The following is a 57,671-nucleotide window of genomic DNA, read 5'->3' as shown; positions in this document are numbered from 1 at the left end:
GCGCGGAGCGCTCACACCGGATCGGCGTCGGCCGCGACGGCGGACGGCCGCCGCGCCGGCCGTCCCGGCAGCGCGAACCCGGCGAGCAGGACGACGACCCCGCCACCGAGCACCCACCAGAAGGAGGCGGTGTAGGCGTCCACGGCCGAGGCTCCGTCGTCGACCCGGGCGGACACGATGAGGGCGACAGCGGCGACCCCCACGGACGCGCCGATCTGTCGGGCTATGACGATGGCGCCGGTGGCGCTCGAGACGGCCGCGGGCTGGACGGTCCGGTACACCGACGACATCGTCGGCGCGCCGACGAAACCGAGGCCGACCCCCGCGACCAGGGACGCGACCGAGAGGACCGGCACCGAGGTGTTCGGCCCGGAGAGGGCGAAGACCAGCGCTGCGGCCCCCACCAGGGCGGCGCCGCCCGGTACCAGCCTGCGTGCCCCCACCCGGTCGGCGAGCCGGCCCGCCAGGGGCATTCCGATCAGGGTCCCGAGGCCGAGCGGCGCGAGCAGGAGCCCCGCGTCCAGGACGTCGCGGCCGCGGGCCTCCTGCCAGTACAGCGGCAGGAGGAACATCAGCGCGAAGAGAGCGCCGCCGACCAGGAACATCACGGCGATGCTGGCCAGGTAACCGCCACCGCGGAAGAGCCTCAGATCGATGACTGCGTGCTCGGGGTCCCGGTACGCGTGTGCGCTGTACCCGGCGAACAGCGCGACGCCGACACCCAGCCCGACGAAGACCTCCCACACGCCGAAACCTTCCTGCGCCGCGCGCGACAGCGCATAGACGACTGCGGCGAATCCAGGGCAGAGCAGGCAGATACCCAGCAGATCGATGCGGCGTCCCGCACCGTGTGTGGGGCGGTCGCGCGGAACGGCCCACATCGCCAGAGCGATCGAGACGACGCCGATCGGCAGGTTCACCAGGAAGATCCACCTCCAGTCGAGGTGGTCCAGGATGAGGCCGCCGAGAATCGGCCCGAGAACGGGCCCGATCGTGCTGGAGACGGCGATCAGGCCGATGACGTGGCCCGCCCGGTGCGGGCCCGCGGCCCGCGCGAGCACCGTGAGACGAGTCGGTTCGAGCATTCCGCCACCGATACCCTGCAGCACTCGGAAGGCGATCAGGGTTCCCGCCGACCATGCCACGGAGGCGAGCAGTGACGCACCGGTGAAGACGGCGAGGCCGAGCAGCCACACGACCCGCCCGCCGTAGCGGTCCACCGCCCATCCGGTGACGGGTATCGCGACCGCCACCGCGAGCAGGTATCCCGTGCTGACCCACTCGATCGTTCCCAGCGGAGCTTCGAAGGCATCGCCGAGCGTCCCGATCGCGACATTGACTATCGTGGCGTCGAGCAGGGCGAGCACCCCGCCGACGAGCATGACGGCGATCAGCCGTACGAGGGGCCCGTCCAGTCTGTCATCGGGGGCACCCGCCGCGGTGGGCGCCGTCGCGTCGTTGACGGTCAGCACCTTGTGTTCAGTCATAGGCGCACCGTGCCAGGGTGGATGGCATCCAGTGAGCGCCCCACTCCTCCTGGCTTTCGCAACCCTGGTCCTGACAGGGCCTGCCAGCGGAGTGGATACCTGACCTACGGTAGCCAGGTGAGCGGAACGGCCGATGAAAAGAACACGCTCGGACAGTTCCTCCGAGCGCGGCGCGAACAGGTCGGACCAGCCAGTCTCGGCCTGCCTGACCACGGCCGCCGCCGGGTTCGAGGCCTGCGCCGCGAGGAACTCGCCCTGCTGGCCGGAATGAGCGTCGACTACTACGTTCGCCTGGAGCAGGGCCGAGATCAGAATCCGTCGGAGCACGTTCTGGACGCCCTCGCGACGGTGCTGCGCCTGGACGACGCGGAGACGGCCCATCGGCACCAACTCGGGCGGCCCCGGCCGCACCGCCGCCGTGCTCTGCCGCGGGTCGAGCGGGTGTCGCCCGCGTTGCTGAGCCTGTTGTCCCTGTGGCCGAACACGCCGGCCCTCGTTCTCGGGCGGCGCACCGACGTCCTCGCGGCCAACATCCTCGCCGCGGCCCTGAGCCCGGGGTTCGGCCGCGGGCAGAACCTCGTCCGCTCCGTCTTCCTCGACCCCGGCTCCCGGGAGACCTTTCCCGACTGGGAGCGGATCGCCGCCGACTGTGTGGCGAGCCTTCGCGGGGCCGCCGTCGATGACCTCAACGATCCGCTGCTGACGGAACTCGTCGGCGAGCTGTCGCTGAAGAGCGAGACCTTCCGTCAGCTCTGGGCACGCCATCATGTGCGAGAGCGGGCCAGCGGCACCAAGCGTTTCGCGCATCCGCTGGTGGGCGAGCTGACCCTGCGGTACGAGTCGTTCGGGGTCAACTCCGCCCCGGGCCAGGTGCTCGTGGTCCACCACACGGCGCACGGCAGCGCCGACGAACAGGCGCTGGCGCTTCTGTCCAGCCTGGTCGCCGGCAGCACGCCGGCCGATCGCCCGGGCCGCCGGCATCTCGGGCGGGACCCGTCGGTCCCGCCCGCGGCGGGAGGCCGGGCGTCAGCCTGACCCGAGTCCCGAGGTCTGCTCGGTCACTGGGAGGTCAGGGTCTCGATCATCACGGTGTCGTGCTCGGCGGCGACGAAGCGGGGATGGTCGAGCAGGCCGCGCAGGAACTCCGTGGTCGTGACCACGCCGGGGCCGTCCGCGTGCAGCTCCTCGAGGGCGCGGCGCATCCGGGCGAGGGCCCGGGGGCGGTCCGGGGCCCAGACGACGACCTTCGCCAGCAGCGAGTCGTAGTAGGCCGGGATGCGGTACCCGGGGCGGGCGTGGGTGTCGACCCGGACGAACGGGCCGGCGGGCGCTGCGAACTCCTCGAGCGTCCCGGGGGCGGGGGCGAAGTCGCGCCGCGGGTTCTCGGCGTTGATGCGGCATTCGATCGACACACCGCGGGCGTCGACGTCCGCCTGGGTGAAGCCGAGCGGCTCGCCGGCGGCCACCCGGATCTGCTCCGCGACCAGGTCGAGGCCGGTCACCATCTCGGTGACGGGATGCTCCACCTGCAGGCGGCAGTTGACCTCCATGAAGTAGAAGCGGCCCTGCGGGTCGACGAGGAACTCGAAGGTCCCGGCGCCGACGTACCCGCTGGCCAGCGTGCCGCGTACGGCCGCCGCGCAGAGCGGCTCGACGACCTCGGCCGGCAGGCCGGGCGCCGGGGTCTCCTCGACCAGCTTCTGGTGGCGCCGCTGCAGGGAGCAGTCCCGGGCGCCCAGGTGGACGGCGTTGCCGTGCGTGTCGGCCAGGACCTGGACCTCGACGTGGCGCGCGGACGGCAGGTACCGCTCGACATACAGGCGGCCGTCACCGAACACCGCCTGGGCGGTCGCCCGGGTGTGCCGGTAGGCGCGGGCGAAGGCGTCCGCGTCGTGCACGACGGTCATTCCGCGCCCGCCGCCGCCGGCCGCGGCCTTGATGATGACCGGGTAGCCGATCTCCGCCGCGACCGCGGCGGCGGCCTCCGGCTGGTCGGGGGTGTCACGGCTACCGGGCAGCAGCGGCAGGCCGGCCTCGGCCATGATCCGCCGGGCGACGGCCTTGTCGCCCAGGCGGGCCATGACCTCCGGCGGCGGGCCGATGAAGGTCAGCCCCTCGGCCGCGCAGACCTCGGCGAAGTCGGCGTTCTCCGACAGGAAGCCATAGCCGGGATGCACGGCGTCGGCGCCGCGGATGCGCGCCGCCTCGATGACCGCGGGAATGTTGAGGTAGCTCTCCCGCGACGGTCCGGGGCCGATCTGGACGGATTCGTCGGCGAACGCGACGACGGCGCTGTCGCGGTCGGCCGACGAGTGCGCGGCGACGGTGGCGATGCCCAGCTCGCGGCAGGTGCGGGCGACGCGCAGCGCGATCTCGCCGCGGTTGGCGATGAGAACCTTCTTGATCATCACCGGCTGCCGGCGGGCGCGTCGACGTCCAGGGTGAGCAGGGGCTGGCCGTACTCCACCGGGGTGGCGTCGGCGACGAGGACCTCACGGACCACACCGCCGCGATCCGCCTCGACCGGGATCATCAGCTTCATCGCCTCGATGATCCCGACCTGCTGACCCGCGACGACGGTGTCACCGGCCCGCACGAACGGGTCCGCACCCGGCTCGGGGGAGTGGTAGAAGACGCCGACGGTGTGCGCCGGAACGACGTAGGCGAGCGCGTCGTCGGCGCTCTCGCGCGGGCGCGGGGCCGCCGCGGCCTGGGCCGGCTCGGTGTGACCCGCCCCGGCGGGGGCCCCGAGCGCGCCCGGGCCCGAGCCGGACGCCGGCACAGCCGGCGCGGTGGCGACCGAGCCCTCCCGGCCGCTCGGACCGGCCGGCGTCGTCCAGTCGATCTCCAGGGTGATGTCCCCGGCGCTGACCCGCACCCGGCTCACCGGGCGCCCGCCGCCGGCTCCCGCCTCCAGGGCCTCGCGGCGCAGGACCGCGATCACCTCGCCGAGGCTGTTCTCCCCGGCCCGCTGGCCGGTCCCGGTGACCGGGGTGGTGTGACTGCCGTTCGCGGTGGTCAAGGTCATGGTTGCCTCACGTCGTCGAGATCGGCGGTGGAGCGCTGTCCCATCGGCGGGCGCGCCGCGGGGAGGGTGGGTACGGCAGGCGTGGCGGCGCTCGGGGCCGTGGCGGTGGCCGAGGCCGGCACCGGGGCGCCGAAGCGGCGGAAGCGGGCCCGGCGGCCGGAGACCAGGGTCGGCGGGTCCAGCGGAACGAGGTCCGCGAGAGTGCCGGCCAGGGCGGCGCGCAGGGCGTCCGCCGCGGCGAGCGGGTCGACGTCCGCGCCGCCGTCGGGCTCGGGGATGACGCCGTCGACGATGCCGGCCTCCAGGAGGGCGCGGGAGTCGACCCGCAGCGCGGCCGCGGCGTCCGGTCCGGCGGCCGGGTCCTTCCACAGGATGGCGGCACAGCCCTCGGGGCTGATCACCGAGTAGATCGCGTTCGCGCACATCAGCACCCGGTCCGCGACGGCCAGCGCGAGCGCGCCGCCGCTGCCGCCCTCACCGGTCACCACCGCGACGACGGGCACCGGCAGGCCGGCCATCAGCCGCAGGTTCTCGGCGATGGCGACGGCCTGGGCGTTCTCCTCGGCCTCGATGCCGGGATGCGCGCCGGCGGTGTCGATCAGTGTGATGACCGGCAGGCCCAGCTTCGCCGCCAGCCGCATCACCCGAGCGGCCTTGCGGTAGCCGGCGGGCGAGGGCATGCCGTAGGCCCGTGCCGCGAGCTCGGCGGCGGTGTGGCCCTTCTGCGTCCCGATGACGACGACGGACATCCCGTCGAAGCGGCCCAGGCCGGCGATCATGGCCGGGCAGTCGGCGGCGGCGCGGTCGCCGTGCAGCTCGGTCCAGTCCTCGACCAGCGCACCGACGTAGTCCAGCGCGCTGGGCCGGCCGAGCCGGCGGGCGAGGCGCACCGCCTCCCACGGGTGGCGCTCGGCGAGCCGGGCGGGGTCACGGACGACGCCCGCCGAGCCATGCCCGCCGGCCTCCCCGCCCGGGCTCGCCGCGGACGCGGACGCGGCCATCGCCGTCGCCTGGCGGCGGGTGGCGACGGACAGCAGCCGCCCGAGCGTCGGGCGCAGCGCCGCCCGCGGGCTGATCAGGTCCACGACGCCGTGCTCGAGCAGGAACTCGGCGGTCTGGAACCCGGGCGGGAGGGTCTGGCGGATGGTCTGCTCGATCACCCGGGCGCCGGCGAAGCCGAGGCGGGCGCCGGGCTCGGCGATGATGACGTCGGTCAGCGTCGCGAAGGACGCGGCGACACCGCCGAACGTCGGGTCGGTGACCAGGGAGACGGTGAGGATGCCGGCCTCGTCGAGCTGACCGATGGCCTGGGCCGTCTTGGCCATCTGCATCAGGGAGAGCGCGCCCTCCTGCATCCGGGCGCCGCCCGAGGCGGTCACCAGCAGCAGCGGGGTGCGTTCCCGCAGGGCGATCTCGCAGGCCCCGGTGATCGCCTCGCCGACGGCGGCGCCGAGGCTGCCGCCGAGGAAGCGGAAGTCCATCACCGCGGCGACGACGGGGCAGCCCTCGATCGTGCCGCGGGCGACCAGCACCCCCTCGGACATCCCGGTCGCGGCCCGGGCGCCGCGCAGCCGGTCGGTGTAGGGGCGGGTGTCGATGAAGTGCAGCGGGTCCGCCGCGGTGACCGGAGTGTCGAGAAGCTCGACGGAGTCCGCGTCCAGCAGCAGGTCGATCCGCTGCGCGGCGGTCAGGCGCGCGTGCCAGCCGCATTCGGGGCAGACGCTCCCGCCGCGGGCGAACCGCCGGCTGTAGATCATCCGCCGGCAGCCGTCGCAGACGAGCCACGCGGAGGTGCCGTCGTCCCCCTCGGGACGGTGCTGGTGCTGCAGTACCGGTGCGGTCATCGCCGTCGTTCCTGTTCTCGTCGGTGGGGGAGCGGCCGGTAGGTGGTGGCCGCGGCGGGCAGCCGGACGCCGGCCTGGGCGAGCGCCGCGACCCGGCTGGTGAACGCGGCCCCGCGCATCAGCTCGGTGGCGATCGCGGCGGCGTGCCGGTTCTCCAGCGGTTCCAGGACGCTGCCGCGTACCCAGGTGTTGAAGGCACCCATCGCCGGGCCGCACCAGACCTGGTAGTCGGCGACCCGGTCGGCCGCGCCGCCGATGCTCCAGCCCGAGGACAGGCCGAGATACCAGCGGAACACCAGTGCCATCCGCCGCTTCGGGCTCTCCCGCGCCCGCTCGATCTGCTCGGGGTCGCGGGTGGAGAAGTAGGTGACCGTGTCGGCCCAGACGTCGTCGAGCGGCCGGCGGAAGATCCGCTTCTCCAGCGCGGCCCGCTCGTCGGCGGGGATGTCGTCCAGCCCGTCGTACCGGTGGTACAGGTCGTACAGCCGGCGCGCCTTCGACGCGAACATGGTGCCGCGGCTGAGAACCTGCACCTCGGCGCCGATCTCGAACATGTCGGCGGACGGAGCCTGCGCGCAGTCGGTCACCGAGGCCTGGGTGAGCAGCGCCTTGGTCGCCGGCGACTGCGCAGCCTCGACGGAGGACTGGTTGACCGAGCCGGTCACGACATAGTCCGCGCCGAGGGCGAACGCGGCGGCGACGGCTCGGGGGGTGCCGAGGCCACCGGCCGCACCCACCCGGACGGACCACCCGCCACCTGCGCCGCCCGGGCCACCCGGCGCGTCCCGAAGGGCGTCGCGCAGGGCAAGCAGCTCGGGCAGCAGGACAGCCAGCGGGCGGCGGTCGGTGTGGCCGCCGGAGTCGGCCTCCGCGGTGATGTCGTCGGCGAGCGGCACCGCCGCGGCGAGCGCCGCCTGCTCGGCGCTGACCAGCCCCTGCTCGACCAGCGGACGGACCAGCGCCTCCGGAGCCGGCCGCAGGAACAGCTCGGCCACCTCGGTGCGGGACACCTTCGCCACGACCCGGTTCGCCGCGACGACCCGCCCGTCCGGGCCGCGGTGCAGGCCGGCGAGCCGGTAGCGCACCACCTGCGGGGTCAGGTCCAGGAACGCCGACGCCTCGATGCAGCGCACCTGATGGCGCAGGCACGCGTCGATGACGTCCCGTTCCATCGCGGCCTCGGTCGGGCTGTGGATCAGGTTGCAGGCGAAGGGACGTCCGCCGGTCCGCCGCCGCAGGTCGGCGAGCGCCTCCTCGACCCGGGCGGCGACGACCCCGGCCGCGCCGAACGAGGCGAGATAGCCCGCCTGGGCCAGGTTGACCACCAGATCGGTGGATGCGATGCCGTTCGCCATCGACCCGGCCATGTAGGCCTGGTCGACTCCGTGGTCGCGGCGGAAGGCGGGGGAGCCGAGGCGTCGCGGTGGCAACGGGCCCGCGGCGGCCAGCACCTGCCCGGCCGTCGCCGCGGCCTGCTCGTCGCCGGTGAGGGCGATCCCGGCCGCGTCGCGCACGACGTAGACGGGCCGTTCCAGGTCGGCGAGCACCCGGTGGACGTCCGCCGGGGTCCGGGCGAGGGGTGTGGCCCGTCCGGGCGGTGCGAGTCGTGCGGTCGGAGCCGCGGCGGGGGGTGTGGTGACCAGTGGTGTGGTGATCAGGGGCGGGCTCACCATGAGGGCGCTCCCTCGTCGCGCAGCTCGATCGCGATGTCGGTCAGCTGGTAGATCCGCATCGTCGGCTTCCACAGGCTCGCGTCGGCGGTGACGCGGACCCGGCCTGGCCGGCGGCTGACATCGGAGATGTGAACCTCCAGGGTGAACGTCCCGTCGGACGGGAGCAGCTGGCCCCGGTACTTCCAGTGCATGGTCAGGCCGACCGGCAGGACGAACCCGGGCTGGGCCATCCCGTCCGCGTGGCCCGCGTCGACGGACCACTCCTGCATGGCCTGGATGACCGCCTCGACGCCGAGCGATCCGGGGATCACCGGGTCGAGGTGGAAGTGCCGGGCGAAGAACCAGTCCGCGGGGTCGATCGGGCGGACCGCGCGCAGGTAGCCGCGCCCGTGCCGGCCCCCGCCGTCGACGACCTGCACGTCGTCGAGCAGCGCGAGCTGGCCGCGGGCGCACAGCGGCGCCGCCGGGTCCGCGCGGCGGGCGGCGACGTCGATCGTGCGGACCGCCGGGGGCTCACCGCCCCGCTCGACGACCTCGTCGAGCCAGGTCGGGACGAGCCGCCCGCCGTCCAGGCCGGTCTGGCGGGCCAGCGCCGGCGCGTTGAAGTAGCCGAACATCGACTCGCCCGTGTAGAACGGCTCGCCGTCGACGGCCATCGAGTAGGAGAAGTCCTGCAGGGCCGTGCCGGGCATCGGGTTCGTCGACATCAGCGTCGAGTGCTGGCGGATGGTCGCGTCGCGCAGCTCCACCTCGCGCAGCACCGTCGCGCTCCCGCCGAGATTACGCAGGCTGTAGTCCTCCTCCGGCTCGGCCAGGGTCGCACCCAGGTAGTAGCCGAGCAGCAGCGCCGACTGCAGCGACGTCTCCATGTAGACGCAGTTGGGCATCGAGGCGTTCGCGGTGTCGGCGTAGTACCAGCAGTCCGCCGCCGCGTCGTACTCGGTGATGTGGGTGGCGCCGCCGCGCAGGTCGCCGCGGCGGGAGTCCGACTCCATGATCCGGTCGACGAGCCGCAGCCCGCCGCCGGGCAGCCGGGTGGCCCGCCGCCCCCGGTAGGCGCCGAACTCCGGTCCCAGCCCGATGCCCTGGTCCCCGCGGGCGCAGTGCGCCATGTGGAACTCGTTGAGCAGCGCCCGCTCCCCGGCGGCGTTGCGCCGGCCGAGGAAGGCCGTGACGGCGCCGCCCTGCTCGGGCCCGATCGGCGTGCCCGGGCGCTCCCGGACGGTCACGGCCACGTCGCGGATCTCGGCGACGACCCGTCCGCCGGCCCGGACCAGCACCCGGGCGGCCAGCCAGGGCCGTGGCAGCAGGTCGATCGTGTCGACGTCGAGCACGACCTCCCCGCCGGTGCCGTCCCACCGCGACGCGTCGTCGGCGCCGGTGCCGACGAGCGTCACGGTGGGCGCGGGATGTGCCGGACCGGTGCGCGGGCGGCCGTCCGGGTCCTCCGCGGGCGCCGCGGGGACGAAGCGTGCGTCCGCCAGGCACAGGTGCAGGCCGACGTACAGCGCGAAGACCCGCAGCGCCTGCCCGGCCGCGGTCAGCAACTCGGCGGTGAGCGCGTCGGTGCCGCTCGCGGCGTCCAGCGGCAGCAGGCCGGCGCGCAGGGAACCGGCCGCGCTGGCACCGCCATGCGTGCGCAGCCCCGCCACCCAGGCCAGCAGCGGCCGGCCGCCCGGATCCACGAGCGTGAGGTCGGGGCTGGCGCCCTCCTGGTCGTAGGCCGGCCCGAAGACGCCCGCGATCTCGCCGCGGCCGAGCGCGGCCAGGTCCGCGGCGGTGAGCTCACGGCGCTCCGTGCGCGCCAGTGCCTTGAAGGACGCCTCCGTGACCGGGTCGTCCTCCGTGCCCGGACCGGTGGGTGCCGGCACGACCTGCGCCGGCCCGGTCTCAGGAACGGCCGCCGCTGTGACCGCCGCTGTGAGGGCCGGTGTGGCCGCCGTGATCGCTGGTGTCGCCGCCGCGGCGATCGCCGGTGGGACGGTGGGCGTGGGGCGGGTGGTGACGGTGCCGGTGGGCGCCGGGCCGGCGAGGGTGAGCCGGCTCAGCGCGAGCTGCGCCGCCAGCGCGGAGTCGTGCGCCGCCGCCACGACGGCGCCGGCATCGCGGATGAGCCCGGCGATCCGGGTCGTGGCGAGGTGACCCGCGCCGCTGAGCGCGGACCCGGCGGGCAGCGGCCGCTCCATCGCCGCCGCCACCGTGGCTGCCACGGGGGTCACCAGAGCGAGCGCCTCCGTGGTCGCCACGGTGGTCGCCGTGGTCGCCGTGGGCGTGGCCGGGACGGTCAGCCGGAGCGCGTCGAAGGCCTCGCCCTCGAAACCGAGCTCTTCGTCGAACGCGGCGGCCGGCAGCGCCGGGGGGCCGAAGCCCGGCACGGACATGCGGGGCGCCTCCTCGGCGATCGTCATGAGGTCACCTCGTGCGCCCAGCGCGCGGCACCCTCGGCGAACTTCGCCGCCATGTCCGGGGTGGCGACCATCGCCACGTCGTGCAGGCGGACGAGGATCCGTCCGTCCCGGCCGACGGCGGTCACCCGGTTGAGCAGGCCGGTGTCGCGGACCTGGGTCTCGTCGACCACCACGGCGAACGGCTCGTCCGCCGGCAGCGGGGCCCGGTAGTCGACACGCCCGACGGCCAGCGGCAGGCAGGCCTGGCCGGTGATCCAGCGCCCGAGTACCGACGGGCCGTGCAGCAGCAGGTCGGCCCGCGCCGGATCGTGCAGCGTGGCGGCGAACGCGCCGTGCGCGACCGGAGCCGCGGGCAGGCGGCACTCGATGACGAGGCTGCGGTCACCGCGCTCCAGGACCCGGGTGATCCCCCGCAGCAGCGGCCCGTGGAACAGGGTGCCGCCGGTGTAGATCTCCAGGCCGTCCTGCGCGCCCGGCCCCGACCACAGCGCCTCCAGCCGCGACCAGTCCTCCACCTGCGTCGGCGCCGGTGGCCGCGCGGCGAGGACCAGCGTCGCCGCGTACCGGGAGACGCCGATCGGCAGCGCGCCCGGGCTGCGCACGCTCGCCTTCACGACGAGCCGGTCACCCGCGCCGGCCGCGCCGCCGGCGCTCGGGTCGGGCTCGGCAGCCGCGGCGTGCACCCGCAGGGTCAGCTCGCCCGTCCCGTCGAACACCACACCCTTGTGGACGTCGAAGTCGCGGACCTCCACGACCGCGAGCCCCGGGTGGGCGCGCTCGACGACGCCCGCGAGCCAGCCGATCGCGAAGGTCGCCGGCAGGACGGGGAACCCGCCGACCTGGTGGTGCAGGATCACCGGGTGCTCGGCGATCTCGCCGAGGTCGCGGCGGGCCACCAGGGCCGGTGCGGGCCGCACCCCGCCCGCGCCGGTCAGCGCCTCGGCCGACCCGACCAGCAGGCGGACGTCGGCGGTGCCCGGCGGCTCGAACAGGTCGGCGAACACCTCGGCGCCCTGCGCCCGGTCGATCAGCGCGACGCCGCGGGAGCGGAACAGCTCGCGCAGGTCGGCGTCGACCATGCCGCCGTCCCAGGCGCCCCAGTCGATCGCGGTGATGTGCCGGCCGGGTGCCGCCTGCTTCCAACCGGCGGCGAGTCGGCCGAGGGCCTCGTTCGCCGCCGCGTAGTCGGCCTGCCCCGGGTTGCCCATCAGGCCCGCCACCGAGGTGAACAGCACCAGATGCCCCAGCGGCGAGGCCGCGCCGGAACGGGATTCCTCGGGTGAGCCGAGGGCGCCGAGCGCGTCGAGGACGTTGCGCAGCCCGGTCAGCTTCGGGGTCAGGACCCGGCGGACCGCGTCGGGGGTCTTGGCCTCCAACGTGCTGTCGGCGAGTGCCCCGGCACCGTGAACGAGGGCGCTGGCCACGTCCCGGTAGGGAGCCAGCGCGGCCCGTACCGCCGCCCGGTCGGCGATGTCGACGCTCAGGTAGACCGCGGTGGCGCCGGTCGCGGCCAGCGCCGCGAGGGTGTCGCGGATCTCGCGGCGGGCCAGCACGTCGCGGCGCGCCGCCTCGGCCTGCCGGGGCGTCGGGCGTGGGCCGTCGGTGCCGGCCCGCGCCGCCAGGTCGGCGGCGGCGGCGCCGAGCAGGGCGGCGTCGGCGACGCCGTGGGCCCAGGCGGGATCGGCGTCGGCCTCGGTCCGGCCGAGGAGCACGAAGTGCGCCGGGACACGGGCCGCGAGCGCCCGCACGCAGTCGGCGGTCACCCCGCGCCCGCCCCCGGTGACGATCACCGTGTCCTGCGGGCTCAGCTTGGTGACCTCGCCGTCGTCGACGGGCCCGGTCTCCGGGTCGCGGTCGGCGGTCGCCGTGGCCGGGCTGGCGCCGAAGGGGCCGGGCCGGACGGTCCAGCGGGTGCCGTCCGGGTCGACGCCGACCTCGAGGAGGTCGACAGCCGCGTCCCACAGCTCGGTCAGCGCGATCCGGGCCAGATCCGCGGGCGCCACGGCGGGATCGACGTCCAGGGCCCGGCAGAACAGCGAGGTCTCCTCTCGGGCCAGCGTCTTCACCACTCCGCAGACCCCGCCGACGAGGCGTTGCACGGCGGGCTCCGGGCCGCGAAGGCCCAGACCGCCGTCGAGGCGGGTGATGGTGAGGAAGGCGGCCCGGTCGCCACGCGCGGCCGCGCGGCGCAGCGGTCCGGCGGCGTGCTTGGCCACCAGGACGGCGTCGGCGAGCCGGCGGATGCCGTCCGTCCAGCCGGAACCCTCATCCGGGCCGGCCGGCGTGCCGACCAGCAGGAGGCACAGGTCGGCGGTCTCCCCCGCGCCGAACGCGTCCGCGAGCGCGCTCTCGACCGCGGCGGCGTCCCATTCGTCGAGCGGGTCAGCCGGCTCGTCGGCGGTGTCGGTGTCGGTGTCGGGCTCGGTGCCGCCGGCTGCCGCGGCCGGCAGCCGCACCGTGCGGACCGCGAAGCCTCGGCCGACCAGCTCCTCGTCCAGCGCGGCCAGCGTCGCGGCGTCCGTGCCGGTGGCCGAGGCGTCGACGACGACGGCGACCGGGTCCGACCCGAACGGTGCGGCGTCCAGGACGTCCACCGGGGCGGTTGCCACGAGCTCGACCCGGCGGCGGGGCAGCGGTGCCAGGTCGTCGAGGGATTCGGCCGTGGCCGGTGTCTCGGGGTCGGACGTTGCGGCGGTCGGTCCGGTCGGTCCGGTGAGGCTGGTGAGGACGTGGTCGGTGATGTGGTCGAGGGTGCGCATTTCGGCGAGGCGTTCGGGGCCGACTGCGGGGAGGGTGGGGAAGTGTTCTTGTAGGGCGCCGAGGATCTGGACGCGTTTGATGGAGTCGACGCCGAGGTCGGCTTCGAGGTCCATGCCGGTGTCGATCATTTCGGCGGGGTAGCCGGTGCGGTCGGCGACGACGCCCAGTAGTGCGGTGCGGACGGTGTCCGGGGAGACCGTGGCCGCGGTCGTGCCGTTCGGCGAGGCCGGTACGGGCTGCGGGGTGCTGCTCGCCGTGTTGGTGAGGCTGGTGAGGACGTGGTCGGTGATGTGGTCGAGGGTGCGCATTTCGGCGAGGCGTTCGGGGCCGACTGCGGGGAGGGTGGGGAAGTGTTCTTGTAGGGCGCCGAGGATCTGGACGCGTTTGATGGAGTCGACGCCGAGGTCGGCTTCGAGGTCCATGCCGGTGTCGATCATTTCGGCGGGGTAGCCGGTGCGGTCGGCGACGACGCCGAGCAGTGCGGTGCGCACCTCGTCCGCCGTGGGGCCCGTGGTGTCCGGCGCGCTGGCAGCAGGGCTCGCCGGAGTCTCGGTCCCGACGGGCTCGCCTGCGCCGAGGGCCGGCGTCCCGGGCCGGTACCCGTTGCCGTTGGCACTGCCGTTGCCAGCGGTGCTGCCGTTGCCGCTGGCAGCGCCGTCACCGGAGTCCTGGGTGGGGATCCAGGGCACCACCGGGGTGCCCGAACCGGCCGGCCCGGCCTGCGTGAGTCCGGCTGGTGCCGTGTGAACCGGGGCCACCGGCAGAGCCGGGGCCGGGGCGGGCGCGGGGAGGAAGGCGTCCTCCCGAGCCGGGAGCCGCAGACCGGCGAGGGCGGCGAGCACCTCGTTGGCGCGGGTGTGGGTGCGGCCGGCGGCGAGGCTCTGCTCGGCGACCTGCTCGATGGCCGCCGGGATCCAGGCGGGCTGGTCTGTGCTCGCGCCCGATCGCAGCAGGGCGACCAGCTCCCCGGTGATCTGCAGCTGTCCGTCCAGGTACCGGGTGTGCAGGTCCAGGTGCCGGTTCACCGCCTCGGTCACCAGCGCCGGGTCCAGGTCCGTGCCTGCGGCGGCCACCGGGCTCGGCGTCGCGGCGGCACCGGCCATGGCCAGACCGTTCGGGGCGGGTGGGCCGTCGACCGCCGGCGCGAGGCTGGCGGCCGCCAGGTCACCGTTGGCGCTGGTGGTGGCCAGGCCGCCGTGGACGGAGCCGCCGTTCGCGGTGGGGGCGCCGCCCGCGGTGGGGGTGAGCGTGGCCGGCGTGACGGCGGTGACCGCGGCGGCGTCCGCGACCGGTGCGGCGGCGGGGGCCGCCAGCGCGCTGACCCGGAAGCCGTCGGTGAGGCCGGCGTTGTAGAGCGCGCGGCGGGAGTCGGGGATGTACTCGGCGCCGGTGAGCGTGATGGTCATCGCGGCACGGCGCGCGGCGGCCTGCCCGCCCTCGGCGTGCGAGGCCGGGTCGTACCGGTTGATGTCGGTGATCGCCACGCCGAGCACCGCGAGCTGCACGGCGGCCTGCTTGAGCATGACGTCGCCGTCGCGCAGCGGGCCGCCGTCCGTGGAGACGACCGCGATCGGCTCGTCGCCGAGGATGCGGCGGGTCAGCTGGGCGAGCACCTGCTTCGGGCCGAACTCGACGAAGACGTTGCAGCCGGCGGCGCGCATCGCGCGGACACCGGCGACGAAGTCGACGGGTGCCAGCAGCTGGCCGCCGAGAACCGCGCGGTTCGCCGCCGGCTCGGTGCCGTAGCTCGCGCCGGCCGTGTTGGCGTACACCGGCGCGGTCGGAGCCCCGATCTCGACGGAGGCCAGGTCCGCGGCGAACCGGTCCACCGCGTGCCCGACGTAGCGGGTGTGGAACGCGGCGGAGACGGGCAGCAGCCGGCCGGTCAGGCCGCGCCGGGCCAGCTCGGCCAGAACCTCGCCGACGGCCTGCGTGCCGCCGCCGACGACGACCTGGTCGGGGGCGTTGTGGTTGCAGACGACCACGTCGGGGAAGTCGGCGAGGATCTGCTCGATCTCCTCGCGGCCGGCCTGGACGGCGGCCATCGTCCCGGGATCGGAGCTCGCCGCCTCGGCGGGGGAGGCCTGCGCGTCGGGCGGGGCCATCGCGGCTCCGCGGGCGCGGGCGAGGCGGAAGAAGTCGGCGTCGGTCAGCGCGCCGGCGGCCCACAGGGCGGTGAGCTCACCGAAGCTGTGGCCGAGGTAGCCCGCGCAGTCCAGGCCCAGCTCGGCCAGGTAGCGGAACTGGCCCACCGACAGCGCGCCGATGGCGGGCTGGGCGTACCGGGTGGCCCGCAGCCGGGACTCCTGCTCCTGGCGCAGCTCGGGGTCGAACACCGGCGGCGGGTACATCACCGCGGCCAGCGCGGTGGCGTCGCCGTCGAACACGGCGTTCGCGTCGTCGAGGGCCTGGCCGACGGTCGGCACGCCGAGCACGGCGTCGAGGCCCATCTCCAGGTACTGGCTGCCCTGGCCGGCGAAGAGCGCGCCGACGCGGAGGTCCGCCAGTGCGCGGCGGCGGTAGTAGACGCCCGCGGGGTGCGTCCACTGCTCGGCGTCGGGGGACGCGGCGAGCTGGGCGAGGGCGATCCGGCGAGGCTCGGCGCCGTCCGGGTCGCCGGCCGGGGTCACGAACCCGACCCGGGCATGGTCGGCGGGGATGGGGCCGTCGGTGGGGGCGGCGCCGGCCTCGAGCGCGGCGCGCAGCGCGGCCGGGTCCGGGGCGTGCCACACCCAGGCACGGGCAGTGCGGTGCACCATCCCGTTCGCCGGGCGCAGCGCGCTGTGCTCCTCCAGGACGACGTGGAAGTTCGTCCCGCCGAAGCCCATCGCGGAGGCGGCGGCGCGGCGCACCGGCCGGCGCGGGTCGCGGATCCACGGCCGGGTGCGGGTGTTCACGTACAGCGGGGTCGCATCCTCGGCGAGCGGGCCGTTGGGGCGCTCGACGTTGATCGTCGGGGGCAGCGTCTTCTGGTAGAGGCTGAGCGCCAGCTTCATCAGGCTGGCGGTGCCCGCGGCGCCCTTGGTGTGGCCGATCTGCGACTTGACGCTGCCGATCGCGGCGAAGTGGGCCTGCCCGTCGGCGGCGGCGCGCAGGACGCCGTCCAGCGCGGTCAGCTCGGTGCGGTCGCCGACGGCGGTGCCGGTGGCGTGTGCCTCGAACAGCTCGACGGACGCCGGCGAGCAGTCGGCGTCGGCGTAGGCGCGCCGCAGCGCGCGCTCCTGGCCCTCGGCTCGCGGGGCGTAGATGCTCTTCGAACGGCCGTCGCTGGACGAGCCGAGCCCGCGGATGACCGCGTAGATCCGGTTGCCGTCGCGCTCGGCGTCCGCCAGCCGGCGCAGGGCGATCATGCCGACGCCCTCGCCGATCAGCGTGCCGTCGGCGCCCTCGTCGAACGGGCGGATGCGGTCGGACTTCGACAGCGCCTGGGTCTTGCTGAAGCACATGTATCCGAAGATCGAGTTCTCGGTGTCGGCACCACCGGCGATCATCATGTCGGAGCGGCCGTCGACCAGCTCGGCGATCGCCATCCGCACCGCGGAAAGCGATGCCGCGCAGGCGGCGTCGACGGTGCAGTTCATGCCGCCGAGGCCGAGGCGGTTCGCGATACGCCCGGCGGTGACGTTGGCGAGCAGGCCGGGGAAGGAGTTCTCCTCCCAGGGCGCGAAGGCCTCGGCGTAGCGGGTGGCGATGGCCTGGGCGTCGTCCTCGGTCAGCCCGCAGGCACGCACGACCTCGCGCAGCACCGGGGTGGTGAGCCGGGCGCCGAGCGGGTGCATGAGCGGCACCGGCCCGGTGACACCGAGAACCACGCCGGTGGTCTCGGAGTCGTACCAGGTGGAGTCGGTGGCGCCGGCGTCGCGCAGCAGGTCACGGGCGACGACGAGGCTGAGGGTCTGCAGGGTGCTGGTGACCTCGAGCTGGTTCGGCGGGAGGCCGAACTCCAGCGGGTCGAAGTCGACGTCCGGGACGAAGCCGCCACGCCGGGAGTAGGTGTGGTCGGGCCGGGTCGGATCGGCGTCGTAGTAGTCGTCGATGTTCCAGCGGCTGGCCGGGATGTCCTCGATGCAGTCCCGTGCGTCGACGATGTTCTGCCAGAACTCACGGACGTCACGGGCATGCGGGAAGAGACCCGCCATGCCGACGATGGCGATGGGTGTGTCGGCGAGTCGCCGGGGCGGTCCGCTCTCGCGCACGATGAACCTTTCATCAGGTGGTGGGGGCGGGGCGCTGGATGGCCTGGGGGAGGGCTCAGTAGGACAGCAGGGCTCAGTAGGACAGGAGGCCGGCCCCCGCGCCGGCGCCGACGGGTTCGCGCCCGACCGGCGCCATGCCCGTGTGCAGGCCGACGAAGTCGGCCATGGTGTCGGCGAAGTGGCGGTGCCCGCGCGGGTTCGGGTGCAGCCCGTCGGGATCCCACAACGCCGGCCCGCGCCATTCGGCCGCGGCCGCGATGTCGAGGCAGACCGCGCCGACGGCCGTGGCGGCCCGGGTCAGGTCCTCGTTCGCGCGGGCGAAGCGGTCGCGCAGCAGGGCCCGGAACGGCGCGGGGATGTCGAGGTTGCCGGGGATGTCGGGGTAGGTGGCGGTGAACAGGACGGTGTCCGGGCCGGCGAGCCGGCGCAGGATCGCCTCCAGGTTGCGCGCGAAGCGATCGGGGTCGTAGTCGCTGACCAGGTCGTTCACACCACCGATGAAGCCGATCATGGTGGCCTTGTTGACCAGGGCGGCCGGGACCTGCCGGTGCAGGATGTCGGATGTGGTGGCCTGGTGGGTGCCGAGGTTGCGGTGGCCGCCGCGCGGGACGGCGAACAGGTCGGCGAACAGCGGCACCCAGCCGCCGTACGAGCCGTCCGGCCGCGGGTCGCCGCGGCCCTCGGCGAAGCTGTCGCCGAGCACGGTCAGCCGGGCCCGGGTCACCGGCCACCCCCGTCGGTCGCGCCGATGCCCGGGCCGGAGCCCGCGGTGGCCGCGGCGGGCAGCCGGCCGCTGGCGATCCAGGTCGCGGCGGCCTTCCCGATGACCGCGCTGTCCTTGATCCACGCGAAGTGGTCCCGGTTCTCGACTCCCGAGGCCGCCACGACGTGCCAGCGGGTCAGCCGGGCGACCGGCATCCGGGAGCACAGGAAATCCACGTTCGAGGCGGGGCCGAGCCGGTCGTCGTCGAGCGAGATCGCGAGCACCGGCAGGCTCAGCGCCCGCAGCGCGTCGTCGTGGCGGCGCGACGAGCCGCGCGGCCGGCACCAGCTCGTCCGCGACTGCCGCGCCCAGTCGACCATGACCTGGCCGGACATCGCGCCGCCGATGAGCATCCCGCCCGGCCAGTGGCCGCGCAGCCGTGCGACCAGACCGATCGTCTGGATCTTCCAGTACGCCTCGAGCCAGTTGCGGCGTCCGAAGGCCCGCCAGTAGGGCGTGCCGGTGCCGATGGTGATGATGCCGGCGACACCGGCCGGCGCGGACGCCGCGTGGAACAGCGCGAGCTGCCCGCCGAGGCTGTGGCCGAACAGGTACAGCGCAGCCTCGGGGAAACGGGCGCGGATCGTGGTGACGACCGCCGGGACGTCGACCTCGATCAGCTCGCGGTAGCCGAAGTTCGGCTGCTCGCGCAGGCCGGGGGTGCTGTCGCCGTAGCCGCGCTGGTCACACAGCACCACCGACAGGCCGGCGCCGAACAGCGCCTTCGCCAGCGGCACGTAGAACTTCGCCTTCAGCGCCATCGCGGGCAGCAGCGCGACCACGGGCACGGCCGGGTCGGGCTGGGCCATGATCCGCAGCCCCAGCACGACGTCGCCGCCGACCGGCACGGCCACCTTCTCGGCGGACGAGCCCTGCGCCGGAGTCTGCGCCGATGCCTGGGAATGTGCCTGGGACGGTGATGACGCCGTCGACTCGGTGGTGGCCATGGTCAGTCGCCGCCGATCGCGCAGACGTAGTCGAAGCCGAAGCGGGCCACGATCACGTCGTCGTCGTCGTAGAGCACGGCGCGCACGTCGAGGTCGAACCGCTCGGGCCCGGTACCGGCGAGGACGCGGCGCGCCTCCCGCTCGTCGACCATGCCGATCGCCCGGATGCGTCCGCGGGCGGGCCGGCGGAAGGACGAGCGGGCGTTGCGCACGACGAGGCTCTCGAACCGGCTCAGCCGCGCCGCCATCGCCCCGGCGACGGCGGCCGCCCCGGCGAGGTCGGCGGCCAGGAACAGCGCGCCCGCGTGCACGGTGCCGAGCTGGTTGGTGAGATCGGGCCGGGCGGGGATCTCCACGACCGAGTGGTCGGGGTCCACCTGGGTGATGTCAATGCCCACGAACCGGCGGAACGGCACGATCGCGTTGGCGATCTCGCAGATCCGCGCGAAGTCCGGTGCCGACGGATCGGCCGTCGCCGGGCCGAAGATGGAGAACGGCCCGGATCCGCCGGCCCCGGCGCCGGCCGGCTGGGTCGCGGGCGGCGTGGCAGGTGCGGATGTCGATGTCATCGGGCCTCCTCGGGGCTGATGGGAGCCGGGCTGCTGTGCGCGCGCAGCACCCGGCGGGCGATCGAGGCACGCAGCACCTCGGACGAGCCCTCGTAGATACGGAACCCGCGGGCCTCGACCAGGAAGCGGGCGACCAGGTGGTCCTCGCAGATACCGAGCCCGCCGTAGAGCTGGACCACCCGGTCGAGCACCCGCCACACCGCCTCGGCGACGAACGTCTTCGCGATCGCGGCGCCGTGGCGGGCGCCGGAGCTGGCCAGGCCCTCCTCGTCGAGGACCCGCGCCACCGACCGCACCAGCGCCCGCGCGGCGGCGATGTCGATCTCGTTGTCGGCGACGTGCGCCTGCGCCATGCCGTGGTCGGAGATCCGCTGGCCGAACGAGGAGCGGCCGGTGATCCACGCGGCGGCCATCTCGTGCGCCCGCGCGGCCAGGCCCAGCCAGGCCATGCAGAACGCCAACCGGGACGGGGCGAGGCGCACCTGGGCGTAGCGCAGGCCGGCGCCGACGTCACCGAGGACGGCGTCGTCCGGGACGAAGCAGTCGGCGAAGGTGACCTCGCAGTGCCCGCCCGCGGCGCTGTGGTCCAGGGTCGGCATGCGGCGCCCGACCCGCAGGCCCGGGTTGTCCTGGTCGACCAGGAACATGGTGGTGCCGCCCTCGGTGCGGGCGATGCAGATGGTGAACGCGGCGCCCTCGGCGCCGGTGATGAAGTGCTTCGCCCCGTCGATGACCCAGCCGCCGTCGACCGGGACGGCGCTGGTGCGGACCATCGACGGGTCCGAGCCCGCGCCGGGCGCGGGCTCGGTGAGCGCGATCGAGGAGCGGGTCTCACCGCGCAACAGCGGGTGCAGGTAACGCTCGGCCTGCGCCTGGGTGCACACCGCGGCGAGCAGGTGCATGTTGCCGTCGTCGGGTGCGGCGCAGTTGACCGCGGTCGGGCCGATCAGGCTGCGCCCGGCCGCCTCGAGCACCTCGGCGAGGCCGGCGTTGGACAGGCCCAGCCCGCCGAGCCCGACCGGGGTGAGCGGCCCGAACACCCCGGCCGCGCGGGCGGCGCGCTGCAGGTCGACCCGGACGTCGTCGTCCATGTGCCGGCCCGCCACGACCAGCTCGCGTTCGACGGGCAGGACGTGGTCGTCGACGAAGGCACGGGTGCGCCGGGCGAGCTCGGCGACGTCGGCCCCCGGGCCCGCGGGCGGGGACGAACCGGCGGGCTCGGGCGTGCCGGCGGGCGCGGGTGGACGCGTGGCCGGGGCGGTGGTCATCGGGGGGACGCCTCCTGGGTGGCGGGGCTCGGGCTCGGGAGCGGGCGCGGGCTCAGGCGGCCGGCAGCAGGCGCTTGTCGGCCGGCGTCCCGACCTCCTCGTAAAGCTCGGCGAGGCTGTCGCGCTCGAAGAAGTCGTGACCGTCGGCGCCGCCGGCGATCATGGCGAAGAACTTCTTGATGTACCGGGGGCTGGCCGCGGTGGCGTTGAAGACCGAGTCCAGGAAGGGCGGCAGGACGAGCTTGGACAGCGTGCAGGTCAGCTCGAACGTCCCGTGGCTCTCCTCGTCACGGATCTTGACGTACTCGGCGGCGGCGTCGTCGAGCGTCCGCTCGCCGGCCAGGCCCGCGTGCAGGCGGTCGGCCAGCAGCTGCGCCTGCAGGAAGGCGTCGGTGATGCCCCAGCCGGTGAACGGGTCCTTGTGGTAGCCGGCGTCGCCGACCAGCGCCCAGCCGGGCCCGTTCGAGCGCCGGTAGTAGTTGTCCGGGTAGCGCATCGGGCGGAACTCCTCCACCCGCTTGCCTCGGGCCCGCAGGTCCTCGCCGAGCTCCGGCAGCACGTTGTCGAAGATCGCCTGGAAGCTGCCCTCGACGTCGGCGCGGAACTCGCTGAAGGCGGCGCGCGGCCGGATGATCGACAGCAGGTGCTGGCCGTCGTTCGTCGGCCAGGTGCCGAACTGCTGCTCGCCGAGGCCGGTCCGGTGCTGCATCGCCCAGTCCAGGCCCTCGAAGTACGAGTAGTAGATGAAGCCCTCCGCCGGCACGACCTTGTAGAAGTCGGCGCCGACCTTGTCCGCCACGGTGGACGTCCGACCGTCCGCGCCGACCACGAACGCGGAGCGGAACTCCTGCTCGGGCCCGTCGCCGACCTGCCCGCGGATGCCGGTCACCCGCCCGGCGTCGAACAGCAGGTCGGTGACCGTGAAGCCTTCGATCACCTCGGCGCCGGCCTCGCGGGCGGCGTCGACCAGCAGCTTGTCCAGGACGGTGCGCCGCGGGCAGTACACCGCGTCGATGCCCTCGATCGGGTCGGCGAAGCCCTCGACGAGCATGCCGGTGTAGTAGAAGGTCAGGTTGCGGATCGGCGGCACCCCGCTGGCGATCAGCCGGTCCAGCAGGCCCCAGTCACGCAGCCGGGCCAGCCCCGTCTGGTGCATGTAGTGGGTCGACACGGTGTCGCTGGGAAAGGTCGACCGGTCCACGACCAGGACCCGGTGGCCCTGGCGGGCCAGCAGCATGGCCAGCGGCGATCCGGCGCAGCGGGCACCGACCACGATGACGTCGTACATCCTTGGGAACTCCCGTCGTACAGGCGGGTGGAACAGGACTGGGGCCTTTGGTTCAGGTCGGGCGGCGGCTCTGGTCAGGCGGCGGCTCTGGTCAGGCGGCGGATGTCGCCGGTTCGGTCGGCGCCGGGCCGGCCGGCTCGGGGGCGGCGGTGTAGAGCTCGTCGATCTCGGCGGCGAACGCGGCCTCGATCTGTGCGCGGCGCAGCTTCATCGAGGGCGTCAGATGGCCGTCGGCGATGGTGAACTGGGTCGGCAGCACCCGGATACGCCGGATCGACTCGGCGCGGGAGACCAGGCTGTTCGTGTCGTCGACCGCGTCGCGCAGCCGCTCCGCCAGGGCGGGGTGCTCCCACCACCGGTCGGTGCCGAGGTCGAGGCCGGCCTCGGCGGCCAGCTTCGCCAGCACCGCCGGCTCCAGCGTCACCAGCGCGGCGACGAAAGGGCGGCCCTCGCCGACGACCATGCAGTCGGCGACCAGCGGGTGCAACCGCATCCGGTCCTCGAGCAGGGTCGGCGTGACGTTCTTGCCACCGCTGGTGACCAGGATCTCCTTACGCCGGCCGGTGATGACGAGGTAGCCGTCGGCGTCGAGCCGGCCCAGGTCGCCGGTGTACAGCCAGCGGGGCGCGGCGTCGGTGCCGTCCTGCCCGGCGGCGTCGGGGTTCGACGGGTCCGTTCCCGCCTGCAGCGGGTCTGTGCCTGCCTTCAGCGGGTCCTGGCCGGTCCGCCAGTAGCCGGGGGAGACGTTCGGGCCCGCGACCAGCACCTCGCCGTCCGGTGCGATGCCCACGGTCGTTCCCGGGATGGGCTGGCCGACGGTGCCGACCCGGTTGGTCTCGGGCTGGTTGACCGTCACGGCGGTCGCGGCCTCGGTCAGGCCGTAACAGTTGAGGATGTGCACGCCGAGCCCGCGGTAGTAGGCCGCGGTCGTGTTGTCCAGCGACGCGCCGCCGCTGATCACGTGGGTCAGCCGCCCACCGAACACGGCGCCGACCCGGGCCAGCAGGGCTTCGTCCGGGCGGCCGCCAGGCTCATCGGTGCCGGTGCCGGTGCCGGTGCCGGTGCCGGTGCCGGTGCTGACCTGTGCCAGCCCCGCGGCGACCGCGGCCAGCTCGGTGTCGGCGTCGACGGCTGCCCGCAGGCCCTTGCGGATCTTCTCCAGCCCGTACGGGACGAGCGCCAGCACGGTCGGCCGGAAACCGGCCATCGCGGGCAGCAGGTCGGTGACGGCCGAGAGCAGCCCGGTCCTGGTCCCGGCGTACAGGCAGGCGACCAGGATGGTGCGTCCGAAGACGTGCGCCAGTGGCAGACAGAGCAGTGTCGCGGCCTGCTCGGTCACGACATCGCTGGCGTCCGTGCCGTCTCCGTCGGCACCGGTGCCGACGGTGTGCTCCGGACGCCACACGCGCCACAGCCCGCCGGTGTGCTCGACCGTGTTCGCGCCGGACGCGAACAGGTTGCCGTGGGTGAGAATGCAGCCCTTGGGCATCCCGGTGGTTCCGCTGGTGTAGACGATTGTCGCGATCGAGTCCGCGCGGACGGCGCCGCGGCGCCGCTCGAACTCGCCGGCGCCACCGTCGCCCGCGGCCGGCACCTCGCCGTCGGCGTGGGCGGTGTCGTCGGATGCCGTCAGGCTGTCGAGGTCCGCCAGCGGCCAGGGCGCCTCCCGCAGTGCGCCCGCCGCCGCGCCGGCCACCAGCTCCTGATGCTCCGGTGTCTCGGCGAAGCACCACGTCATCCCGGAATCGGCGACGATGTGGGCGATCTGGGCCGCGGAGGCGGTCGGGAAGATCGGGACGGTGATCGCGCCGATCGCAAGCACCGCGAGGTCGGCCACCACCCACTCGTAGCTGGTGCGGCCCAGGATGCCGACGCGGTCGCCCGCGCCGACTCCCCGGTGCAGCAGGACCGCCGCGACCTGGCGCGCGTGGGCGTCGAGCTCGCGGTAGGTGATGTCCTGCCAGCCCGACGCCGCCGGGCGGCTCAGGACAACCAGTTCGGGGGTGACCCGCACCCGGTCGTCGACGAGGGAGTAGAGGCCACGGTCCTCAGGAAGGACGAGGCCCGCTCCCAGGGTGTACTGCGACACACCGACCACCTGTTCCGTGACGAGTTCCGGGGAATTCCTGGCGGATTTTCCGGACTCAGTCTCGAACGGTGCGTCGCGGTTGGCAATGCGATTGTGACGAACGATCCGTAAACGACAGCAATCGTCGGCGCGTGATCGATTTCGATGGATCGATGGAAACTATTTATCGTTCTCGCGGGCGGTTCGCCTTCTCCGTCCACGGTCCACGGTCAGGGATGGAAAAGAATCGAAAGTGGTCTCAGTGCCGTTCGAAAACCAGTCGGTGCACCACGTCGAGGGTGTCGGCGACGGTGGTGTGCTCGATTGTCTGCCAGCCGAGCACCCGGGCCGCGGCGCAGTTGGCGCCGAGGTCGTCGATGAGCAGGCAGGATTCCGGCGGCACCCGGAAGATCGATTCGGCCAGTCGGAAGATCGCCGGATCCGGCTTGCGCAGGCCCACCTCGAACGAGTTGACCGTCACCTCGAACGGGTCGACATCCGGGGCGAGGGCCCGCCGGTGTGGCTCCCATTCACGCACGCTGTTCGTGAGCATGCCGACCCGCACGCCCTCACCGCGCACCCGCGCCAGCAGCGTGAACAGCTCCGTGCTGACGGTCCGGCCGACGTACCAGTAGTCGCCGAAGCGGGTCAGGTCAATGCGCGGTGTCCAGTGGGGCGCGAGTGCCGCCGTCACCCGCAGCCCCCATTCCCGCTGCGGCAGAATGCCCAGCTCGAGCGGCTCGATGAGGGTGCCGCCGAACGGCTCGGCGACCTGGCGGATCGCCGCCATCAGATCCGCCGCGGGGACCCCGGCAGCCGCCGCGACCTGGCTGAGCGCGTCGGCGACGGGGGAGGTGAGGACACCGCCGTAGTCACACCACAGGGCTCGGACCGGCGGCGCTGTGCGCGGTGCGCGCACGGTCAGGGCCGCGGCGGCGCCGGGCGTCCGGTGTCGCCGCGGCGCGGTGGGCGCCGTGCTGAACGGTTCAACCACGGGGCGCCAGCTCCGAACCCGCCAGCTCCGTTCCGGCCCGACCGGATCCCGCCAGCTCCGCGCCTGGGACGATGGGCGCAAGCACCTCGGGGCTCCGCGTCGTGAAGCGGGCCGCGGGGGCGGCCAGATGTACCGGACCGGCGAAGACACGCTCCGCGTCCACCTTGCGGGCGGCGAGCCAGGCCCGGTCCGCGGTCACGAAATGGGTGAGGACGAGCTGGTCCACCCCGGCCGCGGCGGCCACGGCGGCGGCGTCGGTGGCGCTGAGGTGGCCGTGGCCCGTGGTGTCGGTGAGCTCCAGCGTCGCCTCGGCGAGCAGCAGGTCGACGTCACGGGCGAACGGGACGAGGTCCGCCGTCACCCCGGTGTCGCCGGTGTAGGCGAAGCTGCCGGTTCCACTGTCGATGCGGGTTCCGCAGTTGGGCACCGAATGGCGCAGCTCATGCAGGCTCACGGTGGTGTCGCCGACCTCGAAGACGTCCCCCGGCGCGTACTCGCGGACGTCGAAGGCGACCTCGAACGCGCGGTCCAGCAACGGGATCGTCGCGACCGGGAACAGCGCCGCCAGCGCCGTCAGCCGCTCCCGTCCGCCCGCCGGAACGTACAGCGGCACCGGGGCCCGCTCGACGCGCCGGGTCAGCGACGGGAGCGTCGGGAACAGCTCGGCGAACTGCCCGTATCCGGCGAGCAGCGTCTTCCCGAGGGGAAGCAGGTCGTAGCAGTGGTCCAGATGCAGGTGGCTGATGACGACGGCGTCGAGCTGGCCCGGATGCGTGATCGTGCTGAGCGCGGTCGCGGCCCCGGGGCCGCAGTCCAGCAACAGGCGAGCCTTTTCGCTCTCCACCAGATAGCTGGAACTGCACTGGCCGGCGCCGGGCATTCCCGACCGGCATCCGAGGACCGTCAACTGCATGTCCGTGTCCATTCTGTTGGACAGCGTCCGGAGCGAACAACGCTGTCGTGGGCGGCGACCGCGGTCGGCACGTTCTCCGCGGCGGGCACCGGCCCGGTCGCACCGACCTGGACGGCGGAGCGACCTGGGACAGGAGCGGGCCGGCCAGCCTCGGCGATCACGCGAATCCGACCGTTTGAGCGATGTTCCGCGCCCACCGGATCATCGGCAACACAGGAATGCCGAACGAACTATTCAGAATGTCAATCGCGAAACGCGGCGCCGCGCCGGGCCGGCTCGGGCAGGAACACGCACATGGCCACCGCCAGCGCCGGGACGAAGCACAGGACGGTGAACGGGGCGGAGATGCCGTGCGTGTCGGCGATCGCACCGAGGGCGGGCGCCGCGAGCCCACCGGCGCTGACGGCGAGGCCGAGAGTGACCCCGGAGGCGGTTCCCGGCCGGCTGGGCAGGTAGTCCTGCCCGAGCTTGACCAGCACGGCGAACGGGATGCTGATGGCTGTACCCGCCGCCACCGCGGCCGGAAGTCCCGTCACCGGTCCGCCGGCCAGCCGCAACGCGACGAGGGCCGGCACGGTGAGCACGGCGCCGAGCTGGACGGTGCGGACCGCCCCGAACCGGTCCGCGAGCCGGCCGCCGACCAGCGTTCCCCCGACACCGCCCATCAGGAACAGGGTCAGCGCGAGCCCGGCGAGGGCGTGGCCGGCACCCAGGTGCCGCAGCCAGAACAGCTCGATGAACGTGCTGACGCCGAACAGCAGCACCGACCGGACGATCTCGACCGCGGTGAGCAGCAGGAACGGGCGCGGGCGGTCGGGCGTGGGTGCGCCCGCGCCCGCACCAGTGCCCGGCCGCCGGGCCGCCGTCGGCCGGCGGCCCGCCCGCAGCAGAACCACAGCGAGCAGCAGCGCGGGCGGGATGAAGAGCACCGTCGCGTTCGGCCCCCAGGCGGCGAGGGCCGGTGTGGCCAGCAGCGGCGCGAGGAAGAACCCGACGCTGCCGCCCGCCGCGAACAGGCTCATCGCGGCGGTGTCGTCGCCCGCCGCCGCGCGTGCGGCCGCGCCGGCCGCCGGATGGAACATCGACACCCCGACCCCGGACAGCAGGAGCAGCAGCCAGGTCGCGGCGTAGGCCGGCGCCAGCCCGGCCAGGCCCGCGCCCACCCCGGCCAGGCCGACGCCGACCGGCGCCATCCAGGGGACACGGCGGCGGTCGACCAGCACGCCGACCAGCAGCTGGGGCAGCGAGCCGCCCAGGGTCGCGGCCAGCGCCAGGCCGGACGCTGCGGTGTAGCCGTAGTGCCGTTCGAGGACGAAGTAGGGGATGCTCGCCGGGACCAGCCCCTGGTACAGGTCGTCGACGGCGTGCGCCGCCGTCCAGGTCCGCATCCGGGCCCAGGGCGAGGCGGGCCCCACCACGAGTGGTGCTGTCGGCACTTTCGGTGCCGGGGGGATGTCACCGAGCAGGGCGCCGGTGCCGCTGTGATCGTGGGACGTGCGCATGTGATGAGCCACTTCCACTCAGCCGCCCTGCCGGGGCAGCGCGCGCAGGAACGTCTCGATTTCCGGGAGCACCGCGGCGGCGAGGTCGACCGCGGTGGCGAGGGAGCCATCCAGGGCGCGGCCGGCGAGCACGGCGGCCGGCATGATGCGCGCCGCGGCGTGGACGATGTGGTCCGGATGGCGCCAGTCGCCACCCGGGAAGAGCAACGTCGGCACCCGCACAGCGCCGAGCTCGTCGACGGACCGGAAGGACCGGTCGTGCCCGATGGCCGCCGCGGCGGCGACGCTGTCGGGGTCGGCGCGCCCGATCGCCTCCCTGACCATGGCGCCGGCGAGGGGTGACAGCCCCCGAAGGAGCGGTTCCCAGCCGGCCGCCAGGCCGTCCGAGCGGACCCGTCCGGCGAACTCGTCGAGCAGCCGGATCTCGGTGGCCTTCGCCTCGTCGTCCTCGATGTCCTCGACGCCCATGGCGACCACGGCGGCAAGCCGGTCGGGATGGGCGATCGCCAGCCGCAGCGCGATCGTCGCGCCGATGCCGACCCCGATGACGGCGGGCACGTCACCGTGCGCTGCCGCGGCGGGCACAGCGTCGAGCACGGTGAGAACGTCGTGGACGTACTGGTCCCAGGTGTGGCGGGCCGGGTCGCGGCACACCGACGCGCCGTACCCCCGGATGTCCGGCTGCACCACGGTGTGCCGCCGGGACAGCGCGCGGGCGATCGGGTCGAGGCTGCGCCGGTCCGGGCCGCCGGCGTGCAGCAGCACGACGGACGGCCCGGACCCGCTGACATCGACGTGCAGGTCGCAGCCGTCCGGGGCTGTCGCCCGGTGTGACGCGGTCATGAGGCACTCCTGACGTGCCCGCTCGGGGGCGGGCGACGGGCGCGGGACCGGTCACGTTCGGTGGGCGCCGCGTGGGGCGCCGGGGCCGGTCCCGGTGGACGACTGCGAGCCTCTCCCGCGGATGGCCTGGCCAGCCACCGCCAGCCCGTACAGTTCTGTCGATGAACCGCCATCTCGCCGCCGGGCCGACCTTGCTGCGCCTGGCTGACCGGGAGGGCGTCGACTGGCACGATCACGCCGACCACCAGCTCGTCTACCCCGGCACCGGGGTGCTGCGGGTCTTCACCCGGCGGGGCTCGTGGGTGGTGCCGCCGCTGCGCGCGGTCTGGCTGCCGGCCGGCGTCGCCCACGCACACCGGGCGCACGGCCGCACCGACATGCACACGCTCGCGTTCCGGCCGGACGACGATCCCTTCGGTGTTCCCGACCCGACGATCGTGGCGGTCACCGGCCTGCTGCGGGAGATCGTCCGCGCGCTCACCGACCCGGAACTGAGCCCGGCCGACTCCGCGGACCTCACCGCCGTGCTCCGCCGCGGGCTGCGGCCGGTCACCGAGCCTCGCCTGCACCTACCCAGGCCGGTCGACGACCGACTCGTCGCCGTCACCACCGCGCTCGTGCGTCAACCCGCGGACACCCGGACCCTGCACGAGCTCGCGCGGACCGCGGGCGCGAGCGAGCGGACCCTGAGCCGGCTGTTCCGGGCCGAGACCGGGATGACCTTCCCGCAGTGGCGGGCGCAGCTGAGGCTGCACCACAGCCTGACCCTGCTCGCGATGGGCGAGCCGGTCACCGCGGTGGCCATCGCCTGCGGTTACAGCAATCCGAGCTCGTTCACGGCGGCGTTTCGCGACGCCTTCGGGGTCACGCCGGCGCGCTACGCCCGCGGCACCCGCGCGGATGGCACCGCCCCGGATGGCACCGCCGCGGATGGCGCCGCCCTGGACGGCGCGGTGGGGGATGGCGCCGTGCCGGCACGGGCCGAACCGTGATCGGCGGCCTGCTCGGAGAAGGGCCCGGCCGCCTCCAGACAGTCCAGGAAGGCGCCCACGACCGGCTGCGGGTCGGGGCGCCAGACGGCGTACATCCCCACCGTGGGGACCGGGTCGACCAGGCGTACCGCGGACAGCCCGTGGCCGGGCGGGTGCGCCCCGCGGGCCGCCGAGGCGAAGCCGACGACCGGCCTGGTGGTGACCACGATGCCGGTGGCCCCTGAGTCGTCCACCTCGTCGGAGATCGTCAGCGCGATGCCACAGCGGTCGGCCGCGGCGAGGATGGCGTCGTGCATGGCGGGACTCTGCTCACGGCGGAACAGCACGCAGGGCTGGTCGGCCAGCTCCCGGAACGGGACCTCGCTGCGCGTCGCCCAGGGGTGGCGGCGGCTGACGACCGCGACCAGCGGTATCGTCGCGACCCGCTGGGAACGCAGCTGCGCCGACGGCGGCCCGGCGAAGACCAGTGCGACGTCGAGGCGGCCCTCTGCCAGCGCGGACAGCTGCGGACCGCTGCGCGCCTCCCACAGGGTGGTCGACACACCGGGATAGTCGGCGGCCAGTCGCAGCAGCGTCGGCTGCAGCACCCGCTGACCGGCCGGATAGTTGAACCCGATGCTGATCATGCCGGTGCGCCCGGACGCCGCCTCCCGGGCGACGGTCACGGCGCGGCGGGTCGCGTCCAGCAGCCTCCTGGCCTCGACCTCGAAGGCCCGGCCGGCCGCGGTCAGCTTCACCTCATGGGAGCTGCGCGAGACCAGCTCGACGCCGATGTCGCGCTCGAGCCGCTGCAGCTGCTGGCTCAGCGACGGCTGCGCGAGGTGCAGCCGGGCCGCCGCCCGACCGAAATGAAGTTCTTCGGCGATGGCCAGGAATGACGTGAGATATCGCAGCTCCATGGCCGTCCTCCCGGTGGGCGCAGACCACGTTACCGGTGAGCGCTAACCACCGGTAACGCGCACATGTGGACGGCGGAACGAGAACATGGCGGGCAGTCGCGCCGGCCGGCCGGGCGGTCTTCGTCGACCGCGACCCGACGGGTGCTGCCGCGCTCCCGCGCGGGCCTGCCATGTACGCGTTCACACCTGGCGTGCATTGCCTGCCGGTGGAATCCGCGACCGGCGTGCGGCAGCATCCGTTGCCGCTTCGCCCGGGATGCGGACGATTAGCGGCGCCGATGGCCCAATTGTGGTCGAGAAATCGTGTTTGACCGGTGGGTGAGCGGCGGGCAAGCATTTCCAGGGAACGGGTACGGCCCGCGGACGGTACGCGGAGAAAACAGGCGCACGGTGGCCGGTGCCACGCGGAGAAAGCCGCATGGCCCAGCAGCCGGGCGAGGTGTTTCGACGAGAGGACGCCGGTGGTCATGCGGGTATCCCTGGACGAGGTGGTGCCGGGCACGACGGCCGCCGCCGCGCTCGCCGCCGGCAGCGTGCACGGGGCGCTGGCGGCCGTGGCGGCCCGCCGCCCCGCCGTCCGGATCGACTTCCCGTCCTCGGGCGACTCGCTGTCCTACCGGGAGCTGGTCGAGCGCGGCGACGCCCTCGCCGCGGCGTTGGCGCGCGGCGGGGTGCGGCCTGGCGCGCGGGTCGGCCTGCTCAGCGAGAACGCCCCCGACTTCCTGGTCGCGCTGGCCGGGGTGAGCCGGGCCGGCGCCGTGACCTGCCCGCTTCCGCTGCCGACCTCGACCCGGGACCTGACCGGGTACGCGGCGCGGCTGGCTCGGGCGGCGGCCGTCGCCGACATCGGTCTGGTCCTGGTGGGCGGGCGCACCGCCCGGCTGGCCAGCCGGTTCGCCGCGGCGTTCGACGCCGGCGGCGCCGTCCGGGTTGTCACCGTCACCGAATACACGGCATCCATCGGCACCGACGCGGACGCGAGCACGGACGCGGACGCGGGTGGCCCGCTGCCGGACGAGGTGCCCCCGGGCGCCCCGGCGCTCGTCCAGTTCACCTCCGGCAGCACCGCCGCGCCGAAAGGCGTCCTGCTGACCCACCACAACATCCTCGCAGGCCTCGCCGCGATCATCGACGGTGTCGGGCTCACCGAGAACGACGGCGGCGGAATCTGGCTGCCGCTGTTTCATGACATGGGGCTGTTCGGCGCCCTCGCCGGAATTCTCACCGGAATGCCGATGACGGTCTGGTCCCCGGCGGGTTTCGTGAAGGATCCGGCCGGCTGGCTCACCGACTTCCTGCGCCGGGGCGGGAGCATCGCGCCGATGCCGAACTTCGCGTACGACTACCTCGCCGACGCCGTCCCCGCGCCCGTCCAGGCCGGGCTCGACCTGAGCGGCTGGCGGGTCGCGTTCAACGGGGCGGAGCCGGTGTCCCCGGCGTCCGTCGACCGCTTCCTGGCGATCTTCGGCCCGGCGGGGTTCTCCCCGGCGGCGATGATGCCCGTCTACGGCATGGCGGAGGCGACCCTGGCGGTGACCTTCCCGCCGCGCGGCCGGGCGCCGGTCTCGCGCTGGGTCGACCGTGATCTGCTCGCCCGGCGGGGGATCGCCGTCGACGTCGCACCGGACGATCCGGCCGCCCGCGGGCTGGTCGGCGTGGGCCGGCCGGTGCGCGCGATGAACGTGCGCGTCACCGGCACCTCACCCGGCGCCACCGGGCCGGCTCCCGACGACCAGGTCGGCGAGATCCAGATCCGCGGCGAGGCGGTCACCGGCGGCTACCTCACCGAGTCCGGCGCGGTACCCGCCGACGCCTTCACCGCGGACGGCTGGCTGCGCACCGGCGACCTCGGCCTGCTACGTGACGGTGAGCTGTTCGTCACCGGCCGGGCCAAGGAGATGATCATCGTGCGGGGGGTGAACTACTACCCGCACGACGCCGAGGACGCCGCCCGTGACGTTCCCGGGGTCCACCGCCGGCGCTGCGTCGCCTACGCCGACATCGCCCCCGACGGAACCGAGGCGATGACCGTGCTGGCCGAGACGACGCTGGAGGACGACGCCGCGCGTGACCTGCTCACCACCGGCATCCGCACCGCGGTCGGTGCCGCGCTGGGCCTCGCCGAGATCGCCGTCCACCTCGTCGGCCCCGACGCCCTGCCGCGGACGTCCAGTGGGAAGTTCCAACGTCTCGCCGCCCGCGACGCGGTCCCGGTGGCGTGAGCGGGCAGCCGGCCCGAGCGGGTGGCAGGGCCGGGCTGGCATCCCATCCGACATCCCATCCGACCATCCACACGATGTCCCTTCCCGACCGTGGCCCGCGCCGCGGCCCGCACGGGCCGGCGCGTCCGGGGCCCCCGTCTCCGTCCCAGGCAGGTGCTGGCACATGCACAGCTACGACGTGTTCCGCCACTATGAGCGCCAGGTGTGGCGGCTCGCCGACATCCCCTTCGACGAGGTGCGGCGAAGTGACGTCCGCCCCGAGTACATCCGGATCGCGCGCGGCGCGGTGATGGGCGAGGCGAACTCGATCGCCGCCCAGCACGGATTCTTCGACGAGTTCGTCCATGACTACGACTTCTCCGCCTTCGTCGCCCTGTGGGGCTACCAGGAGCTGCAGCACCACTTCGCGTTCCGGGCCTGGCTGGACGTCGTCGGCGAGCCGGTGTCGGCGGCGCCGATCGCGGCGATGCGCGAGCCCTACGCACCCGGCACGACGCCGGCGGCGACGCTCGCCACCAACATCATCTCCGAGCTCACGGTCAACCACGTCTACCGCGCGGTCGCCGGCTGGGTCCAGGAGCCGGTGCTGCGCACGATCATGACCAACGCCAGCCTGGACGAGGCCGCGCACGCCCGCGAGTTCATCCACTACACCCGCCGCCGGCTCGCCGAGCACCCCGACGAGCTGGCCTCGGTGCTGGAGACGCTGTTCGTCTACACCGCCGAGCAGCGCATCAAGCATCCGGTCGGGGTCTTCAAGGGCGAGCTGGAGGCGCTGCGCGACCACGACACCATCGACACCGGATTCGAGTTCTTCCTCTCCCAGGTGGCCACCGAGGGAGAGCTCGCGCACCTGCAGGACAAGATCCGCCGGGCGTTCGGCGCGATGACCGGCCTCGACCTGGCTACCAACGCGCGGGTCCGGCGCGAGCTCGCGGAGGTGCTCGGGTGACCGCGGCGACCGAGGACACGCGCACCGCGCCCGCCGGGACGTCCGGGAAGCCGCTGGCCGACGTGCTCGGCGGCCCGGCCGCTGACGACGGGCACCTGCGGACGCCGTGGACCGTCCTGGAGGACTACCAGTGCTTCGGGTGCTCACCGCACAACGCGCACGGCCTGCGGCTGCGCTTCCGGGAGCGGCCCGACGGCATCTCCACCACGTTCCAGCTCGGCCCGACACACGAGTCCTACCCCGGCGTCGTCCACGGCGGGCTGCTCGGCGTGATCTGCGACGAGACCATGGGCAACCTCATCGTGCTGCGGGTCGGCCAGCCCGCGTTCACCACGGCGATGCGGGTGCGCTTCCTGGCGCCGGTGCTGGTCGGAGCCGTGCACGAGTGCCGGGCCCGGATCATCCCGGGCGCGGGCGGTTCCACGCTGATCAACACCGAGGCTGATGTCGTCGACGCCGCGGGCACCGTCGTCGCCACCGCCCGCGCGACCTACCGGCCGGTGGCCCTGGAGGCGGCCCGCGACCGCATCCAGATCAGTGACGACGCCGCCGGGCGCCTCGCCCGCGTCCTGGCCGCTACCGCTGACGCCGCCGGTCGGCCACTGGCTGACCAGCCGCCGGCCGGTCGGCCGCTCGCTGACCAGCCGCCGACCGACCGGCCGGTGGCTGACGAGCCGCGCGGCGGCCAGCTCCCGTACGTCCCCGCATCCGAGGAGTCCTGATGTCCACGACCGCCGCCGAGTCGGTGCTCTCGACCATCACCGGCATCGTCGCCACCGAGCTCGCGACCGCCCCGGGCACGATCGATCCGGACCTCGATCTGCGGTCGGTCGCCGGCGCCGACTCGGTGAAGGTGCTGCGCATGATCGCCCGTATCGAGCGGGCCTTCGACATCGAGCTCGACGACGAGACCGTCTTCACGGTGACCACGGTCCGCGAGGTGACCGAGGTCGTCGAGCGTGCCCTCGCCGAGGGGGCCGCGGCGTGACCGTCACCTCCACCGGCGCCCCGGCACCGGCCGTGCCTGCGCCGGCGACCGTCGCCGCGGCAGCTGCCGCGGACCCGGCCTCCATCGCGGACACCAACCAGCACTACGACCTCGACCCGGAGATCTTCGGCCTGTTCCTGGACTCCCGCCGCAAGTACTCCAGCGGCCTGTACCGGGCGGACGGGGTGACGCTGGAGGAGGCCCAGCTCGCCAAGCTGCGCTTCGTCGCCGACCGGCTGGCGCTGCGCGGCGGTGAGCGGACGCTGGACGTCGGCTGCGGCTGGGGCTCGGTCGTCCTGCATCTCGCGCGTGAGCTGGGCTGTCACGCGGTCGGGGTGAGCCCGGCGGGCCGCCAGCACGCCTACATCGCCGAGCGCGCCGCCGAGCTGGGCGTGTCGGACCTGGTGCGGACCCGTCAGGGCCACTTCGAGACCTTCGACACGGAGCCTGCGTCCTTCGACGCGGTGTCCCTGCTCGGCTCGATCGTGCACATGCCCGACCTGGACCTGGTGTTCCGCCGGGCGCGCGCGGCGCTGCGCCGTGGCGGCCGGCTCTACGTGTCCGAGTCGTGTTTCCGCAACGCCGCCGCGCACGCGGAGTTCGACCGTCGTGGGGGCACCGAGTTCGTCCGTAACTCGATCTTCGGATGGGGCGACATGCGCCCGCTGTCCGAGCTGGTCAGGGCGGCCGAGGACGCCGGGTTCTCGATCCGGTCGGTCGACGACCTGACCGAGGACTACCGGCGCACGATCGAGGACTGGCTGGCGAACGTCGCCGCGAACGCGGACCGCATCGACGCGATCCGGCCGGGCACGGCGGCGATGCTGACCCGGTACCTGCAGGTCGCCAACGCCGGCTGGGGCTTCACCACGAAGCACTACGCGCTGGTCTGCCAGAAGTCGCGCGCAGGAGCGGGAGCACACCGACGATGACCAGTACTCCGACGATGACCAGCGCACCCTCGGTTACCAGTACGCCGGCACGCGAGCCGGTCCTGCGCGGCCCGGTGCGGGGGCCGTTCCTGGCCCCGGGCGAGCTGGCGCAGGCCGTGACCGACTTCCATCTGGCCTCCAGCCCCGCGCGGCGGTGGGACGTCGAGACCGCCGTCGACTGGGCCGCCGCGGACGCCGACCGGCTCACCGACGGCCAGCGTTCCGCCGTCCGCTTCGTGACCCTGATCGAGGACCATCTCCCGGGCTATTTCGCCGTCTACACCCGCCGGTTCCCGCTCACCGCGGACGTGGATCCGGCCGAGTTCGCCCACCACCGCGAGCTGTACCACTTCACGGTCCGCTGGGCGGTGGAGGAGGACAGCCACGCCCGTGCGCTGTTCCGCTACCAGACCGAGGCCGGCATCGCCGAGGCGGACGCGCTGCGCCACGAACTGGCGCTGGAGGGGCGCAAGCCGTTCGAGCTGCCGCACGACGACGCGGTGTCGCTGTTCGCCTACGCCCTCGTGCAGGAGAAGGCGACGCAGCTCTACTACCAGCAGCTGCGTGCCGTCGTCGGCGACCCGGTGCTGGGCACCCTGCTCGCCCGGCTCAGCCGGGACGAGGCCCGGCACTTCACCTTCATGGCGGACGTCATCGAGCGCTACCTCCGAACCCACGGCGACGCCGTGGTGGAGCCGATCCGTGAGGTGATCGAGCGGTTCCGGATGCCGCTGGCCGACACGATGCGCGGCTACTGGCGCTGGGCGCTGCAGATCGCCGACACCGCCCGCTATGACCACACCGACGCCTACGAGCATCTGATCCGGATCATCAACCGCGCGGTGGACGCGCGTTCCGACCGGGTCGAGGAGCTGACCAGGTTCGTCGCCAGCTGCCGCTCGGGCACGACCGCGACGGCCTGATCGCTTACCGTGTGATCGCTACCGTGTGATCGGATCGCCGCGGCGGCGGGCCCGTCCCGCCGGTCGCCGTTGTGTGACACTTCCGCCCAACAACGGAAACGGTTAGGTTTGCTTCCGGTTTCCACATCGTCCCTCCGTGGGTGCCCCGACGAAACCGACGGTGGGACCGACGGAGGGACACGCGGTGGACGACGTCAGCTACGCCCGGCGAATTCGCCAGCTCGCCGAGGAACATCCGGACGAGCCGGCCTTACGGCACATCGCACTGGACGGCTCGGAGCCTGTCCTGACCTGGTCTGACCTGGACCGACGCTCCAGTCAGCTCGCGGGGGCCCTGGCGGGGCGGGGTCTGGGCGGCGGCGACCTGCTGGGGCTCGGGTTACGCAACTCGCCGCAGTTCGCGCTCAGCGCGCTGGCCGCCTGGAAGCTCGGCGCCGTGCCGGTGCCGATCCGCTGGGACCTGCCGGACTGGGAGCTCTCCCGGCTGCGCGAGACGGTCGGCGCACCCGTGCATCTGGGGCCGGCCGACCTGCCCTGGATCGATGCCACGGCCGACCTGGACGTCCCGGACCTGCCCGACGCGACCTCGCCGCAGACGAACGGGATCTGCAGCAGCGGCTCGACCGGTACGCCGAAGGTCATCCTCAACACCAGGCCGGCCGTGTTCGACGCACGCTTCACCACACCGTTCATCGACCTGTGGCGGGCCGACAACCCGGTGCCCCGGCCGCAGGTCATCCTGGTGCTGGCGCCGATGTACCACGCCAACGGCTTCTCCACCCTCTACAGCCTGCTCGGTGGGGACCGGCTCGTGGTGATGGAGAAGTTCGACGCGGCTCGGATCGTCGACGTGATCGAGCGCTACCGGGTCACCACCTTCACCGCGACGCCGACCATGCTCAAGCGCATCGCGGATCTCCCGGACATCGAGGGCCGCGACCTCTCCAGCCTGGAATGGATTCTGCAGGGTGCGGCTCCGATGCCGCCGTCGCTCGTTCACCGGTGGGCGAAGCTGATTGGCTCCGAGCGCATTCTGATGGCCTATGGAATGACCGAGGCAATCGGCATCACAGCGTTGCGCGGTGACGAGTGGATGAGCAGGCAGGGCAGCGTCGGGCGCGGTATGCGGGGTACCGAGGTGAGCATTCTCGACGACGCGGGAAATCCCCTGCCGGCCGGTGAGATCGGTGAGATCTTCCTGCGTACCCCGACGGCGAGCTACGGCGGGTACACGTATCTCGGCAAGGCACCTCAGCTGCGGCAGACCGGGCAGGGCTTCGAGACCGTCGGAGATCTGGGATATCTCGACTCCGACGGCTATCTCTTTCTTGTCGACCGGCGTGTCGACATGATCATCTCGGGCGGTGCGAATGTTTTCCCGGCCGAGGTCGAGGTGGCGCTCATCGATCACCCCGAGGTTCTCGACGTTGTTGTGATCGGGCTACGTGATCCGGAGTGGGGCCGGCGGGTGCACGCCGTCATCGCGCCGGTCGACCCGTCGCGACCGCCGACCTCAGCGGAGATCATCGCCTTCGCGAAGAGCCGACTTGCCGCCTACAAGGTGCCCAAAACGGTGGAAATCGTGGACGCGATCCCACGCAGCGAGGCGACGAAGGTCAACCGGGGCGCGCTTGTCGAGGCGCGTGGCGGCTGACCGATCCGGGCCCCGGGCGTCCGCCTCCGTGCCGGGACGTGACCGCGGCCGCGTGGACCGGGACCGGATGCGGCGAAACCGAGGGAACCGGCCGGAAAGGCGCCACCACGATGTGACAGTCGGGTGTCGCCTTTTCTGGTCTCATCGGGCGGGCAAATGGTGCGGGTGAACCTCTCGCGGTGCGCGGGCGGCGGGCACCCGAAAGAGAGACGGACCGTTCCGGAATTCGCGGCTGTCGCTGCGTGTCGGCACTGTTCGCGGGCGCCGGGATCGCTCCGGTATGGCGATGTGACGACAGGCACACCACCACGACGCCGCGTGTGGGTCTGAGATTTTGTGTGGAGCGTTCCCCGAGGTGCCGACCCGGCAGGACGCTGTAAGGCCCATCGACTACCGTGGCGGGGCCCGCACGCCACGCCGGCCGTGCCTTGATGCGCCTGACCAGGTCTGACCAACCGCGCTCCGGCTGACCAACCGCATCCGGCTGACAACCGCATCCGGGCGCCCTGGCCGGCCGGCCCGACGAAGGAGTTTTCGAGAAGAATGCCTCTGCGTGCTCGCCGGTCTTGTCTGGCTGTTCCTGGCTCGAACCCGAAGATGCTGGGCAAGGCGCAGGGCCTTCCCGCCGACCAGATCTTCTGTGATCTTGAGGATTCCGTTGCTCCGGACGCGAAGGAGTCGGCGCGCGGCAACGTCGTGGCCGCTCTGAACGAGGGTGACTGGGCGGGGAAGACCCGGGTGGTGCGGGTCAACGACCTGACCACGAAGTGGACGTACCGCGACGTGGTCACGGTCGTCGAGGGCGCCGGCGCGAACCTGGACTGCGTGATGCTGCCGAAGGTGCAGACCGCGGCGCAGGTGCAGTGGCTGGATCTGCTGTTGACGCAGATCGAGGAGGTGATGGGTTTCGAGGTCGGTCGGATCGGTATCGAGGCCCAGATCGAGAACGCGCTGGGTCTGTCGAACGTGAAGGAGATCGCGTTCGCGAGCCCGCGGATCGAGACGATTGAGAAGCCCATCTTCGGGCCGGCGGACTTCATGGCGTCGATCAACATGCCGTCGCTCGTCGTCGGTGCGCTGACGCCGGACTATCCGGGCGATCCGTTCCACTACGTGCTGTTCAAGATTTTTGAGGCGGCGCGGGCGCGGGGTGTGCAGGCGATCGACGGGCCGTTCCTGCAGATCCGGGATGTGGATGCGTTCCGTGGGGTGGCGAAGAAGTCGGCGGCGTTGGGTTATGACGGCAAGTGGGTGCTGCATCCGGGGCAGATCGAGGCGGCGAACGAGATCTATGCCCCGCGGCAGGAGGACTACGACCACGCCGAGCTGATCCTGGACGCGTATGCCTGGTACACGTCGGCCGCGGGTGGTCTGCGGGGTGCGGTGATGCTCGGCGACGAGATGATCGACGAGGCGAGCCGCAAGATGGCGGAGGTGATCGCGGGCAAGGGCCGGGCCGCGGGGATGGCGCGCACCGCGACGTTCACCCCGCCGCAGGCCTGAGCGGAGGCCGGCTGCCCGCGCTGGTTACTCGCGGGTAGCCTTCGCTTGTTACTCGCTGGTAGGCTGCCGGGCTCCGGCTGGTATTTCGCTGGTTTTCGCCGAGATCAACGACACAGGAGCCGCGATGGGCAGGGTTGCGCAGACCGACGGGCTGACGGATGTCCAGGCGGACATCCTCGCCGCGGTGCGGTCGTTCGTGGACAAGGAGATCCTTCCGTACGCGAACGAGCTGGAGCGCAAGGACGAGTTCCCCGACGCGATCGTCGAGGCGATGAAGGAGATGGGGCTGTTCGGGATCACGATTCCCGAGCAGTACGGAGGCCTCGGTGAGTCGCTGCTGACCTACGCGCTGGTGGTCGAGGAGATCGCCCGGGGCTGGATGAGTGTCTCCGGTGTGATCAACACCCATTTCATCGTGGCGTACCTGGTGTTGCAGCACGGCACCGAGGAGCAGCGGGCGCGGCTGCTGCCGAGGATGGCGACCGGTGAGGTGCGTGGCGCGTTCTCGATGAGCGAGCCGGGCTGCGGGTCGGACGTCTCGGCGATCACGACCCGCGCGGACCGCGACGGTGACGACTACCTGGTCACCGGTCAGAAGATGTGGCTGACGAACGGTGCCCGCGCCGGGCTGGTCGCCACGTTGGTGAAGACCGACGAGGGTGCGGACTCGGTGTACCGGAACATGACGACGTTTCTGTTGGAGAAGGAGCCCGGTTTCGGGACGCACGGGGGGATCACGATCCCCGGCAAGCTCGACAAGCTCGGGTACAAGGGTGTCGAGACGACCGAGATGATCCTCGATGGGCATCGCACCCCGGCGAGCTCGATCCTGGGCGGGCCCGACGCGGCGGGCAAGGGCTTCTACCAGATGATGGACGGGGTCGAGGTCGGGCGGGTCAACGTCGCGGCGCGGGCCTGCGGGATCATGATCCGGGCTTTCGAGCTGGCGATCGCCTACGCCCAGCAGCGGCGGACGTTCGGTCATCAGATCGCCGACCACCAGGCGATCGCGTTCAAGCTCGCGGAGATGGCGACCAAGGTCGAGGCCGGTCACCTGATGATGGTCAATGCTGCCCGGAAGAAGGACAGCGGGCAGCGGAACGACGTCGAGGCGGGGATGGCGAAGTTCCTGGCGAGTGAGTACTGCCATGAGGTGACGACGGAGTCGTTCCGGATTCATGGCGGGTACGGGTACTCGAAGGAGTACGAGATCGAGCGTCTGTACCGGGAGGCGCCGTTCATGCTGATCGGTGAGGGCACCTCCGAGGTGCAGAAGCGGATCATCAGCCGCGCGCTGCTCCAGGAGTACAGGCTTCCCCGCTGAGCCGGCCGAACCCGCCGTACCCCGCCGGTCGGGTTCCCGCGGGGTGCGGTGAGCACGAGGAGTTGTTTCGCATGAGCGGGCGGGTGTACGACCCGTCCCAGCCCGCTCCTACCGCCAGGTAGCCGGAAAGAGGGAGTGGGGCATGCAGTTCGGCCGGTACTACGAGGAGTTCGAGGTCGGCGCGGTCTACAAACACTGGCCGGGCAAGACGGTCACCGAGTACGACGACCACCTGTTCTGCCTGCTGACGATGAACCACCATCCGCTGCACCTCGACGTGAACTACGCCGAGAAGACCACCCAGTTCAAGCGGAACGTCGTCGTCGGCAACTACGTGTACTCGCTGCTGCTGGGGATGTCGGTCGCCGACGTCTCGGGCAAGGCGATCGCGAACCTCGAGGTCGAGTCGCTGCGGCACGTGGCGCCGGTGTTCCACGGGGACACGATCTACGGCGAGTCGACCGTGCTGGACAAGGTGGAGTCGAAGAGCAAGGACGACCGTGGCATCGTCACGGTGGAGACCCGCGGCCTCAACCAGGACGGCACCCTGGTCTGCATCTACCGCCGCAAGGTCATGGTGCCCAAACGGTCCTACGGCGAGGCCCGCGGCGGCGAACAGCCCGGCCGCCCCGAACCGCGTAGCTGACCCCGGTCAGTTACTGACCCGAACCGGGCGCCTGACCGGGGTTCTGGCGCAGGCGCACCGGAGGCGGCAGGGGAGCGGCCGCTTGCGGCCGTTGGACAGAAGTCGACAGTGAACGCTGGATCCGGCCATGCTGGAGCAGGTCCGGGCGGTGTGTCCCACCGTGCCCGGGCCGCAAGCCCTGGGGTGCTGCCCCGGGCGGCCAGCCGCCGGTGGTCTCGTCGGCGATCCGCGTACTCGGGTACCGCTCGCGGTGCCGCGGGCCCGCGGGTCGCGCCGACGTCTCCACCTGCGTTCGCCTCGACGAAAGGTGACATTCGTTGGATCTCCACGGCGCGCCCGTCCGCCCTGCCGCCGCGCGGCACCTCGGTTCGAGGTAGCCGATGTTCTCCGTCGATTCCGTCCTCGCCACGCTCGCGCTGGAGCCGGTGGCCACCGATCACTACCGGGCCGGCAGCGTCGGCACCGGGGGGCCGGTCGTCCACGGTGGCCAGCTGCTCGCGCAGACCCTGGTCGCGGCGCAACAGGGCCAGGAGGGCAAACGGGTCAAGACGCTCCACACGGTGTTCGCGCGGGCCGCGAAGCCGGACGTCGACCTCGACATCGCGGTGAGCCGGGTGCACAGCGGCCGTAGCCTCGCGACGAGCCTGGTGTCGATCAGCCAGGGCGGCCGGCTGTGCGTGCAGTCCCAGGTGCTCCTGTCGGCCGAGGAGCCGGACTTCATCAGCTACGCGGCGACGCACCCGGCGCCCCCGATCCTGCCTGCCGCGCCGGATCCGGCCGAAAGCGCCGGCAACTGGCAGATCCAGATCGTCGGCGATGCCGACCTGAACGACCCCGACGCCATCGGGCCCGCCGAGCTGGACGTGTGGACACGCTGGCCCGGTGCCCCGGACGACCCGGTGACCAGCCAGGCGCTGCTGGCGTTCTCGACGGACAGCTTCCTCATCGCGACGGCGATGCGCCCGCACCCGGGCGTCGGCCAGGCACTCGCGCACCGGTCGATCTCGACCGGCGTGCTCAGCCACACCATCACCTTCCACGCGCCGAGCCCGGCCCGGGACTGGCTGCTGCTGTCGCACCGCAGCACGTTCGCCGGGCACGGCCGCAGCTACGGGCAGGGTGACGCCTACCGCGGCGGGCAGGGGCTGGTGGCGTCGTTCGTGCAGGACAACATGATCCGCGCCATGGCCGCCTCCGGGAGTCATCTCTAGATCTCCCCACCACCTCGGGTACCCGGTACCCCAGTACTCCCGGGGCGCCGAGTGCGGCCCGCAATCCCAGGGCGTTCCTCGATCGGGGGGAACGCCCTGGATGTGTTCGGGGTCCCGCGCGGCCCTTCACGGGTCACCCCGGCCAGATGTTGGGTCTTCGATGTGGCGGCAGCTGGTCCGCGGCGTCTTCCGGTCTCATCGGATCGCTCGCTTCCCATTGTGAGTACCGCACTCTCGGCCACTGATCTCATCGCTCTCGCCAGGCGGAAGGCAGAAGTCGACACTCTCGGATGCGGTCTGAGAGGATTTGGGCAGGTAGTCGCTGCCTGTCCGCGGATACCGCGCGGCTGGCACAGGACTGTCAGATTGCAGCGACGTCGGGTAATGGACGGGTTGCGCAGTGGAAGATCGGTCTGTCGGGCGGCGGGAATCCGCCCCCGGAATTGGCCGGCAAATCGCCTGCTGCGTCAATCTTTACTCGGACAAGAGAGGCTCCCGTAACGGTGGCTCAGCGGGTCCGGGTTTGTCTTGACATCGACATCGACATCAGTAGTATGAGGCACCTCACAGCCCCGGGGTCTGTACTGGATCGCTGTGAGGTTCGTGGCCCCCACCAGAGGAGCGAACGTGACGGATCATGAAGCGGTAATCGTTTCGACCGCGAGAACGGCGATCGGTACGGCGGTCAAGGGTTCCCTCGTGGACGTCGACGCGTTCGAGCTCGGCACGCGGGCCGTCGCGGAGGCGGTTCGGCGCTCGGGTGTCGACCCGGCCGACATCGACGATGTCGTGCTGGGGGAGTCGCTGTACGGCGGCGGTGACATCGCGCGCTACGCCGCCATCGAGGCGGGCCTGTTCGGCGCTCCGGGTGTCGCGCACAACCGGCACTGCGCCTCCGGGCTCGTCGCCGTGCAGACGGCGGCGGCCTCGATCCGCTCCGGTATGGACCGGGTCGTCGTGGCGGGCGGGACGAACTCCTCGTCCACCGCGCCGCGCGCGAAGCGGCGCCGGCCGGGAACCGACGAGGTGGAGGACTGGTACTCGCCCACCCACCGCAACTCCGCCGAGGCGCCCAACTACGACATGTCGATCACGGTCGGCTGGAACGCCGCGGTGAAGGCCGGGGTGTCCCGTGAGGAGATGGACGCCTGGGCCCTGCGGTCGCACCAGCGGGCCGTGGCGGGCATCGACGCCGGCTCCTTCAAGGAGGAGATCTTCCCGATCGAGGTGCCCCGGCGGGACGGGACGAGCTTCACCTTCGAGGTCGACGAGCACCCGCGTCGGACGACCAGCATGGAAAGGCTCGCCGGGCTCAAGGTGCTGCACCCCGAGATCGAGGGGTTCAGCATCACCGCCGGCAACGCCGCGGGCGCGAACGACGGTGCGGCCGCCATGGTGATCACGGACAGCTCCTACGCCGCGGCGAACGGGCTGGAGGCCCTGGGTGTCGTGCGCGCGTGGGCCTCGGTCGGTGTGCCGCCGGTGGACACCGGCATCGCGCCGACCCTGGCGATTCCGAAGGCCCTGCGGCGCGCGGGGCTCTCGGTGTCCGACATCGACCTCTGGGAGATCAACGAGGCGTTCGCCTCGGTGGCGGTCGCCGCGTCGCGGCTGCTGGAGATCGATGACAGCCGGGTCAACATCCTGGGCAGCGGCTGCAGCCTGGGGCACCCGATCGCGATGACGGGCGCGCGTCAGGTGATCACGCTGATCCACGAGCTGCGACGTCGCGGTGGTGGTCTCGCGGTGTCCGCGATGTGCGCTGGCGGCGGTATGGCCAGCGCGCTCGTGCTGGAGGTTCCGGCCCCGTAACACCGAGTGAGTGGGCTGGCTCGCCCGGATGGCCACCGGGCGAGCCAGCGCCGGCTCGGCGCCAGGACGGAACACGACAGCAGAACACTGAGCCTTCTCCACCCGTCGACACGGGCTCACGACCCCCCTGACCGTGGGCCGTGAGGTGGAAGAGGCTCACTGCCCCACGGGCACGTCGTGGCGGCAGTATTTCCCGTACCTCGATTTCAAGGGAATGACGACACGGTGAAGCGGCAGCGTTTCCGTTCTCGGCGGTCAACTCGTCCACCGGCCACCACATGCCCACCGGCCAGGAGTGCACGCAGCGCCCCGGCTCACTTCGATACTAGCTCCGGTAGCTGAGCGGTCGGGCCATGAACGATACTTCTGTTGCGCACGACTTCTTTCAGGCGCTGCTGCAGGGCCTGCCGCCGGGAGTCGTCTATTCCCTGGTCGCGTTGGGCTTCGTCCTGACGTACAAGACCTCCGGTGTCTTCAACCTCGCGTTCGGCGCGCAGGCCTACGTCTCCGCCGCCATGTACTTCAAGGCGCGGATCACGTGGGAGTGGCCGACCGTCCCGGCGGTCATCCTGGCTGTTTTCGTGCTGCCGCCGCTGATCGGCCTCGTCCTCGAGCGGCTGATCTTCCGGCCGCTGCGGACGGCGCCCGCGGTCGCCCGGCTCGTCGTCGCCGCGGGTCTCGCCGTCGCCATCCCGTACCTGTTCGACATCCTCGCGAAGTTCACGGCCGTCGCCGGGGAGACTCCGGTCGGTGTCGCACCCGACGGGGCGAACGTCTTCTACGACCCGTTCGGCGTGTACGCGTTCAGCCGCGACGAGCTGGTCAGCATGGGCGTCGTGCTCGTCGCCGTCGTCGGACTGGTCGCGCTGTTCCGGTTCAGCGCGATCGGCGTCCGGATGCGGGCCGTGGTCGAAAGCCCGAAGATGACCGAGCTCAACGGCATCGCGGCGGACCGCATCTCCGCGCTTTCCTGGGTGCTTTCGTCGTTCTTCGCGGGAATCGCCGGTGTGCTCATCGCACCGCGCTTCAACACGCTCGCCGCCGCCGACTTCTTCAGCGTCATGGTGGTCGCGATCGCCGCGGCGGCCATCGGCCGGCTCACCAGCCTGCCCGGGGCGCTGGGCGGCGGCATTCTGCTGGGCGTCGTCATCGCCCAGCTCAACACCTTCCTGCCGCGCTGGTCCGACGACCACGCCTGGGTCAAGACGGTGCAGGAGAACCTGACTCCGTCCGTGCCCTTCGTGGTGCTCTTCGCGGTCGTGGTCCTGGTTCCCAGCATCCGGCGGTCCCGCGACTCGGGTGACCCGCTGGCCGGGGTCGAGCCGCCGCCGCCCTCGCTCGGCGGTGAGGTGCGTGACCCGCGCCTGGCGATGATCATCAGGCTGGTCGGTCTCGCCGTCCTCGCGGTCACCGCGACCGTGGTCCTCACCAGGGGCGACTCGCTGTGGGTCTTCCTGGTGACGAAGGCCGTGGTGATGGGCATCATCTTCCTGTCGATCACGGTGGTCACCGGCATGTCCGGGCAGATCTCGCTGTGCCAGGGCACGTTCGCCGCCATCGGTGCCTTCACCGTGTACCAGATGGTGGTCCGCTACGACCTGTCGGTGCTGGTCGCGGCCCTGATCGGAGCCGCGGTGGCGGCCGTGGTCGGTGCCCTGCTCTCGCTGCCCATCCGCCGCCTCGGCGGCATCTGGACGGCGATCGCGACGCTCGCGTTCGCCTACTTCTTCGACGCCGTGCTGGTGAAGCTCTCCTGGGTCGGCGGCGGCGACGAGGCGGTACTGCAGGGAACCACGGTGCCCCGACCGGTCATCGGCCCCTGGGACCTCGGCGACGACAAGTACTACCTGGTGTTCGCCTCCATCGTCCTGGTCGTGGTGGCCGCCGTCGTGCTGCAGCTGCGCAAGGGGACGTTCGGCCGCACCCTTGTGGCGATGCGCGGCAGCGAGGTGGGCGCCGAGTCGATCGGCATCTCCTCCGCCCGGGTCCGCCTGATCGCCTTCGCGGTCTCCGCCTTCATCGCGGGGCTCGGCGGCGCGCTGCTCGCCATGGCGCAGAAGGACGTCAGCTACGGCACGAACTTCGGGCCGTTCGCGGCGCTGTTCTGGGTGGTCATGGTGGTCACCCTGGGCTCGCGGACGATCCGGGGCGCGCTCAACGCGGCCGCGGCGTTCGCGCTGTTCGAGCCGCTCATCCTCTCGGGCACGTTCATCGCCTGGATCGCGCGCAGCGAGGATGCCGTGCCGGACTTCTTCCCGATCACGGGTAACTGGGTGTTCGTGCTGTTCGGCCTCGCCGCGCTGCAGTTCGCACGGCATCCCGAGGGCCTCGTCGAACGGCAGATGAAGCTGCCCGCGTTCCTGACGAACCTCCTTCCGACGCCCACCCCGGCACTCGCGGGGGCTGGCGGCGTCGGTGCTGTGGGCACGGCGGCCGGGCCGGCCGAGCCGGCGGCGGCGGTGCCCGCCGCGGCCACACCCACCGAGCCCGGCGCGCAGGCCCCGGCGAAGACCCCGGCCGCCGAGGCGCCTGCCGCGGCGAAGTCCGAGGAAACCACGGCCGCCGCCGAGGCGCCCGCCGCAGCCGCCGAGGCGCCTGCCACGCAGACGGCACCCGCGGAGCCCGCGGCACCCGCGCCTGCCACGCCGAAGTCCGCCGAACCAGCGGTGTCCGCTGCGGAGAACGCCGAGCCATCCGCGACCCCGCCGGCGGCGTCGGCTGCCGAGGGCGAGGGCGCCGCCGCCACACCGACCGAGGCCGGCGTCTCGGTGAGGTCGGGTTCCAACGGAGAGTCGGAGCGGCCGGCCGCCTCCTCGCCGGCGCGAACTGAGGATGTGGTCTCGTGACCGAGGTACTGCGGGCCACCGGCGTCACCAAGCGCTTCGCCGGGATCGTCGCTCTCAACGACGTGACGATGGCGATCGACGAGGGCGAGCGGGTCGGGCTGATCGGGCCGAACGGGGCCGGGAAGACGACGTTCTTCAACTGCCTGCTCGGCGTGCTGCCGATGGACGGTGGCAGCGTCGCCATCGCGGGTAAGGACGTCACCGGCGTCGCCGCCTACCGTCGGGTGCGGGCGGGAATCGGCCGCACCTTCCAGCGGATCGAGCTGTTCCCGGACTGCACCGTTCGTGATCATCTGCTCGTGGCCGAGCGGGTCCGGCGCGGCACCGGCCGGCTGTGGAAGGACATGATCGGCCTGGGTCGGCCGACCTCCGCCGAGCTGGCCCAGTGTGACCAGGTCCTGGGGCTGCTGGGGCTGCTCGACCTCGCCGACGAGCCCATCGAGCGGCTCAGCCTCGGCCAGGGGCGCCTGGTGGAGGTCGGCCGGGCGCTGATGACCGAGCCGAAGCTGCTCCTGCTCGACGAGCCCTCCTCGGGCCTGGACCGGTCGGAGACCTCCGCGCTGGCGAAGACCCTCCAGGAGGTCCAGCGCGAGCAGGGCTTCGCGATCCTTCTGGTCGAGCACGACGTCGAGCTGGTCACCAGCTTCACGGAGCGGTCCTACGTGCTTGACTTCGGACGTCTGATCGCCGAGGGCCCGACCCGTGAGGTCATGGCCAGCAAGGAGGTCCGGGACGCCTATCTCGGGAACTTCGAGGTGAAGAGTTGAGCGACGCACAGGCGGTCGAGGAGGGCGCAGGCACGATGACCGGGCCGACCTCGGAAGAAACGGCGACATCCGAGCCGACGGCGGCAGCGGTGCCGGCAGCGGCAGGATCGAAGACGGAAACAGCAGAAGCAGCGCCGGCGGTGGTGCCGGCGCCGGCACCGGCGCCGCAGGCCCCGGTCCTTGAGCTGCGCGACGTGGTGGCCGGCTACGGGCCGTTCCGGGCCCTGTTCGGTGTCTCGTTCGAGGTGGCGCCAGGCGAGGCGCTCGCCCTCGTGGGTTCCAACGGTGTCGGGAAGACCACGGTCGCCCGGGTCGCCTCCGGCCTGGTGACACCGACGCAGGGCACCGTCCACGTGGACGGCACCGACATGACGGGCGCCAAGCCCTACCGGTACGCGCGTGCCGGCGTCGCCCACGCCACCGAGGGGCGGTCGGTGTTCGCGACGCTGACCGTCGAGGAGAACCTCGCCCTCTCCTTCGGTCGGGTGCGTGGCAAGCGCGGGGTCCGCGAGGCGCTCGAGCAGGCCTACGAGCTCTTCCCGGTGCTGGGGGAGCGACGCAGGCAGCTGGCGGGCAGCATGTCCGGTGGGCAGCAGCGCATGCTGTCGATGGCCCGGGTCATGGTCGAGGTTCCCAAGATCCTCGTCGCGGACGAGCTGTCGCTGGGCCTGGCGCCGATCATCGTCGCGGAGCTCTACGAGGCCCTGCGCAAGCTGCGGGAGCAGGGCACCGCCCTGCTGATCGTGGAGCAGCAGGTGGCGCACGCGCTCGACCTGTGTGACCGGGTCGTGCTGCTCGGCCACGGTTCGGTCGAGTGGACCGGTGCCAGCGCCGACGCAGGTGACGTCGTCACGCAGGCCTTCGAACCGGCGCACTGACTCGGTTCCGCACACTGGTGAACGCGAAGGCGCCTCCGGACCCCGCCTGGGGGCCGGAGGCGCCTTCGTTGATGGGGGGCCATGCAGGCCCGGCGCGGGCCGCGGCTGGGCCGCCGCTTCGGGCTAGCCCTGATGGGGGCGGGGATGCAGGAACGGGCGCGGACCGTCGGCGTCGTCATCGTCCGGCGCGTCCTGGGGCCGGGGCCGGTCACGCAGCTGCAGCGCGTTGCCGAACAGGCGGGCCAACTGCTCGGCCGCAAGCTCCAGGTCGCTTTCGACGAGGCCCTGCACCAACCACATCTCGGCGAAACGGGAAACCATCGCGCCGAGCGAGTGCGCGGCGATGGCGGGATCGATGTCGGGGGCGGCCAGCCCGAGCGCCTGCAGCTGGCGGATGGAGCCGACGACCCGGTCGCGGTCGCGCTGCTGATGATGGAAGCGCTCACTGTTGAGCTCGGCGTCGTAACGGGACACCTGCTCGATCACACCGATGATGCGGGCTTCCGCCCGATAGCTCTCCAGATACCGCCGGATCCCGGCCCGAATGCGTTCCCGGGGTGGCGCGGTTGAGGAGGGGATGAAGATTGCCGTGCTGAGCGGAGCGTTCAGGAGGTCGGTCATCTCCTTGGCGATCTCGCGGAAGATCTGCTCCTTGGAATCGAAGTAGTGGTAGAAGGAGCCGTGTGACAGGCCGGCCTGCTCGGCGATGTCCGAGATTCTCGCCTCCAGGAACCCGTCCTTCTCGAAGACGGTCTTCGCTGCATCGAGGAGGCGTGCCCGCGTCGCCGCTCCTTTGCGCGAACGTGGCCCGTTCGGCTTCTCGCGGTCGGTCGGCGCGGCCGTCGACAATGCCTTCTCCTCAGCGTGCGGGACCGGCCACATTGAGTGCCGCGGGCGGGGCCCGCATGTGCAGGTCGGTGGTGTCGGACTGTTGTTAGGGCTGGTGCTGCCGGTGGTGCTGACTATCGGCGGAGCCTGGTTATATCGGTGGTGTTCGGTTAGGGTAAGTACAGCCGACTATACTATCGGCGCCGTGGATTTCTGGTCTCTTCCCTGGATCTGGTAGGTGCGTGTCGAAGCGCTCTCCGCTAAAGGTGCCTGCCATCGTCCCGCGGCCCGGTGGGGCTGGCCGCGGTCGTTTACGGGTGGCGGCCGGTCCGGTCATGGGCCACGGCCGGCCGCGCGGGTCGGAGCCCCGGGCGGCCGGGAGCGCGTCGACGGGTGGGCATGGCGGTCGCCCGGTGGGTCGGTGCGTCACCGCACCATCCGTGGCAATGCGGCTACCAGGGCACATCGGTTGGTGGATTCGTCGTTGAGCTGATGCGGCGTGTCGCGGTCCGGGCCGGATAACCCGACACGCGGACCGCTTCGTGTTGTAGCGTCGCTCCTGATAAGGCACCTCTTTTATGCGGAGAATACCGTTTGCAGGGGAGTGGAACGATGCGGACAGTAGTTGTTGGGGCGTCCAGCGGACTGGGTCGCTGTATCGGGATCGGCCTGGCGCGGGAGGGTGCCCCGACCGCGTTACTCGCGCGGCGGCGCGACCGGCTCGTCGATGCGGCGAAGGAGGCCGGGGAGGGCACCCTCGCGATCGAGTGCGACGTGACCAGTGCGGACTCCTGCAAGCGGGCGATCGACGAGGCGGTGAATGGCCTCGGCGGTATCGACGCCCTGGTCTACTCGCCTGGCGTCGGGCCGCTCATCCGGCTGGCTGATATAGACGCCGAAACCTGGCACGGCACTTTTGCCACGAACGTGATCGGTGCATCACTGATCACCGCGGCGGCGATTCCTTACCTTACCGAGAGCGGTGGCACGGCCGCATACCTTTCGACGGTCAGCGCGTCGGTCACCGACCCGTGGCCGGGCCTGGGCGCCTATGCCGTCAGCAAGGCCGCGCTGGACAAACTGGTCGAGGCGTGGCAGGTCGAGCATCCGAAGGTCGGTTTCACCCGGGTTGTGGTCGGCAACTGCACCGGTGGTGAGGGCGACTCCATGACCGGGTTCACCTCCGGGTGGGACCTCGGTCTCGTCGGCGAGGTGCATCCGATCTGGCAGAGCCGCGGATACATCACGGAGAACTTCCTGCCCGTCGACGAGCTTGTCCGGGTGGTCCACAACGTCCTGCGCAACGGCGCGAGCACGAGTGTTCCCAGCGTCGTGGTGGGGCCTCGCCTGTAGCCGCCGAGCCCCTCCTCCGAGCCCAGCACTGCCGGCACGTCGCCAGTGCTGGGTCGCCATCGGCGACATGCCACTCGCCTGTGACTCGCTGCTGACGAGTCGATGGCGGCACGCTCCTGTGCGCTGCCAGTCCATACCGCCGTCCCGTGCCGCCCCGGCCTCGACCGTCGTCGTCCGGTGCTGTGGCACGGGACGTCGGGCTGCGCGGAAACAGCCCGGTCCGCCCTGGTCCCCGAGGGACGTCCGGGGGGCCTGGCGTGGGCTGCCTCCCGGAGTTCGTGCGGGGGCACGGGGCTTCGCCTCGACACGACGGGCCCGGACCCGCTAGCCTGCGTCGCATGTTAGTCGACGCTAACATCGACCGCCCGGCCTCCTGGGAGCGGACAGCGCCCGGCGAGCCCCTGCGGAGTCTGGTCGATGTCAAGGACGATCCCGCGCGCCGCAACGCCGCCGCGTTCGCGCAGCTCGTGGACGAACTGCGCGCCACCCTGGCCCGGACCGCGCTCGGCGGGCCCGAGACCGCGCGGCGCAGGCACGTCGAACGCGGCAAGCTGCTGCCCCGCGACCGGCTGGACACCCTGCTGGACCGCGGCAGCCCGTTCCTGGAGCTGTCCCCGCTCGCGGCCGCCGGCCTGTACGACGACGAGGCCCCGGGCGCTGGGATGATCACCGGTGTCGGCCGGGTGTCCGGGCGTGAGTGCGTCGTCGTCGTCAACGACGCCACCGTCAAGGGCGGCACCTACTACCCGATCACGGTGAAGAAGCACCTGCGCGCCCAGGAGGTGGCGCTGCACAACCGGCTGCCCTGCGTCTACCTGGTGGACTCCGGTGGCGCGTTCCTGCCGCGCCAGGACGAGGTCTTCCCGGACCGGGAGCACTTCGGCCGGATCTTCTTCAACCAGGCGACGATGTCGGCCCGCGGCATCGCCCAGATCGCGGCCGTGCTCGGCTCGTGCACCGCCGGCGGAGCCTACGTCCCGGCGATGAGCGACGAGGCGGTGATCGTCCGCAACCAGGGCACGATCTTCCTGGGCGGCCCGCCGCTGGTGAAGGCGGCCACCGGCGAGGTCGTCAGCGCCGAGGAGCTGGGCGGCGGCCTGCTGCACTCGCGACGCTCCGGCGTCACCGACCACCTCGCCGCGGACGACACCGACGCGCTGACGATCGTGCGGCGTATCGTCGGCCAGCTCGCGCCGCGCGCGCCCCGGCCGTGGGACGTCGTGCCGACCGAGGAGCCGCTCTACCCGACGTCCGAGCTGTACTCGGTGGTGCCGGCGGATCCGCGCACGCCGTACGACGTCCGCGAGGTGATCGCCCGGCTGGTGGACGGCAGCAGGTTCGCCGAGTTCAAGAAGGAGTACGGCTCGACCCTGGTCACCGGGGTCGCCCGCCTGCACGGGCACCCGGTCGGCATCATCGCCAACAACGGGGTGCTGTTCGGCGAGTCGGCGCTCAAGGGCGCCCACTTCATCGAGCTGTGCGACCGGCGCCAGATCCCGCTGCTGTTCCTGCAGAACATCACCGGGTTCATGGTCGGCCGCGACTACGAGGCCGGCGGTATCGCCAAGCACGGCGCGAAGATGGTCACCGCCGTCGCCTGCGCCCGGGTACCGAAGTTCACCGTCGTGATCGGCGGATCGTTCGGCGCCGGCAACTACTCGATGTGCGGCCGGGCGTACTCGCCGCGGTTCATGTGGACGTGGCCCAACGCGCGGATCTCGGTGATGGGCGGCGACCAGGCCGCGGCCGTGCTCTCCACCGTCCGCCGGGACGGCATCGAGGCCCGGGGCGGCAGCTGGACCGCCGACGAGCAGGCGGCGTTCGAGGCGCCGATCCGCGAGCAGTACGAGCACCAGGGCAACCCCTACTACGCCACCGCCAGGCTCTGGGACGACGGCGTGATCGACCCGGCGGACACCCGCACGGTGCTGGGTCTCGCGCTGTCGGCCGCGGCGAACGCGCCGCTGGAACCCGTCGGCTACGGCATCTTCCGGATGTGAGGACGATGTTCCACACGGTGCTTGTCGCCAACCGCGGTGAGATCGCCGTCCGGGTGTTCCGGACCCTGCGCGAGCTCGGTATCCGGTCGGTGGCGGTGTACTCCGACGCCGACGCGAACGCCCGCCACGTCGCCGAGGCGGACGTGGCGGTGCGCCTGGGCCCGGCCCGGGCGCTCGACTCCTACCTGAACATCGAGAAGGTGCTCGCCGCCGCGGCCGCCACCGGCGCGCAGGCGATCCACCCCGGCTACGGCTTCCTCGCCGAGAACCCGGCCTTCGCGCAGGCCTGCGCCGCCGCCGGTGTGGTCTTCGTGGGCCCGTCTCCCGAGGTCGTCGACCTGATGGGGAACAAGATCGCCGCCAAGCGCACCGTCGCCGCGGCGGGTGTCCCCGTCGTCCCCGGCCGGATCGAACCGGGCATGACGGACGACGACCTGGTCGCTGCGTCGGCCGAGATCGGCTACCCGGTGCTGGTGAAACCGGCCGCGGGCGGCGGCGGCAAGGGCATGCGCCTGGTCCGCGACCCCGCGGACCTGCCCGAGGCGCTGCGCTCCGCCCGACGCGAGGCCGCGGCCTCCTTCGGTGACGACACGCTGTTCGTCGAACGGTTCGTCGACATCCCCCGGCATATCGAGGTGCAGATCCTCGCCGACACCCACGGCAACGTCATCCACCTCGGTGAACGCGAGTGCAGCCTGCAGCGCCGCCACCAGAAGATCGTCGAGGAGGCGCCGTCGGTGCTGCTCGACGCCGCCACCCGGGCCCGCATCGGGGGAGCGGCGGTGGACGTCGCCGCCGCCGTCGGGTACGTCGGTGCCGGCACGGTGGAGTTCGTCGTGGGCACCGAGCGGCCCGACGAGTTCTTCTTCATGGAGATGAACACCCGGCTGCAGGTCGAGCACCCGGTCACCGAGCTGGTGACGGGCGTCGACCTGGTCGCCGAGCAGCTGCGGGTCGCCGCCGGGGAGCGACTGACCCTCACCCAGGACGAGGTCCGGCTCACCGGCCACGCGGTCGAGGCCCGGGTCTACGCCGAGGACCCCGCCCGTGGCTTCCTGCCGACCGGCGGCGACGTCCTGGTGCTGCGGGAACCGGCCGGCGCGGGAGTGCGGGTCGACTCCGGCCTGATGGCGGGCTCGCCCGTCGCCGCGACCTACGACCCGATGCTGGCCAAGGTCATCGCCTGGGCCCCGGACCGCGCCGGCGCGCTCGCCCGGCTCGACGCGGCGCTCGCCGACACGACGCTGCTGGGAGTGACCAGCAACATCGGCTTCCTGCGGCGGCTGATCAGACATCCCGACACCCGCGCCGGCCGGCTCGACACCGGCCTGGTCGAACGCCACCTCGAGGCGCTGACCGCCCCCGCGCCGGAGCCCGACCCCGGGGCGGTGGGGGGCGCGGTCGTCGGCGCTCCGACGGCGGACGAGGCGCTGGCGGTGTTCGCGCTGGTCAGCGCGCACACCCTGATCCCCACCGGGGCGGTCGTCGACCCGTGGGACGTCCCGTCCGGCTGGCGGCTGGGCGAGCCGGTGTGGGCCCGCTGGTCGGTGGCGGGCGCGGGTGCGAGTGGCACCGGAGGGCCGGTGCGCGAGGTCGGTGTGCTGCGCACCGCCGACGGCGGCCTGCGGGTGCGCGTCGACGAGGCCGACCCGCGTACCGCCGAGCTCACCTGGCTTCCGGCCGCGCAGGCGGCCCCGGCCGGCCCGGTCACCCAGGTGGCGCAGGCCCCCGCCGCGGCGGTGCGGTCGGGGCAGGCCCTGGTCACCCTGGACGGGCTGACCAGGCGCTGGCAGATCGCCGTGACCCCCGGCGCCCTCTGGGCAGGTGCCGACGGCTTCGCCTGGTCACTGGCGGAGCGCCACGCCGAGCGGGGCGGCGACAGCGCCGCGGGCGAGCAGGGCGGCGAGGCCCGCAGCCCGATGCCGGGCATCGTCGTCGACGTGCGGGCGCGGGCCGGGGACACCGTCGAACCCGGTGCCCCGCTGGTGGTCGTCGAGGCGATGAAGATGGAACACACGGTGGTCGCGCCGCTCGCCGGCCTGGTCAAGGACGTTCTGGTGCGGGTCGGCGACTCGGTCGCGCTCGACGCGCTGCTTGCCGTCGTCGAGCCCGCCGTCGTCGAGCCCGCCGTCGTCGAGCCGGGCGCCGGCGAGCCGGCGAGCGAGCCGCAGGCCGCCGGGCCGCAGGTCACAGACGAGGCACCGCGGCCGCGCGCCGAGCGGCCCTAGCCGGGACTCGTCACACCGCCAGCCAGCACTTTCCACAACGCAGGAGACAGGGACGGGCCATGGTCGAGGGTCGACTGAGCGAGGAACACGAAAGCCTGCGCAAGACGGTGGAGGAGTTCGCCCGTGAGGTGGTGGCCCCGGCCGCCGCCATCCATGACGAGGCGAAGACCTTCCCGTACGAGATCATCGCGCAGATGGGGGAGATGGGGCTGTTCGGGCTGCCGTTCCCCGAGTCCTACGGCGGCCAGGGGGCCGACTACTTCGCGCTGTGCCTGGCGATCGAGGAGCTGGCCCGGGCCGACTCCTCGGTGGCGATCACCCTGGAGGCCGGGGTGGGCCTGGGCGCGATGCCGATCTACCGGTTCGGCACCGAGGCGCAGCGGGAGGAATGGCTGCCGGTGCTGGCCAGCGGCCGGGCGCTGGGTGCGTTCGGGCTGACCGAGCCGGGCGCCGGCAGTGACGCGGGTGGCACCCGCACCACGGCCCGGCTCGAGGGCGGGGAATGGGTGATCAACGGCTCGAAGGCCTTCATCACCAACTCCGGGACGGACATCATCCGGGTCGTGACGGTGACCGCGGTGACCGGTGAGCCGGTGAACGGCCGCCCGCAGATCTCCTCGATCATCGTCCCGGTCCCGACCTCGGGCTTCAGTGCCGGCGCGCCCTATTCGAAGGTCGGCTGGCATGCGTCCGACACGCGGCCGCTGTCGTTCCAGGACGTACGGGTGCCGGAGGCGAACCTGCTCGGCGAGCCCGGGCGCGGCTACGCGAACTTCCTGTCCATTCTGGACGAGGGGCGCATCGCCATCTCGGCGCTTTCGGTGGGGCTCGCGCAGGCCTGCGTCGACGAAAGCGTGAAATACGCGAAGGAACGTGAGGCGTTCGGCGCCCCGATCGCGCGCAACCAGGCCATCGCCTTCAAACTCGCCGAGATGGAGACCCGGACGTTCGTCGCCCGGACGGCGTACTACGAGGCCGCCTGGAGAATGCTCGCCGGGCTGCCCTTCAAGAAGGAGGCGGCGATGGCGAAGCTGTTCTCCTCCGAGGCCGCGGTGACCAACGCCCGTGAGGCGACCCAGATCCACGGCGGCTACGGATTCATGAACGAGTACCCGGTGGCCCGGCACTGGCGGGACTCGAAGATCCTCGAGATCGGTGAAGGCACCAGCGAGGTGCAGAAGATGCTGATCGCGCGCCATCTCGGCGTCTGACGGACGGGAGCGACCACCTCATATGAAGCACATTGTTGACGCTGTCCAGTCAGCTGTTCCGCACACGGAGGATCGCCGCGCCCTGTTCGCGTCCCTACCAGTCCCGGAGTCGTATCGGGGTGTGGTGGTGCGGAAGGACGAGGTGGGGTTGTTCGAGGGGCGGGTGTCGCGGGACAAGGATCCGCGGGAGTCGTTGCATGTGGATGAGGTGGCGACGCCGGAGTTGGGGCCGGGTGAGGCGTTGGTGGCGGTGATGGCGTCGTCGGTGAACTACAACACGGTGTGGACGTCGATTTTCGAGCCGTTGTCGACGTTCGGTTTCCTGGAGCGGTATGGGCGGACGTCTCCGTTGGCGCGGCGGCATGATCTGCCGTATCACGTGGTGGGGTCGGATCTGGCGGGTGTGGTGTTGCGGACGGGGCCGGGGGTGCATGCGTGGTTCCCGGGGGATGAGGTGGTGGCGCACTGTCTGTCGGTGGAGTTGGAGCGGCCCGAGGGTCACAACGACACGATGCTGGATCCGGAGCAGCGGATCTGGGGGTTCGAGACGAATTTCGGTGGTCTTGCGGAGCTGGCGTTGGTGAAGGCGAACCAGTTGATGCCGAAGCCGGCTCATTTGAGTTGGGAGGAGGCGGCGTCGCCGGGGTTGGTGAACTCGACGGCGTATCGGCAGTTGGTGTCGCGTAACGGTGCGGGGATGAAGCAGGGTGATGTGGTCCTGATCTGGGGTGCGTCGGGGGGTTTGGGGTCGTATGCGACGCAGATGGCGTTGCGGGGTGGTGCGATTCCGGTGTGTGTGGTGTCGTCGCCGGCGAAGGCGGAGATCTGCCGGTCGATGGGGGCGGAGCTGGTGATCGACCGGGCGGCGGAGGGGTATCGGTTCTGGTCGGATGAGGCGACGCAGGATCCGCGGGAGTGGAAGCGGTTGGGGGCGCGGATCCGGGAGCTGAC

General features: G+C 72.6%; 41 protein-coding genes. 22 read left to right on the top strand and 19 right to left on the bottom strand.

The genetic code is table 11. The features are described 5' to 3' along the window. Nucleotides 1-11: 11 nt before the first annotated feature. A complete protein-coding gene (locus AWX74_RS05275; protein ID WP_091272209.1) occupies nt 12-1,487 on the bottom strand; it encodes a DHA2 family efflux MFS transporter permease subunit in 1,476 nt (491 codons plus the stop codon). Between the two features lie 117 nt (nt 1,488-1,604). Between AWX74_RS05275 and AWX74_RS05270 the strand changes: the two genes are divergently transcribed. After that, nucleotides 1,605-2,522, top strand: a complete 918-nt coding sequence (locus tag AWX74_RS05270; protein WP_242666083.1) for a helix-turn-helix transcriptional regulator — start codon at nt 1,605-1,607, stop codon at nt 2,520-2,522. A gap of 23 nt (nt 2,523-2,545) precedes the next feature. Here AWX74_RS05270 and AWX74_RS05265 read toward each other — a convergent pair whose 3' ends face one another. The 16 genes from AWX74_RS05265 to AWX74_RS05190 form a co-directional block, all read right to left on the bottom strand. Beyond that, nucleotides 2,546-3,895: an acetyl-CoA carboxylase biotin carboxylase subunit gene (locus tag AWX74_RS05265; RefSeq protein WP_091272204.1), complete on the bottom strand. Its 1,350-nt coding sequence runs from the start codon at nt 3,893-3,895 to the stop codon at nt 2,546-2,548. Next, nucleotides 3,895-4,515, bottom strand: coding sequence for an acetyl-CoA carboxylase biotin carboxyl carrier protein (locus AWX74_RS05260; RefSeq protein ID WP_091272201.1), 621 nt, complete (start codon nt 4,513-4,515; stop codon nt 3,895-3,897). The genes AWX74_RS05265 and AWX74_RS05260 overlap by 1 nt, the downstream gene beginning before the upstream one ends. After that, complete coding sequence (gene accD / locus AWX74_RS05255; protein ID WP_091272198.1) at nt 4,512-6,359, bottom strand: acetyl-CoA carboxylase, carboxyltransferase subunit beta; 1,848 nt, start codon at nt 6,357-6,359, stop codon at nt 4,512-4,514. The genes AWX74_RS05260 and accD overlap by 4 nt, the downstream gene beginning before the upstream one ends. Then, nucleotides 6,356-8,032, bottom strand: a complete 1,677-nt coding sequence (locus AWX74_RS05250) for a PfaD family polyunsaturated fatty acid/polyketide biosynthesis protein (protein ID WP_091272196.1) — start codon at nt 8,030-8,032, stop codon at nt 6,356-6,358. Before AWX74_RS05250 ends, accD begins: the two co-directional genes overlap by 4 nt. Beyond that, entirely contained in the window at nt 8,026-10,440 is a 2,415-nt protein-coding gene (locus AWX74_RS05245; RefSeq protein ID WP_091272193.1) for a hotdog family protein, read from the bottom strand. Before AWX74_RS05245 ends, AWX74_RS05250 begins: the two co-directional genes overlap by 7 nt. Continuing rightward, nucleotides 10,437-17,396 (bottom strand): type I polyketide synthase, encoded by a 6,960-nt coding sequence (locus AWX74_RS05240; protein WP_091272191.1) that lies wholly within the window; start codon nt 17,394-17,396, stop codon nt 10,437-10,439. The genes AWX74_RS05245 and AWX74_RS05240 overlap by 4 nt, the downstream gene beginning before the upstream one ends. A 73-nt stretch (nt 17,397-17,469) precedes the next feature. Beyond that, nucleotides 17,470-18,120 carry an SGNH/GDSL hydrolase family protein gene (locus AWX74_RS05235; RefSeq protein ID WP_006543820.1) on the bottom strand — a complete coding sequence of 217 codons (651 nt, stop codon included), beginning with the start codon at nt 18,118-18,120 and terminating at the stop codon, nt 17,470-17,472. Continuing rightward, on the bottom strand, nt 18,117-19,106 hold the full coding sequence (locus AWX74_RS05230; protein ID WP_091272190.1) for an alpha/beta hydrolase family protein: 990 nt from the start codon (nt 19,104-19,106) through the stop codon (nt 18,117-18,119). The genes AWX74_RS05235 and AWX74_RS05230 overlap by 4 nt, the downstream gene beginning before the upstream one ends. Nucleotides 19,107-19,108: 2 nt before the next feature. Next, nucleotides 19,109-19,675, bottom strand: coding sequence for a YiiD C-terminal domain-containing protein (locus AWX74_RS05225; RefSeq protein ID WP_091272189.1), 567 nt, complete (start codon nt 19,673-19,675; stop codon nt 19,109-19,111). Then, nucleotides 19,672-20,943, bottom strand: coding sequence for an acyl-CoA dehydrogenase family protein (locus AWX74_RS05220; RefSeq protein ID WP_091272187.1), 1,272 nt, complete (start codon nt 20,941-20,943; stop codon nt 19,672-19,674). Before AWX74_RS05220 ends, AWX74_RS05225 begins: the two co-directional genes overlap by 4 nt. A 52-nt stretch (nt 20,944-20,995) precedes the next feature. Beyond that, nucleotides 20,996-22,231 carry an NAD(P)/FAD-dependent oxidoreductase gene (locus AWX74_RS05215; RefSeq protein WP_091272184.1) on the bottom strand — a complete coding sequence of 412 codons (1,236 nt, stop codon included), beginning with the start codon at nt 22,229-22,231 and terminating at the stop codon, nt 20,996-20,998. A 91-nt stretch (nt 22,232-22,322) separates the two neighbouring features. Beyond that, nucleotides 22,323-24,320, bottom strand: coding sequence for an AMP-dependent synthetase/ligase (locus AWX74_RS05210; RefSeq protein ID WP_091272864.1), 1,998 nt, complete (start codon nt 24,318-24,320; stop codon nt 22,323-22,325). Between the two features lie 238 nt (nt 24,321-24,558). Beyond that, complete coding sequence (locus AWX74_RS05205; RefSeq protein ID WP_091272181.1) at nt 24,559-25,293, bottom strand: HAD-IA family hydrolase; 735 nt, start codon at nt 25,291-25,293, stop codon at nt 24,559-24,561. Further along, nucleotides 25,286-26,206: an MBL fold metallo-hydrolase gene (locus tag AWX74_RS05200; protein ID WP_226930879.1), complete on the bottom strand. Its 921-nt coding sequence runs from the start codon at nt 26,204-26,206 to the stop codon at nt 25,286-25,288. The genes AWX74_RS05205 and AWX74_RS05200 overlap by 8 nt, the downstream gene beginning before the upstream one ends. A 242-nt stretch (nt 26,207-26,448) precedes the next feature. Further along, a complete protein-coding gene (locus AWX74_RS05195) occupies nt 26,449-27,708 on the bottom strand; it encodes an MFS transporter (protein WP_091272178.1) in 1,260 nt (419 codons plus the stop codon). 18 nt (nt 27,709-27,726) lie between these two features. Next, nucleotides 27,727-28,551 (bottom strand): alpha/beta fold hydrolase, encoded by an 825-nt coding sequence (locus AWX74_RS05190; RefSeq protein ID WP_091272175.1) that lies wholly within the window; start codon nt 28,549-28,551, stop codon nt 27,727-27,729. A 161-nt stretch (nt 28,552-28,712) separates the two neighbouring features. On the opposite strand from AWX74_RS05190, the gene AWX74_RS05185 reads away from it, so the two are divergent. Beyond that, the gene (locus AWX74_RS05185) at nt 28,713-29,543 is read left to right on the top strand and encodes a helix-turn-helix transcriptional regulator (RefSeq protein ID WP_091272172.1); all 831 of its coding nucleotides are present in this window, start codon (nt 28,713-28,715) and stop codon (nt 29,541-29,543) included. On the opposite strand, the gene AWX74_RS05180 is transcribed toward AWX74_RS05185, so the two are convergent. Next, entirely contained in the window at nt 29,429-30,442 is a 1,014-nt protein-coding gene (locus AWX74_RS05180; RefSeq protein ID WP_091272169.1) for a LysR family transcriptional regulator, read from the bottom strand. The genes AWX74_RS05185 and AWX74_RS05180 overlap by 115 nt on opposite strands. Before the next feature lie 467 nt (nt 30,443-30,909). On the opposite strand from AWX74_RS05180, the gene AWX74_RS05175 reads away from it, so the two are divergent. From AWX74_RS05175 to AWX74_RS05105, 15 genes are all read left to right on the top strand, one after another. Continuing rightward, entirely contained in the window at nt 30,910-32,664 is a 1,755-nt protein-coding gene (locus tag AWX74_RS05175) for an AMP-binding protein (protein WP_165615471.1), read from the top strand. A gap of 163 nt (nt 32,665-32,827) precedes the next feature. Then, the gene (locus AWX74_RS05170) at nt 32,828-33,616 is read left to right on the top strand and encodes a ferritin-like domain-containing protein (RefSeq protein ID WP_091272163.1); all 789 of its coding nucleotides are present in this window, start codon (nt 32,828-32,830) and stop codon (nt 33,614-33,616) included. Continuing rightward, on the top strand, nt 33,613-34,338 hold the full coding sequence (locus AWX74_RS05165) for a PaaI family thioesterase (protein ID WP_091272161.1): 726 nt from the start codon (nt 33,613-33,615) through the stop codon (nt 34,336-34,338). The genes AWX74_RS05170 and AWX74_RS05165 overlap by 4 nt, the downstream gene beginning before the upstream one ends. Further along, nucleotides 34,338-34,604, top strand: a complete 267-nt coding sequence (locus tag AWX74_RS05160) for an acyl carrier protein (RefSeq protein ID WP_091272158.1) — start codon at nt 34,338-34,340, stop codon at nt 34,602-34,604. The genes AWX74_RS05165 and AWX74_RS05160 overlap by 1 nt, the downstream gene beginning before the upstream one ends. Then, entirely contained in the window at nt 34,601-35,536 is a 936-nt protein-coding gene (locus AWX74_RS05155; protein WP_397311295.1) for an SAM-dependent methyltransferase, read from the top strand. Before AWX74_RS05160 ends, AWX74_RS05155 begins: the two co-directional genes overlap by 4 nt. Next, nucleotides 35,533-36,459 carry an acyl-ACP desaturase gene (locus tag AWX74_RS05150; RefSeq protein WP_091272156.1) on the top strand — a complete coding sequence of 309 codons (927 nt, stop codon included), beginning with the start codon at nt 35,533-35,535 and terminating at the stop codon, nt 36,457-36,459. Before AWX74_RS05155 ends, AWX74_RS05150 begins: the two co-directional genes overlap by 4 nt. A gap of 184 nt (nt 36,460-36,643) precedes the next feature. Further along, on the top strand, nt 36,644-38,113 hold the full coding sequence (locus AWX74_RS05145; protein ID WP_091272858.1) for a class I adenylate-forming enzyme family protein: 1,470 nt from the start codon (nt 36,644-36,646) through the stop codon (nt 38,111-38,113). Between the two features lie 543 nt (nt 38,114-38,656). Then, complete coding sequence (locus AWX74_RS05140) at nt 38,657-39,616, top strand: HpcH/HpaI aldolase/citrate lyase family protein (protein ID WP_091272154.1); 960 nt, start codon at nt 38,657-38,659, stop codon at nt 39,614-39,616. A gap of 124 nt (nt 39,617-39,740) precedes the next feature. After that, nucleotides 39,741-40,940, top strand: coding sequence for an acyl-CoA dehydrogenase family protein (locus tag AWX74_RS05135; protein WP_091272152.1), 1,200 nt, complete (start codon nt 39,741-39,743; stop codon nt 40,938-40,940). A 142-nt stretch (nt 40,941-41,082) separates the two neighbouring features. Continuing rightward, entirely contained in the window at nt 41,083-41,586 is a 504-nt protein-coding gene (locus tag AWX74_RS05130) for a MaoC family dehydratase (protein WP_006544585.1), read from the top strand. A gap of 380 nt (nt 41,587-41,966) precedes the next feature. Beyond that, nucleotides 41,967-42,797: an acyl-CoA thioesterase gene (locus tag AWX74_RS05125; RefSeq protein WP_091272149.1), complete on the top strand. Its 831-nt coding sequence runs from the start codon at nt 41,967-41,969 to the stop codon at nt 42,795-42,797. 627 nt (nt 42,798-43,424) lie between these two features. Continuing rightward, the gene (locus AWX74_RS05120) at nt 43,425-44,609 is read left to right on the top strand and encodes a thiolase family protein (RefSeq protein ID WP_091272147.1); all 1,185 of its coding nucleotides are present in this window, start codon (nt 43,425-43,427) and stop codon (nt 44,607-44,609) included. A 353-nt stretch (nt 44,610-44,962) separates the two neighbouring features. Further along, nucleotides 44,963-47,455: an ABC transporter permease gene (locus AWX74_RS05115; protein WP_091272145.1), complete on the top strand. Its 2,493-nt coding sequence runs from the start codon at nt 44,963-44,965 to the stop codon at nt 47,453-47,455. Next, nucleotides 47,452-48,222 (top strand): ABC transporter ATP-binding protein, encoded by a 771-nt coding sequence (locus tag AWX74_RS05110; protein WP_091272143.1) that lies wholly within the window; start codon nt 47,452-47,454, stop codon nt 48,220-48,222. Before AWX74_RS05115 ends, AWX74_RS05110 begins: the two co-directional genes overlap by 4 nt. Continuing rightward, complete coding sequence (locus AWX74_RS05105) at nt 48,219-49,100, top strand: ABC transporter ATP-binding protein (RefSeq protein WP_091272141.1); 882 nt, start codon at nt 48,219-48,221, stop codon at nt 49,098-49,100. The genes AWX74_RS05110 and AWX74_RS05105 overlap by 4 nt, the downstream gene beginning before the upstream one ends. A 123-nt stretch (nt 49,101-49,223) precedes the next feature. Here AWX74_RS05105 and AWX74_RS05100 read toward each other — a convergent pair whose 3' ends face one another. After that, on the bottom strand, nt 49,224-49,949 hold the full coding sequence (locus AWX74_RS05100) for a TetR/AcrR family transcriptional regulator (protein WP_091272139.1): 726 nt from the start codon (nt 49,947-49,949) through the stop codon (nt 49,224-49,226). Between the two features lie 591 nt (nt 49,950-50,540). Here AWX74_RS05100 and AWX74_RS05095 point away from each other — a divergent pair. The 5 genes from AWX74_RS05095 to ccrA all read left to right on the top strand — a co-directional run. After that, the gene (locus tag AWX74_RS05095) at nt 50,541-51,281 is read left to right on the top strand and encodes an SDR family oxidoreductase (protein WP_091272137.1); all 741 of its coding nucleotides are present in this window, start codon (nt 50,541-50,543) and stop codon (nt 51,279-51,281) included. A 338-nt stretch (nt 51,282-51,619) separates the two neighbouring features. Then, nucleotides 51,620-53,281 carry a carboxyl transferase domain-containing protein gene (locus tag AWX74_RS05090; RefSeq protein ID WP_226930880.1) on the top strand — a complete coding sequence of 554 codons (1,662 nt, stop codon included), beginning with the start codon at nt 51,620-51,622 and terminating at the stop codon, nt 53,279-53,281. Nucleotides 53,282-53,286: 5 nt separating this feature from the next. Further along, nucleotides 53,287-55,509: an acetyl/propionyl/methylcrotonyl-CoA carboxylase subunit alpha gene (locus tag AWX74_RS05085; RefSeq protein WP_091272135.1), complete on the top strand. Its 2,223-nt coding sequence runs from the start codon at nt 53,287-53,289 to the stop codon at nt 55,507-55,509. A 59-nt stretch (nt 55,510-55,568) separates the two neighbouring features. Further along, a complete protein-coding gene (locus AWX74_RS05080; RefSeq protein WP_091272134.1) occupies nt 55,569-56,720 on the top strand; it encodes an acyl-CoA dehydrogenase family protein in 1,152 nt (383 codons plus the stop codon). 22 nt (nt 56,721-56,742) lie between these two features. Next, nucleotides 56,743-57,671, top strand: a 929-nt coding sequence (ccrA, locus tag AWX74_RS05075) for a crotonyl-CoA carboxylase/reductase (protein WP_091272131.1), incomplete at its 3' end; no start/stop codon positions are given.

It is taken from the genome of Parafrankia irregularis, from assembly GCF_001536285.1.
In the GTDB taxonomy this organism is placed as follows: Bacteria; Actinomycetota; Actinomycetes; order Frankiales; family Frankiaceae; genus Parafrankia; species Parafrankia irregularis.
Note: the sequence above shows the minus strand (reverse complement) of the source record. Positions and strands in the feature narration are given on the sequence as shown.

What these genes read in the sequence shown, in the direction of transcription:
- AWX74_RS05195 (WP_091272178.1), bottom strand. Translation starts at nt 27,708, where the DNA reads ATGCGCACGTCCCACGATCACAGCGGCACCGGCGCCCTGCTCGGTGAC.
- AWX74_RS05130 (WP_006544585.1), top strand. Translation starts at nt 41,083, where the DNA reads ATGCAGTTCGGCCGGTACTACGAGGAGTTCGAGGTCGGCGCGGTCTAC.
- AWX74_RS05080 (WP_091272134.1), top strand. Translation starts at nt 55,569, where the DNA reads ATGGTCGAGGGTCGACTGAGCGAGGAACACGAAAGCCTGCGCAAGACG.
- AWX74_RS05245 (WP_091272193.1), bottom strand. Translation starts at nt 10,440, where the DNA reads ATGACGATCGCCGAGGAGGCGCCCCGCATGTCCGTGCCGGGCTTCGGC.
- AWX74_RS05185 (WP_091272172.1), top strand. Translation starts at nt 28,713, where the DNA reads ATGAACCGCCATCTCGCCGCCGGGCCGACCTTGCTGCGCCTGGCTGAC.
- AWX74_RS05225 (WP_091272189.1), bottom strand. Translation starts at nt 19,675, where the DNA reads ATGACATCGACATCCGCACCTGCCACGCCGCCCGCGACCCAGCCGGCC.
- AWX74_RS05160 (WP_091272158.1), top strand. Translation starts at nt 34,338, where the DNA reads ATGTCCACGACCGCCGCCGAGTCGGTGCTCTCGACCATCACCGGCATC.
- AWX74_RS05180 (WP_091272169.1), bottom strand. Translation starts at nt 30,442, where the DNA reads ATGGAGCTGCGATATCTCACGTCATTCCTGGCCATCGCCGAAGAACTT.
- accD (WP_091272198.1), bottom strand. Translation starts at nt 6,359, where the DNA reads ATGACCGCACCGGTACTGCAGCACCAGCACCGTCCCGAGGGGGACGAC.
- AWX74_RS05260 (WP_091272201.1), bottom strand. Translation starts at nt 4,515, where the DNA reads ATGACCTTGACCACCGCGAACGGCAGTCACACCACCCCGGTCACCGGG.
- AWX74_RS05265 (WP_091272204.1), bottom strand. Translation starts at nt 3,895, where the DNA reads ATGATCAAGAAGGTTCTCATCGCCAACCGCGGCGAGATCGCGCTGCGC.
- AWX74_RS05085 (WP_091272135.1), top strand. Translation starts at nt 53,287, where the DNA reads ATGTTCCACACGGTGCTTGTCGCCAACCGCGGTGAGATCGCCGTCCGG.
- AWX74_RS05275 (WP_091272209.1), bottom strand. Translation starts at nt 1,487, where the DNA reads ATGACTGAACACAAGGTGCTGACCGTCAACGACGCGACGGCGCCCACC.
- AWX74_RS05125 (WP_091272149.1), top strand. Translation starts at nt 41,967, where the DNA reads ATGTTCTCCGTCGATTCCGTCCTCGCCACGCTCGCGCTGGAGCCGGTG.
- AWX74_RS05090 (WP_226930880.1), top strand. Translation starts at nt 51,620, where the DNA reads ATGTTAGTCGACGCTAACATCGACCGCCCGGCCTCCTGGGAGCGGACA.
- AWX74_RS05220 (WP_091272187.1), bottom strand. Translation starts at nt 20,943, where the DNA reads ATGACCACCGCCCCGGCCACGCGTCCACCCGCGCCCGCCGGCACGCCC.
- AWX74_RS05200 (WP_226930879.1), bottom strand. Translation starts at nt 26,206, where the DNA reads ATGCAGTTGACGGTCCTCGGATGCCGGTCGGGAATGCCCGGCGCCGGC.
- AWX74_RS05150 (WP_091272156.1), top strand. Translation starts at nt 35,533, where the DNA reads ATGACCAGTACTCCGACGATGACCAGCGCACCCTCGGTTACCAGTACG.
- AWX74_RS05135 (WP_091272152.1), top strand. Translation starts at nt 39,741, where the DNA reads ATGGGCAGGGTTGCGCAGACCGACGGGCTGACGGATGTCCAGGCGGAC.
- AWX74_RS05190 (WP_091272175.1), bottom strand. Translation starts at nt 28,551, where the DNA reads ATGACCGCGTCACACCGGGCGACAGCCCCGGACGGCTGCGACCTGCAC.
- AWX74_RS05095 (WP_091272137.1), top strand. Translation starts at nt 50,541, where the DNA reads ATGCGGACAGTAGTTGTTGGGGCGTCCAGCGGACTGGGTCGCTGTATC.
- AWX74_RS05215 (WP_091272184.1), bottom strand. Translation starts at nt 22,231, where the DNA reads ATGTACGACGTCATCGTGGTCGGTGCCCGCTGCGCCGGATCGCCGCTG.
- AWX74_RS05115 (WP_091272145.1), top strand. Translation starts at nt 44,963, where the DNA reads ATGAACGATACTTCTGTTGCGCACGACTTCTTTCAGGCGCTGCTGCAG.
- AWX74_RS05250 (WP_091272196.1), bottom strand. Translation starts at nt 8,032, where the DNA reads ATGGTGAGCCCGCCCCTGATCACCACACCACTGGTCACCACACCCCCC.
- AWX74_RS05170 (WP_091272163.1), top strand. Translation starts at nt 32,828, where the DNA reads ATGCACAGCTACGACGTGTTCCGCCACTATGAGCGCCAGGTGTGGCGG.
- AWX74_RS05175 (WP_165615471.1), top strand. Translation starts at nt 30,910, where the DNA reads ATGCGGGTATCCCTGGACGAGGTGGTGCCGGGCACGACGGCCGCCGCC.
- AWX74_RS05140 (WP_091272154.1), top strand. Translation starts at nt 38,657, where the DNA reads ATGCCTCTGCGTGCTCGCCGGTCTTGTCTGGCTGTTCCTGGCTCGAAC.
- AWX74_RS05230 (WP_091272190.1), bottom strand. Translation starts at nt 19,106, where the DNA reads ATGGCCACCACCGAGTCGACGGCGTCATCACCGTCCCAGGCACATTCC.